The sequence below is a fragment of the Acinetobacter sp. CY79 genome, assembly GCF_059515845.1.
The window spans coordinates 1-57,671 of sequence record NZ_JCAKMY010000023.1 but is presented as its reverse complement, the minus strand read 5'-3'; the positions used below and the strand labels follow the sequence as shown (position 1 = coordinate 57,671).

Below are 57,671 nucleotides of genomic sequence, written 5' to 3'. Positions count from 1 at the left end.
GATTCATTACACCAATTTATGCTCAGGAGCTCTTTACTCAACAGTAGTAACTTGACTAAGTCCATTCTGATCTTAATTTTAGGGGCTAATGATTTTATTAAATGGTTTTTGTGGATTTATTTTTCGAATGCAAATCCTCAAAATCAACAATGGATTAATCAGGATCATTATCTTCCCTTTCTGATCTATAACGTAGCGGGATTCATGCTATTTTGGGGGATGGTTTGGGTCTGCATACGATTCAAACATGCATCATTTACCCAACAATATATGCCCTATATAGCGGTAATCGTTCTGTGTTCTATTTATATGTTTAATGGTTATTTTATTGGTATCGGTAGTCCAGCAACGATTGCCGCCTATGTCAATTTGATCTGTTTAGGCTTGGTTCTATTCACTAGAAATATTGTATATACCGCATTGATTCCAATGACGGTTGTATTACTGGCACTCATTTTCCTCAGTGCATATCAAATCATTCCTTATGCACCTTTATTCAGTGAAGCGCTGAATCAATCGATTTTGATTTATAACACCTTTTGGGTGTATAGCATGTTGATTATTTACATTCCGATTTTTTTTGCCAGTGTTGTTATTTTTGAGATTTTGTTGCTGCAGTGGCGAAATCGTGAAAACTGGGTTAATGAAATTAGCCAAAAAGATCCGCTGACGGGTGTATTTAATCGACGCGTTATTGACCGAGATTTAAAAAAACTACATCAACTCAATTCGTCTTATGCAGTGATATTGATCGATTTAGATCATTTTAAATCCATTAATGATCGTTTTGGACATGACGTGGGGGATCATGTGTTACGACGTGTGGCTCATGTTTTAAGTGTGAATATTCGTGGAAATGATATGGTCGGGCGTTTCGGTGGTGAGGAGTTTCTAATGATTTTACAAACATCTGATCTAGATAAAATGAAGGAGATTGCGGAGCGATGTCGTCAACAGATTGAACAGGAGAATTTCATCATTCAGGATAATCTTACGATTCAAATTACGGCAAGTTTTGGTATTTCGATTTACCAAGATGGTATGACGCATGAACAAGTGATTAAACGTGCAGATCAGGCTTTATATTTAGCAAAGGAGCAAGGACGTAATCAGGTTCAGTGTGCGATTTAAAAGCGCTACTAACATTAAAATTGATCTTAGCTGCTTACTGAGGGATGGATTTCTTAGTGGTTATTGAAATCCTGATGCAAAACTATCTTAGAGTTTTGGCAACGCCCGATGCTATACATTTGTAAACTTTAATCACGATCTGGCTTTGGTAACTTACATGGTGCTCAAGCGTTAAATGTATAACGTTATTTTTATGATGATAAAAAATAAAATGATTTAGAGGTTCATGATGAAAAGCCCTGTACCAGATTACTTGAATCAAGTCTTATCCAATTGTGATTTAAACCATGAGGGGGCATTGGCAGATTATATCCCTGAACTGGCGAATGCAGATCCGAATAAATTAGCACTGGCACTTTCAACGGTAGATGGTGTTATTTATTCGAGTGGAGATGTGGATGTTGAATTTACTATTCAATCTATGTCGAAACCTTTTGCTTATGCACTAGCACTCACAACACATGGTTTCGATAGCATTTTATCTAAAGTAGGTGTCGAACCTTCAGGTGAGGCTTTTAATCAGATTGCTTTAGATCGAGAGAATTTACCTAAAAATCCGATGATCAATTCAGGGGCGATCACGACACATTCCCTACTACCATTTGATGCATACACTGATCGTGCAGAGACACTGAGACAATTCTTGAGTGAGCTTGCAGGGCGTGAGTTGGAGTTTGATCAGCCGGTTTATCAATCTGAATTAGAGACTGCGTTTCGAAATCTGTCGATTGGCTATATGCTCCGTACAGTTGGGGTGCTTGAGTCAGATCCTGTTGAAATCGTACATGGCTATATCAAACAATGTGCAATAAAAGTAACCGTGAATGATTTGGCGAAGATGACCAGCGTCTTAGCAAACGGTGGAATTCAGGCGCAAACAGGTAAAAGACTGATTGAGCGTAATGTTGTGCGTCAGGTGCTGAGCGTGATGATGACTTGCGGTATGTACGATGCTGCGGGGGATTGGTTAACCACAGTCGGTATACCTGCGAAAAGTGGTGTGGCGGGTGGAATTATTGGTGTACTCCCTGGGCAGGTAGGTATAGCCGTATTTTCACCAAAATTGGATGACCATGGTAATAGTGTCAGAGGCGTGGATATCTTTGAGCAATTATCACGAGATATGGGTTTGCATTTGATGGAGGGTATACCTTCGGCGCAAACCATTGTGCAACGTCGTTATTCACCCCAAGGTAATGATTCTATTGTGATCTATGAATTGGTTGGTGCATTACAGTTTGCTGAAGCTGAGATGTTATTGCGAATCCTGGAAAATGAACCAGTGGCATCGAATAAGATTGTTTTTGATTTAAATAATCTCTCTTTTATCCATGATGTAGGGCGTCGTATGTTGATTGAGGGGATCGATCGACTCATGGACGATGGGCACTTTGTCGCTTTAATTGATCCTGATCAGCTTATACGACAGAAACAGACACATCAGGCTAGAACATTGAATTCCTATCCTCTTATAGAAGACTGTATAAATGAACGAGTTGATTGATTTAAAATAAATAAAGCTGAATTAAAAATAAAGCCAGTGAACATTCAAAGTGAATAGAAAATGAAATTGATTAAAAAGAGAATCATCAAAGTGAACATGATTGAAACACAAAACCATAAAATCAAAATGAAGCAAGATGCTCGCGGATCTATATTTTCACAATGCGTCGTGAGTTTAATCTTCGGTTTGTTACCGATGCATATTTTTGCTGAAAGCTATGTTCAGCCGATTATTCATGGGAAAGTACAAACTCATTTGGAGATGAATCTTAAAATGCTACCGAAGCCTAAACAGGTGATTCGAGGTGGTGAAGATGAATGTAATGGTGGTCATTTCCCAGATCAATATCGTTATGGAGACTTTACCGTGCTTGATAATGGACAAATTCAAGAAGTGGTCATGAATGGTTCAAACGGCGTTATTTTTCACCAACAACGTATTGTCGATACGATGAATCAACAGGCGTTTAAAAAGAAGTTTAAAGCGTTCATTTATGAGGATGAAACAAATCCAAATGTTTTCAGCGCAGATATTGCAAAGGATGGCAATGATTCAATTCAATTTATCTTCAAAGCAGGAAAATTACAGCGTTATCGTTTAAATTTTGATAATTGTTAGCCGTAGCGCTTTTGAGATTGAGAAAAACTATGTTTTTAGATCGAATATGAGCCGTTCGCAATTCAGCCATGACTGAGTATTAGAGAAGAAAGAGATTTTTTTATTTGGAATTTGAGATTTTTTTGCTGTTTTTTATACTTTTATTATCTCGTTGTCTTTCAATTAAATAACTTATCTACTTTTTAAACAAGGTTGAGATAAAGTTGTACATCAGCATCCGAAAAATGAAAAAGGAGAGATTGTATAATAACTGCTTTTGATAGAGCAAATAGTCATATAATGAATGAAATGTATACTAATGTACTAATACGAGTTGATGTTTTTTAAACTATACTATTATTGAATTAAGTGCATACACTTTTATTGAATTACACCATTATTTAAAATTAGAGAGTTTCTTATCGTGGCTGAATTGATCCCTACTAGCATACAACAGTTAAAATCTGCGAGCGGTGGGGAGCGTAAAGTCTATCAATTACTCGAACATGTTTTTAAAGATGAAAAGGCGATTATCTGGCATGAGCCTAAAGCTTTAAATCGCTATACTGACTTTATTGTTTGGCTGCCGAACCATGGTCTATTGGTAATCGAAGTTAAAGATTGGTCAAAAGACCGGTTTGAAACGCTCAATCCTGAAAAATTTAGTGGGCGTTTTTATAATAAAAATGAACAACAGATTGTGACAGTGGCAAACCCTGAGCAACAAGTTCGCAAATGCATGTTAAATATTCTGAATCAATTTAAGAAAACTGCGGTCTTTGTACAGGATCAAGGGGCTTATCAAGGAAATGTTAAATTTCCAATTACAAGTTGTGTGATTTATACCGAACTTAAACAAGATGAGGCGGATGAAATCCATCTAAGTTTGCCTTCAATTAGTACTGCACATAAAACCATCTTTAAAGAAGATCTACGCCTCGTTGCAGAAAATAAAACCTTTAAACAAAAACTGATCAACGCATTTCGTGATGTAGCTTTTCCATTTCAGCCTTTAAGCGAAACTGAAGAAAAGCTATTACGTTATATGATTTTTCCAGAAATTCGGGTGAATAAATTTACACAAGATGAGTTATTTGAAATACAGCCACAAGAGGTGAAAGCCTTAGATTTGTCTCAAGAATCTATTGCTAAAAATATTGGTGATGGTCATCGTATATTAAAAGGCGTGGCGGGTAGTGGTAAAACCTTGGTATTGGCATGTCGGGCTAAATATTTAAAGACGATCTATCCTGAACATAAGATTTTGGTGGTGTGTTACAACAATTCGTTATGTAATCACTTAAAGCATATGTTTGGTGATGATTGTGATCAGCAGATTGAGATTTTAAATTTCCATAGTTTGGTTAAACAAATCACTCGTGCAAATTTATCGATGCTACCTAAAGAAAAACAATCGGATTACAACACGCGTGTAGGTCAGATTTTATTGGATTATATTGACAGTAATCTATTAAAAGATACGCAGAAATATGATGCGATTCTGATTGATGAAGGACAGGACTTTGCACAAGAGTGGATCGTTGGATTATCTAAATTAGTCAAATCTGAAAGTAATCATATTTTATTTTGCTACGATCCTGCACAGAATATTTTTAATCGAAAAAGACCAAGTTGGCGTTCGGTAGGTTTAGAGGTACAAGGGAAGAAACCTGTCGAACTATCAAAATGTTACCGCAATACCAAAGAGATCTTGGACATCGCCAAAGCCTTTTTGAATCCGAAAGAATTAGAAAGTCTACAAAATAATGATGACTATGATCGTGTACTCGACCCTGATACGGGAGAGTGTAAAGCTGGAGAATATCCAAGTATTTATCACCAAAATGATGTGCGTCATTTAGCGGACTTGATCGCAAGAAAAATAAGACAATTAATTCACTCCGATGTATCTGCCCGCGAGATTGCTGTATTGCAGGCAAAATCGAGTGGATACGATAGTTTTATGACGGAATTAAAAGCCAAGTTAAATGAATATGTACCCGAAACGGAAGTTGAATTTATCTTTAGCGGTCCAGAGAAGAAAGCTTTAGATTTGCAGAAAAATTCTATTAAAGTCATGAATGTGGAGTCTTCTAAAGGCTTAGAGTTCCCGTATGTGTTTTTTGTCGGCATGGATTACATGCCACGGATTGGTGAAAATCGAGATATTGATTCTGAACGTAAATTGGCATATGTGGGAATGACTCGTGCGCAAAATAAGCTGTTTATTTTAGGCTGTGAAGATAAAGGATTTTTGGCGGATGTCAGAGAAATTCATGAAAAAAATCAGCCTATTACCAATGAAGCGCAGACCTCAGTAGAAGTAAGTGTGGAAAAGTCCGATCAAGCTATTGATGAAGAACAAGAAGAAGATACAACTACGAGCGATAGTATGATTGGACAAAAGTGGACTGAAGATGAAGAGGTCAGATTGATTGATGCTTTTGTGGAAGAAAAACTATCGATTAAAGAAATTGCGAAACGTCATAATCGGAAAGAGGGTGGGATTCGTGCGCGTTTAAAGAAATTACGTTTAATTGAATAAAGTTTGTTTAGAGCATTTTAAAATTATAACGTGTATTTTTACTGTCCTGTTACCAATTTGGTGATTGCATATGATGGTATTCAGCACTTTACAGAAGATGGTTTAGAAGCAGATAGAATTCGAGATGAGGCTTTAGCGTAGCTAGGGTTGAAAGTATTGAGGTTTGCTAATGGACAGGTAATGGGGCAGATTGATGATGTGGTTGAAGTGATTTATCAGTGTTGCTTATAGAATTTTATATGAAATGAATACTAGCTTTAGATTCACTTGTTTTCTTAAATTCTCAGTTATTTTATCATGAGTGATATTCATAAGTGTTTGTTTTAATTTAAACTTAATTATACGAAGAATTGAAAAATATAAGTTTTTGAATGGGGGTAACATGCTACTAAGTATGAGTAATATTAAGAAATTTGGGTTATTCCATGATTTTAAATGGAATGATACAGTTCGCGATCAAGGAAATAATATTCTAAAATTCAGCAAAATGAATATTATTTATGCCCGAAATTATTCAGGTAAAACAACCTTATCTAGACTTATACAGTGTATAGAGACAAAACAAAAAAATCCTTTTTATCAAAATGCAGAATGTGATTTTTACTTTCAAGATACTCAGTTTTCGTTAGACAATCTCAACCAAATTTCTAAAAAAATAAAAGTATACAATGTCGATTTCGTAAAAAAGAATTTAGATTGGCAAAATGATATAAATGGAAATATTAAACCTTTTTCTGTAGTCGGTGAGGTAAATGTAGATATTGAACAGCAGCTTACTTTTTTTGAAAAATATTTAGAAAAAGAGTCGCAAGGTATCCATACGTTTGACTTTTATATCGAGCAAGCTACTGAGGAGTTAAAAGAGGAAAATTTAAAATTTACAGCATTAGAAAGACAAATAAGAACATCATTGGCTGAATATGCTGTTTATATGAAGAATAATACGCAATATTTCAATGTGCCCATTACTTTTAGACAAGATCAACTAGAGCAAAAAGTTAGAGAAATATTAAACTTACAATATGTTCCATTCGCAGATGGAATAAAAAATACAAAAGAAGTCAGAGTTAAAGAAGTTATAAAAGATAAAATAGAGTTCATGTTTCAAAAGCAAATTGACTTTGTTGACGTGAAAAGGAGAGCTATAGAATTATTTAATAAAGAAATTAAGCCATCAATAACATTGGCAAGAATAACTACACCTTTGGTTGAAGATTGGGTGCTAAAAGGTATTCATATACACAAAAAAAATCATATTGAAAACTGTAGTTTTTGTGGGTCTAAATTAGAAGAACATACTTTAGAAGAATTAGATGAGTATTTTAATAAAGAAGTCCTAGCATTCCAAACAGACATACAAGAATTAATATCTCAACTTGAAAAATACATGGCTAAACTAAGAGAATTATTCAAAGGTTTACCTGATAGCTCACTTTTATATTCAGACTTATCCTTGTTATACAAAGGTGAACAAGCAAAGCTGAAAGAGAACATTACAGTTAGTGGTCTTTGGTTAAAAGATTTAAAAGAAAAATTAGAAGATAAGCTAAAGAATTTATTTATCAATATTGAACTTAATATTAGTGAACCGCCAATGAGTTTGATTTTTGAAAAATTAGAAAAAGTAATACAAGAGCATAATCTAAGATCGAGCCAATTTAATGAAAGCATCGAAGCGGAAAAGAATAGTTTAACACTACAAGCATTTTTTGAATATATTATTAATAATGAATACGATTTAAATCGTAAGCAATTGAATTTACACTCTACAGCTATAGATGAGGTCCGAAAAAAAGAACGAGAAATAAATGAAAGAAGCGAGATTTTTCTGTCGCAATTGACGAATTGAGAAAGAAAAAAGTATCAGAAGTATCAGGTATAGGAATAGTTAATGGCTATTTAGAGCATTTTTTTGCAATTAATCATTTAAGATTGATTGATTATAATAATGGCACTTCATTCAAAGTTGAAAGAAACGGAGAGTTAGCTCATCATTTAAGCGAAGGGGAATGTAGTCTCATTTCATTCTGTTACTTTATGGCTAAGTTAAAGGAATTAGAAAACCTTAAAGACACTACTATATGGATAGATGACCCAATTAGTAGTCTAGATTCAAACCATATTTTTTATGTTTTTAGTCTTATTGAAAATGAATTAGCGAAACCAATAATTATTCCGAATGAGCCCAAAGAATATAAATATAAACAGTTATTTATTAGCACTCATAATTTGGATTTTTTAAAATATTTACACAGGATTTCTCAACCAATAATAAAGAAAGATCAACAAGTACAAGCTTGTACTCATGCACCACAATGTATTAAAAAAGTAGATAGTAATGAGTGTTCGTATTTTATCCTTGAGCGTTCAATTGATAAAAGTTTATTAAAACCAATGCCTAAATACATGAAAAACTTTTCTACAGAATATAACTATCTTTTTTCTAAGATATTGATGGTTGCTACTATTCCTGTGTCTGATTTAAATGAAGACCATGTATATAGTTTTGGGAATAATCTAAGAAAATTTTTAGAAGCACATCTATATTTTAAATATCCAACAAATAAAATATCGGATGAAGATAAACTTTTAAAATTTATTTCTGATCCAAAAATTTCAACGATATGTAATAGAATTTCAAATGAAATGTCACATCTACAAGAGTGTTTTGATAGAGGAATTTCAGTTTTAGATATACCTGAATCTCAAAAGCTGGCAAAAGCCGTTCTAGATATTTTGAAGGCAAGTGATTCTGATCAATATGATGCTTTGTTTAAATCAGTTACTTAAATGGTTAAAAAATCCCCTCATTTGAGGGGATTTTCTTTTCTAAATTAGAAGATTCTTAAACCACCGAATCATCTAAATTCGGCGCTAACCAACGTTTTGCCTCATCCAATGTCCAACCTTTACGCTTCGCATAATCTTCCAACTGATCTTGCGCGATTTTACCCACGTTAAAGTATTGGCTTTCAGGGTTTGCATAATAGAAACCACTTACACTTGATGGTGGCCACATTGCAAAGCTAGAAGTTAATTCTGTACCAATCGCATTGGTTGAATCTAACCAACTAAACAAAGTCGCTTTTTCAGAATGCTCAGGACAAGCAGGGTAGCCCGGTGCAGGACGAATCCCCACATACTTCTCCTTAATCAATTCTTCATTGCTTAAAGACTCAGATGCTTGGTTGCCCCAGAACTCTTTACGGATACGCTCATGTAAATGCTCCGCAAATGCTTCGGCAAAACGGTCACCTAAAGATTGTGCCAAAATCGCAGAGTAATCATCGCCTTTGGCTTTGTACTCATGTGCCATTTCTTCCGCACCAAAGATCGATACCGTAAAGCCACCCAAATAATCTTCAGCTTCATCTTTCTTCGCAACAAAGTCCGCCAAAGAGAGGTTTGGTTTACCTGTCACTTTGTCTGATTGTTGACGGATATGATGGAACGTATGCGTCACATTTGAACTTGCTTCATCATAGACTTGAACTGAATCTGCCGCAGAACGATTGGCAGGATAGATTCCAAATACCGCACGCGCATCAAAACGTTTGTTATCAATAATGTCCTTTAACATCGCTTGCGCTTGATTGTATAAATCAGTTGCAGCTTCACCGACAACCTTATCTGTCAGGATTGCAGGGAATTTACCTGCCAAGCTCCAAGAGATAAAGAATGGGGTCCAGTCAAAGTACTCAACCAATGTTTCTAGCGGGTAGTTGGTTAACGTTTGTTTACCAATAAAGTTTGGTTTTACAGGTTTGTTGGCAGCAAAATCAATTTTTAAACCATTTTCAATCGATTCTGCATAAGACAACTTCGCAGCTTTGGGTTGTTTGTTGGCAATACGTTCACGGACTTTAATATATTCGGCACGCGTGTCTTCAACAAACTTAGGCTTCATTTCAGGAGAAAGCAGGGTTGTTGCAACACCCACCGCACGAGAAGCATCGGCAACATAAATCACTGCATCATTCGAATATTGTGGATCAATTTTAACGGCTGTATGTGCTTTAGATGTGGTTGCGCCACCAATCATCAGTGGAATGTTAAAGCCTTTGCGTTGCATTTCTTTTGCAACAAATACCATTTCATCTAAAGATGGGGTGATGAGACCTGATAAACCAATGATATCCACTTTCTCATCAATCGCAGTTTGTAAAATTTTCTCGCACGATACCATCACGCCAAGGTCAACGATGTCATAACCATTACAACCTAAAACCACGCCTACGATATTTTTACCAATATCATGTACGTCGCCTTTAACGGTCGCCATCAACACTTTACCTTTAGACTGCCCCGCAGTTTTTTCAGCTTCGATGTACGGGTTTAACCAAGCCACAGCTTGTTTCATCACACGTGCAGATTTGACCACTTGTGGTAAGAACATTTTGCCCGAACCAAACAAGTCACCCACCACGTTCATACCATCCATCAGTGGCCCTTCGATCACATCAAGCGGGCGAGTGGATTTTAAGCGTGCTTCTTCAGTATCTTCATCAATAAATGCCGTGATCCCTTTGACCAATGCATGTTCAAGACGTTTTTCAACAGGCAGTTTACGCCATTCTAAATCTTCAACTTTCTTTTGTGCTGCGCCCTGACCACGATATTGCTCGGCAACTTCAAGCAGTTTTTCAGTTGCTGCTTGTGCCCCTGCTTCTGATGAGGAGTCGCCTTGGTTTCGGTTCAGAACCACATCTTCAACTGCAGCTTTAAGCTCTTTGTCGATGTCATCGTAAATCGCCATTTGACCTGCGTTTACAATCCCCATCGTCATACCTTGTTTGATGGCATGGTACAAGAACACTGAATGAATCGCTTCGCGTACAGGCTCATTACCACGGAATGAGAACGATACGTTAGACACACCACCAGAAATCATCGCATGTGGTAGGTTTTGTTTAATCCAACCCGTTGCTTCAATAAAATCAACTGCGTAGTTGTTGTGTTCTTCAATCCCTGTTGCAATCGCAAATACGTTCGGGTCAAAGATAATGTCTTCGGCAGGGAAGCCAACATCGTTGACTAAAACATCATAAGAACGTTTACAGATTTCTTTTTTGCGTGTAGCCGTATCCGCTTGACCATCTTCATCAAATGCCATCACGATGACAGCAGCGCCATACTGACGGCATAAACGAGCACGTTCTACAAACTCGTCATAACCTTCTTTTAACGAAATCGAGTTAACAATCGCTTTACCTTGTACGCATTTTAAACCTGCTTCAATGATTTCCCATTTTGATGAGTCAATCATGATCGGCACACGTGAAATTTCAGGTTCAGACGCCACCAAGTTCAGGAAATGCACCATTGCGCCTTCTGAATCGAGCATCCCTTCATCCATGTTAATGTCGATCACCTGTGCACCTGCAACCACCTGTTGCAATGCCACATCCAGTGCTTCGGCAAAGTTTTCTTCACGGATCAAACGAAGGAATTTTTTAGAACCTGTGACGTTAGTACGTTCACCGACGTTTACAAATAATGAGTCCGCTGTAATGTTAAACGGCTCTAAACCACTTAAACGACAAGCAGGTTTAGTTTCAGGCACTTGACGTGGCTTAATATCTTTTACTGCATTGTAGATGGCACGAATATGGTCAGGCGTCGTACCACAGCATCCACCCGTGATGTTGATCAGACCACTTTCAGCAAATTCTTTGATAAATGCAGCCGTTTCCGCAGGCGTTTCATCATAACCACCGAAGGCATTTGGTAAGCCTGCATTTGGATGGGCTGAAACAAAAGTATCTGCAATATCAGACACAGTTTTCACGTGAGGGCGCATCGCATCTGCACCTAAGGCACAGTTAAAACCGATTGAAATCGGCTCTGCGTGACGCACTGAATTCCAAAATGCTTCTGCTGTTTGACCTGTTAATGTACGACCTGATGCATCAGTAATCGTACCCGAGATCATGATGGGTAATTCATAGCCTTGTTCTTTAAACACTTCTTTTACTGCAAAGATTGCAGCTTTGGCATTCAAAGTATCAAATACCGTTTCAATAAGGATGATGTCTGCACCACCTTCAATCAACGCTTTAGTCGCTTCGATATAATCAACTTTTAAAGCATCAAAGGTGATGTTACGAAACGCAGGGTCATTCACTTGAGGTGAAATAGAACAGGTACGTGATGTAGGTCCAAGGACACCAGCCACAAAACGTGGTTTTTCAGGTGTTGAATATTTTTTACATGCTTCTTTGGCAATACGTGCAGCTTCACGGTTGATTTCAGGGACTAAATCTTCCATGTGGTAATCTGACATTGAAACGCGCGTGCCGTTAAAGCTGTTGGTTTCAATGATATCCGCGCCTGCTTCTAAATAAGCTTCGTGGATGCCCTGAATAATATGTGGCTGCGTTAACACCAAAAGGTCATTGTTGCCTTTTAAGTCGGATGCCCAGTCTGCAAAACGCTCACCACGGTAATCAGCTTCTTCTAATTTATGGCGTTGGATCATAGTTCCCATCGCGCCGTCTATAATCAGAATGCGTTGGGATAGAAGCTCTTTTAAGGTGGCGAGGGTAGACATCAATGACGCTCACTATGTTGGACTTAATTAGGTGCGATATTTTAGCAGATCTAAAGTACATTTTTTGATAATTCCAACGTCATTGGCTTGTAAAGCCATGAAAATGTATGAAAATTAAACGCTTTATGTGAAATCAATAAATTTAATTTAAATTTTTGTTTTTGTTCATATCTTTGTCATATTTAGCTTGCAGAATAGTCCTCTGATCAGAAATTGAAAATTTAATGAAAAATATTACATATTTATTTCATTATCTTGTGTCAGCTTTATTCTCTGTTAAATAAAAGGTGTGTTTGGTTAAATAATTGAAATTAATATATTTATTTTAAATAAAATCTAAAAGAATCTTATTTTTATATCCATAAAGTGTCATTTAGATGCTTTATATGACACGTGTTTGTCATATAATTGTAATAATTAAATTGAACAATAAGGGGATATTCTTATCCTCTTTACTTGCTTGCATGAATTCTAATCAATCTCCAGTTTCAGATTCAGCACAACAATCGGCGCAAGTCTCGTCGACCAATGTTCATGTGCCGACACCGAAGTTTTTTATGCCGGTGTTCTTAACACTGATTATTTCCACTCTCATTTATATTGGCTTCCAATTGGTGGCTGATTTATCTCATGTACCTGCATTAAGCCTTTACTCTGTGATTTTGCTCGCCACAGCATTATTCATTGCATTGGGTTTTGAGTTTGTAAATGGTTTTCATGACACAGCCAATGCAGTTGCAACCGTCATCTATACCAATGCCTTATCTGCACCTGTTGCGGTGATGTGGTGTGGTTTCTGTAACTTCTTGGGCGTAATGGTCGCAAGCGGTGCAGTGGCTTACGGTATTATTGCTTTACTCCCTGTAGAACTGATTATGAATGTCGGTTCTGGAGCGGGTTTTGCCATGGTTTTTGCCATGTTGATTGCGGCAATTACTTGGAATTTAGGAACGTGGTACTTTGGTATTCCTGCATCTAGCTCGCATACATTGATTGGTTCGATTTTAGGTGTAGGGATCATGAACTACATTCTAAACGCGAGCAGTGGTGCATCAGGCGTAGACATGGAACAAGTAATGAAAGTGGGTAAAGCACTTTTATTCTCACCATTAATCGGCTTTGCATTTGCAGCTGTGTTGTTCTTGCTGGTTAAAAAAATCTTCAAAAAACAAGTGGAATTATTCCAACCGCCTGAAGGTAATAAGCCACCACCACCGTTGATTCGTGCACTATTGATCTTTACGTGTACGGGTGTAAGTTTTGCACACGGTTCAAACGATGGTCAAAAAGGCATGGGCTTGATCATGCTCATCCTGATCGGTTGTGTACCATTGGCTTATTCTTTAAACAAGAATTTAGATCAGCAACACATCCAGTCATTTGAACAATTGTCTGCTCAAACTGCGCAAATCATCTATGCAGAGCATGCTGATATTCCGGATGAAAAAGCACGTGATGTATTAACAACGTACATCCAAACCAAAGAATTAACACCTGAAGTTGTACCTGCATTGGCGAGTATGACCGATCACTTAGGTGACCGTGTGGGTGCTTATGGTTCATTAAAAGATGTGCCTGAAGCAGAAGTATCCTCTTTACGTAATGACATGTATTTGAGCGCAACCACTTTCAAACGTTTGGATAAAGCTGAAGCTTTACCAGCAATGACTGAAGCTCAAGTTAAAACTGTAGATGATTACCGTGACAACATGGATTCATTCCTACAATACATCCCTAACTGGGTAAAAGTCGCGGTGGCACTGGCACTGGGTCTTGGAACAATGGTGGGTTGGAAACGTATCGTTGTGACTGTAGGTGAGCGTATTGGTAAGCAACATATGACTTATGGTCAAGGTATGTCTGCTGAGCTAGTGGCAATGTCTACAATTGCTGCTGCTGATGGTTTCGGTATGCCAGTATCAACCACTCACGTACTGAATTCTGCTGTCGCAGGTACCATGGTTGCCAATAAATCAGGCTTGAATTTCCAAATGGTTCGTACCATTCTGTCAGCTTGGATCTTTACTTTACCTGCAACGATCTGTTTATCAGGTGGTTTATTCTGGTTATTGTTAAAAGTATTCTAAGTTAGATTGATTAAAAAAAGCTGCCTTAGGGCAGCTTTTTTATTGGGTGATTTTTATCGATTATTTTTTATAAACGAATCATGAAATATCCGTTATTTCTTAAACCTTTTCATTAAACCCTTAGGCAGCTTTTCTTCAGCAAAGCCATATAACGCTGCAAAAGGAAGTGCAGTACGTGCTAAATATGCCACACGCCATAAACCACCGTGATTAGCGCCTTCCATCATGAGTTCCAATGGATGATTCATTTTACGCTCAGGATTGGCAATTGACTTTGGATTACGCAAATCATGTACCCACAGCGCCGCCATAATGGCATTGGTTGTAGATGGATCAAACGCCTCTACATCAAAAATCCCTGCGCCATTAAACGCAGCTTTAAGCAACGGATTTTTGATCACTGAATGTGTGGTGGTTGATGGTGCAATATTGATACTCACACGTTGACCTTGATGGCGAGCCAAAGTTGCACGCCACTGTTGAATACGTTTAGCAAGGGCATAGTTAGGTCCTTGCTCCACCACTAAGCAATCTGCGATCCCATAGGCTTGGCCTTGCTCCGATGAAATCAGATCATGTGAATTTTGCTTAAAGAAATATTTAAGACTCAGTGCTTCAATCCCTTTACTGATGAGTTTTTCAGGTTGAGAGCGTGACTTGAATTTGGCAGCAGATCCATTGATCACTTCAGCAGGGACTGCATACACATCGGTTGGCGTACACATATACATTAGACTGGTATCTGGCTTTTTTTCACTGATATATTGCATGATGCTGTCCATTGCCATCGATACGCGAACATGCTTTTCACCATCAAGGTAGGCAATTGCAGCCAGGTCTAAAGCCTGTTCTTTTTTACTTAGCCATTGTGCAATTTCAGGTGTTTGAGTCAGTAAATTAGCACCCAGCTTTTCTTTTAAAGTCTCAATCGATGCATTTGGATCAAGTTGCTCTATGCACGGAGCAATCAGCGTCGCATTGCCTTTTTTGATCGTGGCTAAGATCTTGTCCCAAACACGTGAATTAGGCAGATCTAGGGCAATAATATTGGCTTTCCATTGCGCTAACCATGTCAAAGGACCCGCTTCAGAGGCAGCACCAAACAGCACCATAGTACGGTCAGATAGATCAAACCATTCAGGATGTGCATGTACCGTTCTGAGTGCTTCAGCATGGCTACTTTCCATAATGCCAGTATCTTCCCATGTTTGAATTTGATCTAACAGGGCTTGTCCTTTTAGATGCTGTCCATGATAGGGCACATACCATTCAGGTTTCGCTTTACTTTCACCATGTAACTTAATGGAATAGAGGGGTTGAGCTGCTAGGTTCAACATCTCGTTTAAGTTACATTTTTGACCATCACGATAAAATTCAAAGCTGTGATGGGCTTTATTTAAACCTGCTTGAGCAATTTGAATCGGATTTTCTTGATTCCGAATTCCATTTTCGACCAAAGCTTTAAAATAAATCGGGTATTTTTTGCGCCAATTTTTTTCCAAGAGCACTTGTTGTGATGTTTTACGGTCAACAGTAGACAATGCTTCAGATAGAATGGCTTGCCCGGTTTTCGAGGTGCTTGGTTTATTATTGGTAGAATTGATCGGGAATTGAATCCCTTCTAATGCTTCAGACATGCAAAAACTCTCGTGATGATTCATCATTTATATACAGATGTAAACATTATCTATGCCAAATTTGATTTGTTGGTGGCATTAACTACCAATATTGTGTGGATTGTATAATTGGTTCATCGATATTTTTAGCAAGCCTGATGATGGTTCAATCTATGAGAGCCAAAATGATGAATCCACAGCATAAAAAAACTCAATTTAAACAGAAAAGTGAAAGAGCAAAATAAAAAAAGGACGATAACCGTCCTTTTATTGTTAAAGCTAAATGAGTGTGACCAACCTTTATTTTCAAGATTTGATCGACAAGTCTAATTTAAAAGCCATTATTTTATAGAATTCTTTAGAAAGGCAATTGAGTGAGTTTATTGAAAAAATGTGCAATCAGTCGTGGTTCAATGATTATGGTCATCATCACGCCGTAAGCCGCACCCCATAAATGCGCACTGTGGTTCACATTTGAATTGCCTTTTTTGCCAGACCAGATGCTATAAGCAATGTAAAGAACAGCAAAAATAATCGCGGGAACAGGAATGAAGAAAACGAAAATCAGTTTCCAAGGTTCAAATAAAATATAAGCAAAAAGTACGGCGGAAACTGCCCCCGATGCACCCAGACTTGCCCAACGATGATCATTTTTGTGTTTTAAATAACTGGGGATAATCGCAACGATTAAACCGCCCAAGTAAAACAGTACAAAGCCTAGATCATAGAAATATTGACGATAAAAACTCTCAATTACGCTACCAAAGAAAAACAAGGTGATCATATTGAACAGTAAATGTGTACCGTCAGCATGGATAAAACCATGGGTAATAAAGCGATCATACTGACCTTTCTGCATGGCAGGTGGCCAAAAAATTAAACGATTCATTACATTTTGGTTTGAAAATGCAATGAGGGAGATGATCACCGTAATGATGACAATGCTAACAGTATGATTAAAAGGTAAATCCAGCATAAATAAACGATTCTTTTTTTAACTATTTAATGATCATAATGCCTTTTCACTTATCAATATATTGTAATTTGATAATAATTCCGACAAATTTAGTTGATTTTCAGATATTACCCCCGATCTTAAGTTAAAATAGATGCTTCAGCATGAGGAAATATTGTTATGTCGACTGAGAACACCAGCACTGCAGTTGCTGAAGAAATTCCAAATTTATTGATTACACCAACTGCACAAGAGTACTTATTTGACTTGCTCAACAAGCAAAATACTCCGGGTATCGCTGTACGTGTTTTTGTGGAAAATGCAGGAACTCCACGCGCAGAGTGTTGCATGGCTTATAGCGCACCTGATGAAGTTGTACCAACAGATTACAAGCAAGATTATCCAGAATTTGCTGCATATATTGATACGCCTTCTATTCCATATTTGTTAGATGCTGTAATTGATTATAATAAAGATCGCTTCGGTGGTCAGTTAACCTTCCGTGCGCCGAATTCCAAAGTTCCACGTGTCGGTCCTGATGCATCGATTGAAGAACGTATTACTTATATCCTTCAATCGGAAATCAATCCGGGTTTGGCAGGGCATGGCGGTAATTGTGCCTTGGTGGAAGTGGTTGAAGATGAAGAACATGGTTTAACTGCTGTATTGAAATTTGGTGGTGGTTGCCAAGGTTGTTCTGCAATTGATGTCACTTTAAAGCAAGGTGTAGAAACCACGTTACAACAGCATATTCCTGAATTAAAGCGTGTTGTGGATCAAACGGATCATACCCAAGCTGAAGGCGCTTATTTTAAATAAGACGATTTGAATATTTGAAAAAAAGCTCCCAATAAGGGAGCTTTTTTTTGCTTTTGCATATCCTGTAAACAATAATGAGAATAATTATCAAAAGCAATTGCAATATATTTTATATTAGTTACAATTTGTCACGTTAAATTCTAGATCTCTCCTAAATATTTTTCTGGGACAAAAGTAATGAACAATAAATGGATTAAGTCTGCACTCGCTGTTGCTGTGGTTGGGGTAATGAGCTCAGGTACATATGCAGATTCAACGACTCAAATAAATAAAGATGCAAAACTAGATACCATTGTAGTCTCTGCGAGTGGTTCGGAGGTGAATGTAAAAGATGCTCCCGCATCTATCAGTGTTGTTACCAATGAAGATTTAAAAAGAAAACCTTATAGTAATCTAGCTGAAGTATTAAGTGACTTACCTGGTGTAACAGGTGGTTTTAAAAATTCAGGCTCTGGGTCAAAAATTACCTTCCGTGGTATGCCTGATAAATACACACTAATTTTGGTAGATGGTAAGAGAATTGGTAATCAATCACTTTTAGGTCATCGCCCTGATCGTGTAGATCAGGATCTAAACTGGATTACTCCTGATGTAATTGAGCGTATCGAAGTTATTCGAGGATCAATGTCTACACTATACGGCTCTGAGGCTGTTGGTGGTGTAATTAACATCATTACTAAAAAGGTCCCATCGCAATTCTCAGGATCTGTGAATTTAGATTATACCAAGCCTGATACTAGTACACGTGGTGATACCATAACTTATGGTGCAACTTTAGCTGGGCCATTATCAGAAACTTTAGGGTTTAGACTCGGTGTAAACCGTACAGATCGTGAAGGGGATTCTTCAAAAACAGGTACTTCAGGCGCAATTAATGATACCGTAAATGGCCGTCTCACTTGGGCACCATCTGATACACATGCATTTAACTTAGATGCATCATGGGGTAAAGAAGAACCTGAGGTTATAACAGGTGGAGCGAGCCAATTCGCTTATGAGATGGAAAGACGAGGACTAGGGATTGGTCATGTCGGCTCATTCCAAAACGACTTAAAAACCTATGTGGATCTTTATTATAATGAAATTGAAAATAAGGATGATTTCGCTACTTCAAAAGCAAATATCGGTGACACTAAAGCAACCGAAGCAGTTTTAGATTTAAAAGCTACTAAACCTTTACAAATCGCTGGTTTAAAAAATGATCTAACTGTCGGTGCACAGTACAAATATGAAGAAGTCTCGAATGCTAGTAACATCGGAAACATTAATGTCGATGTGGATACTGGTGAATCTTTAATAGCTGACTTATCACCGAATGCTTATTCTTGGTCACTTTTCGCCGAAGATCAAATTCACTTACAAGAGAATTTAATTTTAACTTTGGGTGGACGATTAGATCAGTATGAAGATTTTGATCTAAACTTCTCTCCTCGAGGCTACTTGGTATATCACCCTACTGATATTTGGACTGTAAAAGGGGGCGTTTCACGAAGTTTCCGAGCACCAAACCTTAAAGAACGTTCAGCAACTTCTAGTACTGGTTCAATGGGGAATGGTTGCAGAGTATTTTCGGATTGGGGTGGTTCATCAGCAGGTCATGTATGTAACATGCTGGGGAATCCAGATTTAGAGCCTGAAACAAGTACAAACTACGAAGTCGGTTTTGGTTACGCTGATGGTGGATATGCTGTAGATATGACATATTTCCGTAGTGATATTAATGATCTAATGCAGAACCAACGCTATGCAAGATATGGAAATCAATTCTATACAATGCAAAAAAATGTTGAAAAAGCACGAACTAGTGGTATAGAGGTAACGTATAAATTTCCATTGAATGATGCAGTTCGTATGAGTGGTAATGCTACTTACATGATCGAATCTAAAAACTTGGAAACAGGTGCTACATTATTGGCAACACCTGAGCTTACCCTCAATGCTGGAGTTTACTGGGATGTTACCGATAAATTGAATCTACATTCAAATGTTCAATATTTAGGTAAGCAAGCACTTCAAGCAGAAGATTCATCTGCTACATATGCAAAAGCATATACAACAATGGATGTGGGGGCGAACTATGAAGTTAATGATTCGCTCACATTCAGAAGTGGTGTGAAAAACGTCGCTGGTGTGAGTATCGATGCTGGTGGAGATGGCACAAGTAATCCAGCAGAATATTATTTAGGTTTCACAGCACGTTTCTAAGGTTAAATCATGAAACAATAGCCCACGCTGTTGGGCTATTTGTATTTTTATCATTTCTATTGGTGTGCCATGAATCAGTTACAAGACGGTTATGTTATCGATGTCCCATATCCTACTTTTGTCCATCGTCAGGCGATGCCAATTTGGTTGAGTACATTGACGCAATTGAAAGGTTACCAAAGTCCAGATATCGATCGACCATATCGCTATTTAGAATTAGGTTGTGCGATGGGAATACATTTGCATTTAACCGCAGCGGCAAACCCTAAAGGGCACTTCGTAGGCGTAGACTTTAATGTACAGCAACTAATGGTGGCTGAGGAGGGCTTAGCCAAGACCCAGATTGATAACCTTGAGTTTATTCGGGCGAGTTTTAAAGAGCTTTTAACCCAAGATTTGGAACCTTTTGACTTTATAGTCACGCATGGCGTCTGGTCATGGATTTCAAAAGAAAACCAAGCAGTGCTATTACAGGTGATCGCCAAGTTTCTTAAGCCTAGTGGCATGGTCTATTGCAGTTATATGAGTCATCCGGGTGCAACTGAGCTGAGTTCAATCCAAAAACTCATGTTTGAGATGTCGCGTAACTTAAAAGGTGATTCGGGAAGCAAAGCTATTCAAAGTTTAGGCTTGGTAAGAAAACTGGCACAAAGTCAAAGGGGCTTATTTGCCAATATTCCGCAATTACAGGAAAAACTTGAGCAGTTGGCTCAAGATCAGCCTAATTATATTGCTCATGATTTTTTATCTGAGCATTGGGAGCCTCAACATTCAGCTGATATGATCAGAGCATTTGGTCATTATGAAATGGGATTTGTGACTGGTGCAGGTATTGCTGAATATCTTGATATTATCAGCTTAACTGCTGAAATTAGAAAAACAATGGCACAATTACCATTAATTACTTTGCAAGAAACAGTACGAGATATTAGTTTAAATACAATGCAGAGACAGGATGTTTATATTAAAAATAAAACGAAATTAAATGAGAAGGAGCAATTGGCTGTACTTCAATCCATTCGATTGAGTTTACTCCCCAATGCGCCAGTGGGGCAGAGTCTTCAACATGACCCGAAAATATCTGCAATTAAAGATATTCTTGGAATCTGTGAAGACATCTTAAAGTTATTGGCTCAATCTGAACAGTCCATTCAAACTTTGTTTGATCAATTGAACTTGAAGATTTCGATTCACCAATTTAAAGATATCATTTTGTTGCTAATTTGGACAGGGTATATTCATCCTTCACTCAAACAGAACGAATCACAATTCTTAAAAGCCACAAATCAGTGGATGGAGCAACAAGGTTTAGCATGGCGTGCAAGTAGTTTGCATGGCTCAGCGATCGAAATGAACTTTTAAACTAAATCACAGAAAACCGCTCATTGAGCAGTTTTATTTTTAACTTAGAATAGCATTCACTTTTTCAGAATAATAAAACTTTTCCAGATAGAGTCTGGCACGCTGTTTTAAATGCTCGGATGAGATCATCTGTTGAATCACAGGAGCAAGTAGTGCTTGTAATTGATTTTGAATGAGACTTTCATCAATATTGATATCATTCAAAATCGCATCAAAATTATGATCTTGATTGCGAATGTACCAAGCATAGATACCATCATGCACTTGTTGTTTTAAATAATCTGTTTGACGAAGATGATCCCAAATTTCGTGCCCCATTCCTACCGTATTGGGGAGGTCAGAGACTTCAATATAGTTTCTCAATCGTGATAAAGGCACTGGTTTAATCTTGTGCCATAGATTGGCTTGAAAATGATAGAGCTTATTGTCATCAAACTGCTGATTGATCACGTGTTCACTGAGTTGGCTAATTTTAATGATGTTTTTTTGAAGATAATGTTTAACAGTGTCATCTAAGTTTGAATCTGTCACAGACTCTAAAACAGATTTACCCATTTTCATGAAGCGTCCCACACCAGGGACTTTTTTATTCATGACTGAATTATCAATATAATCTTGAATTGAATGATGAATCAGTTGGGTCAATGTTGTTGAAAAAGCAGGATGATTGACTAATCTTTTGATTAAAGCCTGACGATGTGAGCTTTTACTTGCAACGTATTGAGCAATTTTATCAATGGTTGCAACTGGGATGATATCTTCAATCTTGGTGGAGTCATTTACATTATGTGCCAAAGCCAGTCGAATATGATCGGCAATTTGCTCAATCAAAAAAGAGCTGGCTGGCGTTTCCAGAATTTGTTTCTGTAATAAATCATTGATTTGAGGAAAACTCCAAAGATTCTTGAGCGGCTGCTTTCGAAACCAATGATAAAAAGCAATAAACTCATTTTGAATGGTATCTGCACTTGAAAACTCTTGATCCAAGAATTCAAGTTGAGCATCGATCAGTTGTTCAATGATGGGGTTCTTCGTCATGAAAATAATCTCAAAAGTCCTTCAAGGATGGCATCCTTTGCCTATCATTGTACTGTATTTAAGAACGCTAAATAGCTCTGACTCACACGTTCTGGCGCCTCAAGCATCGGAATGTGGCCAACATGGTTTAAAATAATCGGTGGTCTCGCATTTTTGAGGGCATTTTTAAGGTCTTGTGCGACTTCAACGTTTACAATCTGATCTTGCTGACCCCAGAGAATCAACGTAGGGGAATTAATTTGCCCCAACATTTCTTTAAATGATGCTAAAGAATATTGTTTATTCATATCGTTGAGCTGGTGAATTAAGCGTGCTGTATGTTGAGAATTTTTAATTAAATTTTGTTCATATTGTTTTTTAATAATAGAGGGAATAAAAGGGGGATTGTACATTACCTTACGTGTGACAAAGTCTAAGTCTCCCGGTTGTTGAATGAGTAATTGTTTTAAATAAATCGGGTTGTTTAAGTAGTGAGTTTGAGTGTTTTTTAAGATGCCACCAGCACTCATAATAAATAAACTTTTGGTATCGTAATGATATTGCGATGCGTACATCAGTGCGATCGAACCTCCAACCGAGTGACCTGCTAGATGTAATTGATTTTGGACATGTGAAGCTTCAACAAAACGACGAAGTTGATCCGTTAAATTCTGCAAGCTAAGATCAAAATGATCAGGAACGTTTGTATCACCACTACCGGGTAAATCTGGAATAATCAGGTGATAATCCAAACTTAATGTACGAGCGATGGGGTTCCAAGAATCTCGGTTTGTACCTATTCCATGAATGAGCAATATCGTGGGTTTATTTGACGCACCAGCTTCACTATAAGTCCAAGTAACATCGCCAACTTTCAGTGTTTTGGTCTTTACATTTGCCCACTGACGTTCCTCATTTTGGTATTTTTTGAAGTCAATAAATTCTTCTTGTGCATGTGAATGGGCTAATGCAAAAAGAAAAGATGAACATGCGAGACAACAAACTAAAGTGTGTTTTATGGAGAAAGTGGGAGCAAATGATGCCATTCAAAAAAAGTCCAAAAAATTATCGACAAATTATATTCAGTTTTTAGAAAATGATTTCTATAGAACTGTACGACATTTGCAGTAGGAACTCGCCAAGGTGGTCGAAAAAATCCCTCAATGGATGCCGCATTTAAGTTGAAAAAAATCAAAGTTAAGGGCGTTGAGCGACCGAGTAAATCATGCATGCTATGGAGGATGTATTTTTTCGCAATAAGAAAATAATGTAACTGAGTATAAATTTAGTCAGTGACTTTGAAAAAGTACGGTATTAAAATTGTCGAACCTTTAGACCCATGGAAGAAACATGCTGACTGCAGAAGAAGTTTTAGAACGTTTAAAAAATGGTAATCAACGTTTTGTAGAGGGTCAAACAAATCATCAGAGACTTTTGTCACATCAAGAGCGCGCTCAAATGGCAGAAACTCAAGAACCATTTGCCATTATTTTAGGTTGTTCTGATTCTCGTGTACCTGCCGAAATGGTTTTTGATCAGGGGTTAGGAGACTTATTTGTAATTCGTGTTGCAGGAAATATCGTTGCACCATCACAAGTTGGAAGTGTTGAATTTGCTGTGGATAGCTTTGCCTGTCCTGTGGTTGTGGTACTGGGTCATACCCACTGTGGTGCGATTGAATCAACCATTGAAGTGCTCGCAAATCCAGATAAACCACCCTCTGCAAATCTCATGTCTATTGTAAACCGTGTTCGACCATCGGTTGAAATCTTAATGCAAACAGAACTTAAAGATGATCTGAAAAAATTATCATGCCATGCAGTTCGTTCAAATGTCTTTGCATCGGTGAATCAGTTACGCCATGGTTCTGCTGTATTGGAGAGTTTTATATCTAAAGGCAAATTGAAAGTTGTAGGTGCAGAATACTCACTTGAAACAGGTGAAGTGACCTTCTTCGATTTCTAATTGAATCAAATCAAAATTAAAGATTGAAAAAAAGGCGCTTTATAAAGCGCCTTTTATGTAGGGATATGCATTATTTAGAAGAATTTTCTGTGCATTTGCATTGGGGTGAATCAAGTCTTTTTGCATTAGGCTTTTATTACCAGCAACACCTTCTATAAAGAATGGGAGCAGTTTGACTTTATAGGTTTGGCTGAGTGTTTTGTAATTATTCTCAAATGCTTTGCTATAAGCTGTTCCATAATTAGGTGGTATCCTCATTCCAAATAACAAAACAGTTGCATTGGATTTTTGACTTTGTTGAATCAATCTTGCCAAATTTTGTTCAATCATCTTGGGCGGTTGTCCACGTAAGGCATCATTACCTCCCAATTCGATCACCACAATCTGTGGCTTGTGCGTTGCTAATAATTTAGGTAAACGCGCCAAAGCACCGCTGGTGGTTTCACCACTGACACTGGCATTGACCACCTTATGTTTTTTCGGATACTGTTGGTCTAAGCGCTGTTGTAATAAATTGACCCAACCCTGTTGTGGGCTTACACCGTAGCCTGCACTTAAGCTATCACCGACAATCAGGATCGTTTTTGCAAATGCCGAGACAGGCACAGCGATAAATAAACCACAGATAATTAACGGTGTAAATCTCTTTAAGATATTGAAATTCATTATACTTTTAAAATACATAAAGGCTTTCTATGCTTCAATCTGATTCGACTTCATCTATCATGCCACAAGTGATTATTTCTGCACAGAAACTTACACAAAGCATTCAATTGCAGCAAAAGTTACTCACCATTTTTGAAAATGTAGATGTCGAAATTTTGGCAGGAGAGCAGATTGCAATTACTGGGCGCTCAGGTTCAGGTAAATCAACATTATTGGGGATCTTAGCCACTTTGGATCAAGCATCTTCTGGTCAATTGTATGTCAGTGGTGAATCTTTACATGATCTGAATGAAGAACAACGCGCTTTGATTCGCTTAAAACATATTGGTTTTGTTTTCCAATCCTTTCAATTGTTGCCTTCGTTAACGGCACTTGAAAATGTCATGTTGCCATTAAGGTTACAGCCTCATTTTAATTATGCAGAAGCAGAGAAAAAAGCAGAAAGCTTACTAAAAAGAGTGGGGTTGGAAAGACAAATTCATCAAACCCCAAAAGTTTTGTCGGGTGGTGAGCAACAACGTGTTGCGATTGCTCGAGCTTTGGTCAGTGATCCCAAAATCATCTTCGCAGATGAACCGACTGGAAACCTGGATGGGGATACTGCACATGAGATTGAGCAGCTTTTATTTAATTTAAATCGTGAATTCGGTACGACATTGGTGCTCGTCACCCATGATCCCAAATTGGCAGCGCAATGTCAGCGTCATTTTGAATTAAAAGATGGTCGCTTGATTGAGCATGTTAAAACAGTTGAGACAATGTAATGAATGCATTGTTTAAACCCTTACTGCGACAGAGTTTCGGCTCCACAGGCATTTACTTACTCATTATTGCGATTAGTTTGGCAATTAGTGCAACCACGGCGCTGAAGTTTAGTAATGATCAAATCAAACAGGCGGTGTCGCTTCAAGCGGCTAAAATGCAAGCGGCAGACTTGGTGCTAACGGATCATGATCCGATTGACCCATCATGGAAAGAAGCAGCGACTCAGCAAGATTTAAAACAAACAGAAGTCACGGTATTTAGCTCAATGGCACATACCGATGCTGAATTTGTCATGGTCAATGTTAAAGCCATTCAGCCTAATTTCCCATTACGAGGCGAATTGGTGATTGCCCCGAGCGCGAAGTCTATCCAATCAGGTGAAGTGTGGCTCAGTCAAAGGGCTTTGGAGTTATTAAAACTCAAATTGGGGGATGTGCTGAATATCGCAGATGCTCAATTTAAAGTCACAGGTGTGATCCAACAAGACAGCAATCAAGAAATGGGATTTGCAGGCTTTTCACCAACGGTGATCATTTCACAACAAGATGTTGAAAAAACTAATGCGATTCAACCGGGTAGCCGAATTGATTATCGACTGCTGATGTCAGGTGAACCGCAACAACTCAATGCTTTTGAAAATTTTTATAAGCAACAGACAGGGCGTTTAGACGACTCAAAAAATAGGCTCAATGCTGGGTCTCAGACTAATTTTTCTCAGACCAATTCTTCTCAGCGTATTTCTAATCAAACCAATTCAGCGCAAACGAATTCATCAGACAATGTTGATGCAGATACCGTAAATGAAGATGCTGAACAAGGCAGTTTAAGGCTTCGTACTGCGAGTGATGGCAACACACGGTTGGTCAAGCCAATCGAAAACTTAGATACGTTCTTACAACTGGCGAATATTTTAACCATTTTACTTTGTGGAATTGCCATTGCACTGACCAGTCAACGCTATGTCCATCAAAACCAAGATTACATTGCATTGATGCGTTGTATGGGGGCTGAAAAGAAACAAATTCTTGGTGCCTATATCAGCTTACTCGGTGCCATCGTGTTGATATCAATGATTATCGGTAGTGCTTTGGGCTTGGGTTTGGGCTATACATTATTACAACTGATGCTTCAAATTATTCCGAATTTAGAGTTGAGTTTTAAAATTACGGATATGCTGTTTGGACCATTGCCGATTGCGATCTTTACCAGTGCGATAGTACTGTTCGGATTTGTCCTTCCCAGCTTATGGCAATTGTTGAATACACCCCCAATACGCGTGATTCGTCAACAAGAAAAATCTGCTCGATCGATGATGATTATGTTTGCATCAGGTGTGGTGAGTCTGATTATTTTTAGTTTAGTTCTGACTGAAAATATCATGTTGAGCGCCTTGGTGATCGGCGTGATTATTGTATTAAGCGCGATTTTATATGGTGTGATTTGGTTGATTCTAAAGGGCATCAAAGCGCTCAAAAATAGACTGTCGAGCTATGTTCGAACCCCCACACAGACAGCATTACAGATTACGGCATTAGCATTGGGTTTGAGCTTAATCACGGTGCTGGCGGTGCTAAGAACAGATTTGTTGGATCGTTGGCAACAGCAATTACCCGAAGGCACACCGAATCAGTTTGTCTACGGGTTACCGCCGTTTGAAGTAGAACAATTCAGATCTCAAATCCAAGCCAATCAATGGGAAAGTACACCGTTATATCCAAACATTAAAGGACGTTTGATTGCACATAATGGTCAAGCCTTTAGCCCTGAATTGGTTAAAAGTAATAATTCATTAAGACGTGAGTTGAACTTGACGCAGTCGGATCAATATCCTCAAAACAATGATATTGTCGAGGGCAATGCATCTTTTAAAAATATAGGTGAGGTTTCAGTAGAGGCCAACCTTGCAACCGAGTTAGGTATTAAAGTAGGGGATCAGTTGACTTTTAGTTTGCCAGAAGGTGAATTACAAGCCAAAGTGATTAATCTACGCACGGTCGAATGGGAAAGTTTTACGCCTAACTTTTTCTTTATTTTTGCACCGAATTCGATGGATGCCTATGCAGGCAGTTATCTAGGCAGTTTCTACGTTCCACCTACGGATAAAGATGCATTGGTGAAAGTGATTCAACAATTTTCCAATACCGTGTTTATTGATGTGTCATTGATTTTGGATGAGATCAAGAAACTGGTGAATGTATTGGTTCAGATCGTGACGATTTTAGCGATCTTAGTGAGTTTGTCGGGCTTCCTAGTGCTGATTGCTTGTATCAATTTATTGATGGATGAACGCAAACGAGAAGTCGCTTTAATGCGTTCTTTTGGGAGTTCTAAAGCCCAACTCAAAAATATGATGACCGTTGAAATAGGTTTAATTGGGCTGATTTCTGGTGTGGTGGCATGTTTATTTGCAGAAGTGATCAGTGCCATCGCCAGTTATAAAATGGACTTGAGTATTCAGCCCCATTGGGAAATTTGGCTGATTCTACCAATCACCATGTTTATTTTATGTGCTTTGATTGGGCGTTATCGTTTGAGTTATCTCAGTGATATTCCACCCTTACAAAGCTTAAGAGAAATGAGCCAATAAGACTTGTGCTGAACAGACTAGATGGCTAATCAATAAATCTATTCTGTGCCTCTGTTTGAAAGGATGAACCCATGTGGTTCATATTTTTTAGGATCAAAGCTCACTTAAAATCTGCTGACTGAATTGCTGCCAGAGTGGTTCAATATCCGTGACCAAATTTAAGCAATATTGATAAAAGAAATAGCAGCTGGCTATGCCAATGATCAGTCCTGCGATATTAAATATAGTACTTTGATTGAGTTTTTGACCGATATACCAAATCAATGCCAATACAGCACCCATGATCATGCCACCGATATGTGCGGCGTTATTAATACCGCTGATCATAAAGCCCATTGAAAGGTTGATGCCTAGTACCATCAGTAACGTTTTTTTATCCAAGATAAACAGCTGATTTTTAAGTTTGGGTAAGATAGATAGCATGGTGAGGGCAGCACCAAGACCCATCACCGCACCCGATGCGCCTGCGCCTACACCGGGATAAAGGTCTTGTTTGGGTTCCCCGAGTTGAATCAACGTATAAGTGTCTTGAATGCTCATATAGCCACTGAGCAAGCTTCCCAGCAATCCTGCGAATAGGTATAAACCCAAAAAATAAAGACGACCGAAGAGTTGCTCTGCCACATTGCCAAAGATATAGAGCGCCCACATATTTAACATCAAGTGAATGAAACCAAAATGAAAAAACATGCTGGTAAAAAGTCGAATGGGTTCCGAAAGAAATGTAATCGGTGCATAATCAGCACCCCAGCGGATAGCATCCATTGAGCTGGGTTGGGTGATATCCATCCCTTGCATGACTTGCCATGCAAAAAGCCCGACATTGATTGCGATGAGACAAGCAGTGATCCACCAAAGCTGCATTTGTATTTTATTTTTATTTTGCATAGAGATCGGATAATCAGACATGATATTTTTGTGCATTCGCCATTATTTATCCGCAAGCTTAGCATGAAAATACATTTTTTCAGGAGGAAACCAGAAGCATGAAGGCTTTTGTTGTACGTACAGCACTGATCATTATAAGCTTTATACTTTTGGTACAGCTTTGGATATTTTCAAGTTTAGTCTGGTGGCGAACCCATCCTGTTAACTCCACCATGATGATGCGGATTGACTATTGGTCTGATTCATCACAGCCAATTAAGCATGAATGGCGTGACTATGACAATATCAGTACCTATTTCAAACAAGCGATTGTTGCAGGGGAAGATGCAAAATTTATGCAACATCATGGTTTCGATTGGGATGGGATGCGTTTTGCACTTGAACGTAATAAAGACAAAGGTAAGGTGGTTGCAGGTGGCTCTACGATTTCGCAACAGTTAGCGAAGAACCTGTTTTTATTTAACAAGCGATCATTTGTTCGTAAAGGTCAAGAAGCTGTTGCGACGTGGATGATGGAACGCATTTGGTCAAAACAGCGTATTCTTGAGGTTTATATCAACTCGGTTGAATTTGGTGAAAACATTTATGGGGTTGAAGCAGCCAGCCAGCACTATTTTGGGATCAGCTCACGCAGTATGTCACGTGAACAAGCGGCATTCTTAGCAGCATTATTACCGAATCCAAAATATTATCAAAATCATCGTAATGACCGTACATTACAGTACCGAAAGCGACTGATTTTAAAATATATGCGCCATAGCGATTTACCAAAACAATAAAAAAGACCAAAAGCCTAATACATTTAGGCTTTTTTTTATGAAATTGTCATAAATTTGAAGCATACTAAACTTAGATCAAACCATTGAACACAGGTTGAACATGAATACCGCAGTGACGACTTCTTCTCAAGACACTAACGTGTCAAAAGATACTTTAGCGCCAGTCCAATATACCTATAATGATCGATTTATTAATCGTGAACTGTCTATTCTTGATTTCCATTTGCGTGTTCTCGAACAAGCGGTTGATCCTCTGCATCCGCTATTGGAGCGCATGAACTTCTTGTTGATCTTTTCTCGTAATATGGATGAGTTTTTCGAAATTCGTGTTGCAGGTGTCATGGAGCAACTTGCACTGGGTAATGAAAGTCGTAGTCCAGATGGTCTTACACCTAAACAAGTGTTAGAGAAAATTTCTGAGACGACGCATGCTGCGATTGAGCGCCAATATCGTATTTTAAATGAAGAAATTTTTACTCAACTGCGAAAAGAAGATATTTGTTTCTTGCGCCGTGGTGAGTTAACGCCTGCGCAGTCTCAATGGGTGAAAAAGTATTTCCAAGAACAAGTTGCACCGGTTTTAACCCCAATCAGTCTTGATCCTGCGCATCCATTCCCGAGATTAGTCAATAAAAGTCTCAACTTTATTGTGACTTTGGAAGGTAAAGATGCATTTGGTCGTCAGATTGATTTAGCGGTTGTTCCTGCGCCACGCTCCTTGCCACGAGTTGTACGTTTGCCTGACGAGCTCACAGGTGGCAAGGAACATCATGTGATGTTGTCAGCGATTATTCACGAACATGTTTCTGATTTGTTCCCGGGTATGACTGCAACGGGTTGCTACCAGTTCCGCGTGACACGCAATGCAGATTTGGCATTGAATGAAGATGTTGAAGATTTAGCAATCGCACTCAAAGGAGAGTTGAACTCACGTCGTTTTGGTCGTGCGGTGCGTTTGGAAGTGACTCATAATTGTCCAAAACATATTTATGATTATTTATTGGATGAGTTTGATTTAGAAGAAGAACAACTTTATAAAGTCGATGGGCCAGTCAATCTTGCCCGTTTACTGTCTAATTTCAAGCGTCCACATTTACGTTATGACTCACACACGCCCGTAATACCAAAAGCATTGAAGAAAGCGGAGAATGTGTTCTCTGCAATGAAGAAACAAGATATTTTGTTGCATCATCCTTTTGAATCATTTTCACCGGTCATCAATTTGTTGCGTGAAGCCGCACGAGATCCTCAAGTGCTTGCGATTAAACAAACGCTTTATCGTAGTGGCCCTGACTCAGAAATTGTGCAGGTACTGGCTGAAGCCGCGCGCAATGGTAAAGAAGTGACCGCAGTGATTGAGCTTCGAGCACGTTTTGATGAAGAGTCGAACATTGCAGTTGCCAATGTTCTTCAAGAAGCGGGTGCAGTGGTTGTTTATGGCATTGTAGGTTACAAAACTCACGCCAAAATGATTCTTGTGGTACGCCGTGAAAATAATAAATTGGTACGTTACGTACATTTAGGTACAGGGAATTATCATGCTGGCAATGCCCGTATCTATACAGACTATGGCTTGATGACCACGCAAAAAGATTTGTGTGAAGATGTACATCGTATTTTCCAAGAGCTGACAGGCATGGGGAAAATGGCGAAGCTGAAAAAGCTGTTACATGCGCCATTTACTTTGCATACGCAATTGATTGCTTTCATTGATGAAGAAATTGCACATGCAAAAGCAGGTAAGCCTGCAAAAATTATTGTCAAAGTGAATGCACTTACTGAAGTTCAATTGATCAATAAGTTGTATGAGGCTTCTCAGGCAGGGGTGCAAGTTGATTTGATTATTCGTTCAATTTGTTGCTTACGTCCAGGCTTGCCGGGTTTATCTGAGAATATTCGAGTTCGTTCAATCGTAGGGCGCTTCCTAGAACATACACGTGTGTATTACTTTGGAAATGATGGCAATTCACGATTGTATTGTTCAAGTGCGGATTGGATGGATCGTAACCTCTTTAATCGTGTTGAGGTGTGTTTCCCAATTGAAGAGCCAACGTTAAAGAAACATATCTATCAACAAGGGTTGTTGAATTATATGAAAGACAATCAAGGTTCTTGGTTGCTCAATGGTGATGGCACTTGGGAGCGAGTAAAATTAAAAGAAGGGGAAATTCCTCATAATGCTCAACATGTCTTACTTGAAGTTTTTAAATAAAAACATTGACTAAAAAAAGGAGCCAATCGGCTCCTTTCTATCTTTAACTTGGGTGTTCTATTTCCATGTTTAGCTTAAATCAGATGTAATTTTTTGCAAAACTTGAAATAACACATCAAACTCACTTTGAAGCGGTGTGCTCTTACGTGTCACTAAAGATAATACACGTGATGGTGCATTCTCAATTGGTTTAATCACAAGTTGATCATTGTATTTCAACATATGCGTGTTTACTGCAATCTGAGGTAGCAAAGTGAAGCCTAGGTTTGAGCTGACCATTTCAACCAAAGTGGGTAATGAACTCGCCTTCAAGCGATGATCATTTTTACGCTCACCAATTGGGCAGACACTCAACGTATGATCACGTAAGCAATGACCTTCTTCGAGTAGCATCAAATGTGATAAATCTAGATCTTCTAAACTGTTTGCTTGCGCAGTTTTATGATCGGCTTTATTACACACCAAATACAGGCTTTCTTTTGCAATTTCTGCAACTTTCAAACCACGTGTATCAAATGGAAGTGCCAACATGATCATGTCCAAATTACCATGTTCAAGCTTTTCAACCAGATGTTCACTTTGTGCTTCATGCAAATGAAGTTGAATTTTGGGTAATTCTTTGTGCACTTCTTCTAATAATTGCGACAAGATAAATGGGGCAATTGTTGGAATGATACCTAAATGTAGATCACCCGTCAGTGGTTCGCTCATTTCACGACTGAGTCGCATTAAATCTTGAGCATCTGCAAGCAGGACACGGGCACGTGCAACAACTTGCTCGCCGAGTGGAGTTAAACGTACATTTTGACGGTCACGTTCAACCAGTACGCCACCCAATAAACGCTCAAGCTCCATAATCCCACCAGAAAGGGTGGATTGTGTAACGAAAGAGCGACGTGCTGCTTCAGTAAAATGCAACGTCTCAGAGAGTGTCACCAAATATGACAGCTGTCTTAGGGAAGGTAATGCAGCCATAGTGTCCTAGTGTTTATCATTTAAAATGTTTTGCAAATAAGCCACTGAGTTGTGGAATGAAATGCGCAGGAATATCATGCCCCATTCCTTCAATTAATTCAAATTTCGCGCCTGAAATGGCTTTCGAAACTGCTCTACCATGGCTAGATGGTAGTAAACGATCTTTAGAGCCGTGTACCACTAGGGTTGGCTTATCAATTTGTTTATCGATCTGAAGTAAAGAGCCTGTACATAATATTGCTAAAAACTGTTGAAGTACACCCGCTGGATGATAACTGCGTTGATATAATTTTCTGGCTGTCTGCATAACCTCTATTTGATTGAGGTAACCCGGAGATCCGATGGTCTGCATCACCTTTAAACTATGGTAGATAATTCCATCCTCATCGTTCGATGCAGGTCTGCCAATTAAACTAAACAGTTGCTTAGGAAAGGGGGGTGCAAGAAAGGGCTGATTGTTACTGGTAAATAATAATCCGACTTTATCTACTTTTTCTGGATGTTTGGCAGCAAGAATCTGAGCAATCATGCCACCCATGGATGCGCCAATGATATGTGTTTTTGCTAAACCTAAGCGCTCAATTAATAAAGCGGCATCATCTGCCATGTCATAGAGATCATAAGCAGAACCATGATTTGACAACCCAAAAGCAAAGCGTCCCATCAGCTTAAACGTATTTAAACGAGGACCTTTATTACGGATTTTAGAGGAAAGACCAATATCGCGATTATCAAATCGAATGACTTGATAACCTTGGTCAATGAGCGATTTACAAAAGAAATCAGGCCAAAACAACATTTGAGCACCTAAACCCATAATCAACATCACACTGGGATGATCAGAATTGCCACCGATCTCAACATGAAGTTGAATCCCATTGCCTAAGTCGACTTTGGTTTCTTGCATAAAATGTGCATAAGGTGAAACAGTATATTGTAAGGCGCTATTCATTTTTATTTTTCCTCTAAGAGGATATTTTGATTACAAAATATCCTCAACATTAAAGCCTTAAATGGTCGCAGGAATCAAGTCGGGCACTAATTTAGTTAATGCTAGACGCTGTTTACCTGCTGTAGCACCCAATAGCACAAAACCACGCAAAGTATTTTCGGCATCTGTTGCTTTGGCGATCATGCCATCATCAAACTCTTCTGTTTCCCAAGTCACCTCTACGCCAGTAGGTGCAGGAAGCACTGTTAAAGGTGCAGCAGGTGTTTTTACGGCAACAGGCATGGCAGGGTAGTGAACGGTAGTGGTTTGTCCTGACAGTGTTTTTGCCAGCGCGCGCGCTTGTTGCATGAGTGGCATGACATAAGGCAATAGCATGCCATTCACTTCTGCGCAGTCACCAATGGCATAGATATCCGGTTGGTTGGTTTCCATCAGTGTATTGGTAATTACACCACGACTGGTGTTGATTCCTGCTTCTTGAGCCAATCCAATATTCGGTTGTAAACCAATGGCCGAAAGTACCACATCCGCAATTAAGTTTTGACCATTGGCAAGTGTTACGATATACGCATCATCTGCTTGTTTAGATACTTTCTCAACTGTAGTCCCCAATACAAATTGGATTCCTGTTTCTTCCATATTTTGTTGAAAGGCTTCAGCAACGTGGCTTGGCAATAAGCGTCCCAAAGGCTGTGGTGCTAAATCAATCACTGTTGCTTGATGACCTGTATTTTGTAAGTCGTTGGCAAATTCACAACCAATCAAGCCTGCGCCTAGGATCACCACACGTTTTTGAGATTTTTTTTCTAGATTTTCACGAAAGGCTTTGTAATCATTCAGCGAGTTCACAACCAAAATGTCATCACTACCATCGCCTGCAATCGCCAAGCGTATTGGATGTGCACCGACAGCTAAAATGAGTTTTGAATATTGTTGAAGCGTTTTTTGACCATTTACGTCTAAAGTTAATTCGTGTTTTTCAACGTCAATATGGCGTACTGAAGTATGCGCTTGGATGTGCATATTCAGTTGAGCAGACATTTTTGCAGCATCACCTAAACCAATTTGTTCAGGTGCTTTTTTACCCACCAAAGCATTTGAAAGAGTTGGTTTTGCATAGTTTACCGCATCATCTGCACAAACCATCACCAATGCATGTTCGGCGTTTAATTTGCGATATTCTCTTGCAAGTGTATAACCTGCCATGCCAGAACCAATGATTACGATAGGATGCATATTACTCTCCAAAATGTGAGGGAAGGTTTTTATAGTTGATTAAAAAAGACCATATAACATGGTCTTTTAGGGTAATGATTAGATTTCTACCATTTCAAAATCAGCTTTTGAAACGCCGCAATCAGGGCAAGTCCAATCATCGGGGATATCTTCCCATTTTGTTCCAGCTGTAATGCCATCTTGAGGCCAGCCTTCAGCTTCGTCATAAATCCATCCACAAACGATGCATTGATATTTTTTCATCTATTTCTCCAAAAACCGACAGATCCGATAAGTTGTCAGTAAAATATTCCAAACCGTACATTAACTCAATTAAACGACTACTTGTAATAGTGTACGCATTCACGCAAATTTTTACGCAGTTCTATGATGAATGTAAAGTAAATAACGGAGTTTAACCTACTAAACTTTCTGCAGAATGGCAGAGAAGAACAAAACGCGTGCTGTTTGGGCTAATTATGCAATTTTTGTGACTTGACTCATTTGGGTAAAATGAACATTTTCAAATGCTTGCTTGGCTTAATCTGACTGATTCTGAATACAAAAATCTTTTATTTTGTTTTATAAACACGCTATTTAGACTTAGGTCTAGCATAAATATTAGATAAATTACGGTATAATTCCATTCTCTAAAATATATATCTAATATTTATTTTATTGATGTGTCTAATAAAATCAATAACTTAGTATTTTTGTTTGATTTAAAAAAGATCAGCTCTCTGTTTTTTATATCTAAAATCCATTAAAATTCGCACATTCTTTATCTTCTCCTAAATCTCCTATGAACGACACGTCTACAGCTTTGTGGTCTCACATTCGTACTGTCCAAAATTTTCCAAAGCCCGGTATTTGTTTTTTTGATTTAACACCATTATTTATGAGCAATATTGGTCCATTAACAGATGCTTTAATTGAAAGTATCCCAGCTGAGCAATTGGCAGACGTAGACAGTTTTGTGGCTGTAGAAGCGCGTGGTTTTGTTTTAGCGAGTTTGTTGGCGCAGCGTACAGGTAAAGGCTTATTATTGGTTCGTAAAGCAGGCAAATTACCACCACCAGTGGTCGGTGTAGGCTACAGTTTAGAATATGGTATGGATCGTCTTGAAATGTCGGCGGATATTGCCCCACAGAAAGTGATTATTGTGGATGATGTCTTGGCGACAGGTGGCACACTAAAAGCTGTGAAACAATTGATGGATAAATGCCAGCATACGATTCTAGGTGCAAGCATTTTCCTTGATTTACCAGATTTACACGGTGATTTAGGTTTCAATATCTGGACTGTTTTAGACGATAAAACAATGCCAGAAGCTCAAGTTGCGTAATGCTACATAGATCAGCAGAGTTATTTGCTGACTGATCCTATATCTAAGCCTTGCTCAAGCAAGGCTTTTTTATGTCTGGATCAAAGTTGTTCAGCTTTTTTACATATTCAAATCAATGACAACAACTTAAACATAGTCTTTTAAGCGGTGAATCAGGTCGTTAATTCTTTCGGGATATTCTAAACGGTGATGACCCCCTTCAACAGTGTCTACTTCCATAAAGGACTCGAGCTGATCTGCTGTTTGGCGCATATCAAGTACTTCATCACCCAATTCAATATAGGCTAACTGGGGAATATCATGATCTAAATCTTGCTCATCAATCGCGGGATAATCTTCACGAAAACAGGGTGAGAGATTAGGATTGGCAATAATGGCAGGAAGTTGGAAAAGCTTAGACATTTTAAGTGCCCAATACCCACCTAAACTGTGTCCGATCAGAACCTCAGGTTGTATTTTTTGGATAATGTCCTGATAAAAAGTTTCAACAGTTTTGAAATTTAAATTGCGATAATCAACATTGATACAGAGCTTATGTTCTGCATCAATGACTTCGAACTTACTTGATTCTTTTGATGAATCAAGTCCGTGTAAAAATAAGATTTTTGAAACGCACTTATTCATTGTTATACATTCACATTATCGTTCTTTTAAATTAATGAGGAATTTAATCACCTCATCTGCTGTTTAAACCGTTTAGTATTATATGGTTAGGTTGAATCATTCGGCTATTAGCATTTGGTATTGGTTTCTGGTTATTTACATTTAACTTCAAAAGGTTGCATGATTTTCATCTCTGAAGGTATGCCATCGTAGTTAAAAGGATATAAGCGCCCCTCAAGTATCTCTTGATCAATGTAATGATTTAATTTTGTTAATCGACTTTGATTTAAGTTTTTTATTTTAATGATATTTCCATTATGGTCGGCCAATAAGGCTATATTTAATTGAAAAGAATTCGTCTTCTCATTATAGAGCGTAGGATGAACCCATGTAATAAGTTTGGGATAAAATTCGCACATGAGGGACATGTAACTTGAAGACTTTGTTAAAACTGGTGGTTTTAACCATTTTGGTCCCAAAGGAAAAATGACTGCAATAATGATAGGTTTCATTTTGATGATATTTTTTTGCTCAGACTTCATCACATATTCTGCTGCTATTTCAGATGCTCTTTTATTGAGTTGATCGAACTTCTCATTGGGGTTTAAAAGCAGCGTATTAATTTTCTGTAATTTAAGGTCGATATCAACTTTAACTTTCCATATATAATCAGATGTATCGAGATTGGATGTTTCAATCAGTTGCGGAACGCCTGTGTCAGGTTGGTTTTGTTCTTGAATATTTTGAGCTTCATGCATAACTCCGTAAGCACTCTGCATAAAGATGGACAAAATAACAATGAGGTTGATTTTTTTCATTTTAAAGACACGCTTATTAGTATTTTTGATCGTATAGAAACTTACTCATTATTCTCGAACTCTGCTATGCTATGCAACTTCCGATTTTTCAATTTATACACGAGGCAGAGATGACGCAACAAAACGCTCAATCGACTTCTGAACAAGCCATTTCCGAAAACGATTTAATTGCACAGCGTCATGCCAAGCTTAAACAAATACAAGAGAAGGCGAAGGAAACCAATACCAGCCCTTGGCCTAACACGTTTAAACGTGAACACTATGCACAAGACTTACAAGATCAGTTTGCTGAAATCTCAAAAGAAGATATTGAAGCTGGCGAAAAAGTGTATGTCAAAGTTGCAGGTCGTGTGATGTTGAACCGTGGTTCATTCATGGTGATTCAAGACATGACAGGTCGTATTCAGCTTTATGTTGCACGTAAAGAGCTTGCACCTGAAGTGTTAGAAACGATTAAAAGCTTAGACCTTGGTGATATTATCGCTGTTGGTGGTTATATCGGTCGTTCAGGTAAAGGCGATCTTTATGTGCATATCGAACAATTTGAACTTTTAACCAAGTCACTTCGTCCACTTCCAGATAAGTTCCATGGTTTAAATGACACCGAAGTTAAATATCGTAAGCGTTATCTAGATTTGATCGTCAATGAAGAAACGCGTAAGACCTTTGAAATCCGTGCCAAAGTCGTTGCTGGTATTCGTGCTTTCTTAAATGAAAAACGCTTCATGGAAGTTGAAACGCCAATGATGCATGTGATTCCGGGTGGTGCATCTGCACGTCCGTTCGAAACGCATCACAACGCTTTGGACATGCCATTATTCCTACGTATTGCGCCTGAGCTTTATTTAAAACGTTTGGTGGTGGGCGGTTTCGAACGTGTATTTGAGATTAACCGTAACTTCCGTAACGAAGGTGTATCTACGCGACATAACCCAGAATTCACCATGATCGAATTCTACCAAGCGTATGCTGACTACAAAGATTTAATGGAACTGACTGAGCAAATGCTAGAAAAGTTAGCCATTGATATCTTAGGTTCGACTGATGTGCCTTATGGTGATGAAGTATATAGCTTCAAAGGTCCATTTAAGAAAATCTCAATGTTTGACGCAATTTTAGAGCACAACCCACAATTTACACCAGAAAATGTAAATGACCGTGAGTTCCTTGCGAAATTTGTTCAAGAAGAGCTTAAAGAGCAAGTAAAACCAGGTTTTGGTTTAGGTAAGCTTCAAACCATTGTATTTGAAGAAACGGTTGAAACTAAACTTCGTCAGCCAACCTTCATTACTGAATACCCTGCGGAGACTTCTCCACTTGCACGTCGTAATGATGATAATCCACATATCACAGATCGTTTTGAATTCTTTATTGGCGGTCGTGAATTGGCAAATGGCTTCTCAGAATTAAATGACCCGATTGATCAAGCAGAACGTTTCCAAGCGCAAGTTGATGAAAAAGAAGCGGGCGATGATGAAGCGATGCACTATGATGCAGACTTTGTTGAAGCATTAGAATACGGTTTACCGCCAACAGCAGGTCAAGGTATTGGTATTGACCGTCTGGTGATGTTATTTGCCAATGCGCCTAGTATTCGTGATGTGATCTTGTTCCCGCATATGCGTCATAAGAACGCTTAATTATTTAAAACTCTTAGATTAGCATTTGAAAAGCCACCTTTATGGTGGCTTTTTCATGTGTGCACTTTTAAAGTTTAAGAAGATATTTTGATGGAATGAGGTGTTTAAACGATAAATATTTGAAATATGGGGGATTTTAATGGGATAAATTCAAACTAAAGTAGGTTACTTAATTCAAAATTTATTGAAAAACAGGAAATTAAGAAATGATAAACAAAATTAAAGATATGTCGTCTTGTCACACTTTAATGATTGAAAAATGTGACATATGAATTTAAGGTGCAATATATAGATAACCATTAGGTAATGAATAACATGCTTATTAAAAAATCACTGTATACGGCAATTTTTGCCAGTGTTTCGATGACAGGATTTGCACAAGGAATTGTGCTTAATCAAGCGGATCTAAAAACGGATCTCAATTGGTTAAATCAGCAAGGTGTTATTCAAATCAGTACGTCTACTTGGCCATTGAGTGGTGATGAAATTCAACGTGCCTTGAGTAATGCTCATGTGACGACATCGACACAACAAAAAGTCATTCAATCTGTGCGCCAGAGCTTAGAGGCTGAGAATGAATTCTTAAAAGTTGAAGTCTTTGCTGAGACTGATCCTAAGAGTATTCCGCAAGCCTTCGGCGATGATCAGAAAGCTCAATATGCCATTGGCGCAGAATTCAATGCTGGCGGACAAAACTGGGGTGCACGTTTAAAAGTTAAAGGAGAGAAAGACCCACAGATTGACAATGATCAAGATGTCAATGTGGAAAGTTCTTACTTAGCTGGAAAATTATGGAATCAGTGGGTTATCGCTGGACAAATTCCTACCTATTGGGGCCCTGGTCATGATGGCAGCTTGATCCGTGGTGATGCCAGCCGTCCTGTTTATGGTGTTACGGTACAGCGTGCAGAGCAAAATGCATTTGAAAGTAAATGGTTATCTTGGATTGGGCCATGGCAATATCAAGCCTTTGCAGGTCAGTTAGATGATTATCAAGCGATACCTGATGCGAAATTATTGGGTTTACGTTTAACAGCTCAACCTTTACCGTATTTGGAATTAGGGGCTTCCCGTGTATTGCAATGGGGGGGAGAAGGGCGTTCGGAAAACTGGGATACACTTTGGAATGCCATTAAAGGTAATGATAATTTTGATGATGGAGATTTAGATAAATCTAATCAAATTGCTGGATTAGATGCAAGATTAAACTTACAACAATTATTCAATGTACCTGTTGGTTTATATGGTCAATTTGTCGGTGAAGATGAAGCGGGATTATTACCTGCCAAAAAAATGTATTTAGCAGGTATCGATTATTCAGCAAGTTATAAAAATATGCCTTATCAAATATATGCAGAGTGGGCAGATACCACAACCAATGGCAATGTAGAAGGCGTTTCTTATAACCATTATATTTATACCGATGGGTATTACCAACATGGCTATCCACTGGCACATGCAATTGGTGGAGATGGGGAAATGATTTCATTCGGTGGAGATATTCGTTTTGATGCTATGAATCGATTATCTGGTCGTGCATTGTTTGCCAAAGTGAATCAATCTGATCGCATAACCAATTTTGCCTTTCCAGAAAATGATGAAATTAAAGCGCTAGACCTGACGTGGACACATTACATCAAGCCAAGTATTCCTTTGAAGATCAACGGTTGGATTGCTGATTCAGATCTTTATGGTAATGATGCGGGTCTATCCCTAGGTGTCGAATTACCCCTAGAGAAAGCGATGTTTGGTTTTTAAAATCACTTGAGTGAAAAAAAGTCCCATTCATGGGACTTTTTTTATGGCAGAAATATCCAAAATTTTACAGAATAATTTGAAAATGACTGAACATTACAATAGACAGGTCTGAATTCGAACTTTCATATCCAAGCTAGATTGCAAAATATAGTGCTTCATCCAATGATAAGACTGCCCCATTGGATTAATTTTAGTGGCGCTTTCCAAAAAATCTAATTCAGGCTGATTAAACAATTGTTGTTCAATGCATTGGGTAAATTGCTCTGAATTGACGTATAAATCTGTTTCGATCAAATAGAATTTTTTGGGATAGTTATAAAAGGCATAACATAGATTAAAGGCTTTTTGGTCACCTTTTAAATTGTTGATCGCGATTTCGTAGCGCTTGTCTTGATTGCTATGCGTGACACCAATCAAGTATTTCAGTTTTTGATTTTCCAGTTTAATTGCAAATTGAAGTCCAAGTTGGTCTGAAGTGTGTTCATGCTGCACAAAAATATTAAAAGCCGCGCCATCTTCAGTATAGGGTTCTTGCAAGACAAGAATATTGTCATTGTGCTGATAAATATTTCCAGCGAACTGGGCTTTTTCAAGAGACTGTTTGATCTGTTCTAGGCTAAGCATGGGAGAGAGCTTCTGTAGAGGTCGAATGATTGAATTTTATATGAGCTTAGATTGAGAATCTGTTGAACTATTGGACAGTTGAATTTTATATAGGTGCTTCTAAATCATAACAATTGCATTTTCATGTCATTTTTATTCGCGTTGTAGACCTTGGAAATGATTAAAATCCAGTGTGAGCGCGGAAAAGAAATAAATTATTGTTTTATATTTCAGTTAAGGTTTAACAGTTATATGAATAAGGTAGACTGGTTATAGCTAAGCCATGGTTTTATAATGTTAATTTTGTATTTATCCTGTTTTTATATGATGTTTACATATATCAATATAAAAAAACATGCTAAAGGAAAGTTGGCTAAATCACTATAATGAATATAAATTTTCAAAAGTGTCATAAGTACACGTTTTTCTAAGCTGGTGTTGTCCATGTCGTTAAATGAGGAAAGACTTACTCATCTAAAGCAGCTTGAAGCTGAGAGTATTCATATTATCCGCGAAGTCGCAGCCGAGTTTGAAAATCCGGTCATGCTGTATTCTATCGGTAAAGATTCAGCAGTGATGTTACATCTAGCGCTGAAAGCATTTTACCCTGCAAAACTTCCATTCCCACTGTTGCATGTCGACACAGGTTGGAAATTTAAAGACATGATTGCCTTCCGTGACAACATGGCGAAAAAGCATGGTTTTGATTTGATCGTGCATCAAAACAAAGAAGGGGTAGATGCGGGCATCAATCCATTCGATCATGGTAGTTCAAAATATACCGACATCATGAAGACTCAAGGCTTAAAACAAGCCCTTGATAAATACGGTTTTGATGCGGCTTTTGGTGGCGCTCGTCGTGATGAAGAAAAATCACGTGCAAAAGAACGTGTCTATTCATTCCGTGATGATAAGCACCGTTGGGATCCTAAAAACCAACGTCCTGAACTTTGGAATCTTTACAACGGTAAAGTGAACAAGGGTGAAAGTATTCGTGTATTCCCATTATCAAACTGGACTGAGCTTGATATTTGGCAATACATCTATTTGGAAAGCATTCCATTGGTACCTTTATACCTTGCTGCAGAACGTCCTGTAGTGGAGCGTAGTGGTACGTTAATTATGGTTGATGATGAACGTATGCCTTTATTCGAGGGCGAAGTTCCAGAAATGAAATCGGTACGTTTCCGTACTTTAGGTTGTTATCCATTAACAGGTGCAGTGGAATCAACTGCTGATACCTTGCCTGAAATCATCCAAGAGATGCTTTTGGCAACCAGCTCTGAACGTCAAGGTCGTATGATTGACCATGATGAAGCAGGCTCGATGGAGAAGAAAAAACAAGAAGGTTACTTCTAGAATCTCTCCCAACCTCTCTTTGGGAAAGAGAGGAGTCATCCCCCTTTTTCAAAGGGGGAGTGAGGGGGATTCCAATACACCGATTTCAACGTATTTGTGGAGCTATGAGCCATGTCTCATCAATCAGATTTGATTAGCCAAGATATCTTGGGCTATTTAAAACAACATGAAAATAAAGATTTATTGCGTTTCTTGACTTGCGGTAACGTAGATGATGGTAAATCGACGCTTATTGGTCGCCTGCTTTACGATTCAAAATTGATTTATGAAGATCAATTGCAAGCAGTTACTCGTGACTCTAAAAAAGTCGGTACAACGGGCGATGCGCCTGACTTGGCACTTCTTGTCGATGGTTTACAAGCTGAGCGTGAGCAAGGGATTACCATTGATGTTGCTTATCGTTATTTCTCAACTGAAAAACGTAAGTTCATCATTGCCGATACTCCGGGACATGAGCAATATACGCGTAACATGGCAACAGGTGCGTCAACTTGTGACCTTGCGATCATCCTCATTGATGCACGCTATGGTGTTCAAACCCAGACGCGCCGTCATACCTTTATTGCGAGCCTTTTGGGTATTAAGAACATTATTGTTGCGATCAACAAAATGGACTTGGTGGAATTCTCTGAAACACGTTTCAATGAAATCCAAGCTGAATATGCAGGCTTTGTTGCGCAATTGGGTGACCGTAAACCATCGAATATCATCTTTACGCCGATTTCTGCGTTAAACGGTGACAACGTGGTGAACAAATCTGAAAATACGCCATGGTACACGGGTCAAACCCTAATGGGTTCTTTAGAATCTGTTGAAATTAACCGTGATACAGCGCAACGTGATTTCCGTTTCCCTGTGCAATACGTCAACCGTCCGAACCTCGATTTCCGTGGCTTCTGCGGTACGATTGCGCTAGGTGACGTTAACGTTGGCGATACCATTACTGCTTTACCATCTGGTAAGTCGTCTACGGTTAAAGAGATCGTGACGTTCGATGGTCATTTGGAACGTGCAGTTGCAGGTCAAGCTGTAACGATTACTTTAAACGATGAAATTGATATTTCTCGTGGTAATGTGTTGATCCGTGCTGATCAAGGTCTACCTTCAATTTCACGTTCGGTTCAAGCGACTGTGGTGTGGATGGCAGATCAACCGCTGGTGATGGGTAAGCTATACAATGTCAAGATTGGTACGCAAACTGTTCCTGCTAAAGTAACTGCGATTAACTACCGTACCAACGTCAACACATTGGAAAAGGCAAAAGTTGACAGCCTTGAGCTGAATGCGATTGCCAATGTCACTGTTGAGTTCGATGCGCCAGTAGTCTTTGACCGTTATCAAGACAGTCGTTACACAGGTTCATTTATCTTCATTGATCGTTTAAATAACGTGACGATTGGTGCAGGTATGGTGGAAGAGTCTGTTGAATGGACGGCACATAGTAATCCTGTGACTGCTGAAGCGCGTGCTGCACGTTTAGGTCAAAAACCTGCTGCGGTGACTGTGTCTGAAGCTGCACTTGCAAATGCTCAAGCGATTGAAAACTTGTTACTTCAACAAGGCATCGTAGCGATTGCAAAAGCAGGTTTAGATGCTACTCAAGTGGCATTGCTTCGTGAGACAGGTGTGGTTGTGATTACGACTGTTGCTGAAGGGACTGATGTCAGCTATGCAGATGAGTTTGCTGAAGCATTGGCTGAAAAAATTGTGGAATTGGTTCGTCTTTAATTGATTGAAAGAACCCGCTTAATGCGGGTTCTTTGTTTAACAATAGTAAGGTAATACTTTCCTTCATTTAAGAAATATATAAAGTAGTATTTAAGATATGGAAATTAAGGTGGGATATGAAAAAAATACTTTATGCAAGTTTAATTATGCCTTTGACGACATTGGCTAATGCTGTACCTAATATATGGGATACTGGGTTTGAAAAAGGGTATGAGATATATCAGATTAATGATGTGAAAGGAAATAAGCTTCACATTGATTGTGCTAGCGGTACGGGTGAAACAGGTGATCATGGTGTCTATATTACTACTGCTAAACGCCTGTCTTATGAAACAGCTTATAAGAATTCTGTATCGAAAAGACCATTAACATTTTTGATAAATCAAGAGACAGTAGCAACTCCTCCAGCTACAACTAAAACATCAAATTCATCTACTGAATGGAATGATTTTACAAAGAAAATTTCTGGTGCTAAACAGATAGAGGCTTATTGGAATGAGACCAAAATTGCTACGTTTAGTCCACGTAACCCAAATGAAAGTGTAATACTAAAAGATTGCATGTCAAAGTTTGAAGAACTGTAGATATTGCTTATTTCAAAACGAATGCAGTGTGATGTACTGCACGTTTAGGTCAAAAACCTGCTGCGGTGACTGTGTCTGAAGCTGCACTTGCAAATGCTCAAGCGATTGAAAACTTGTTGCTTCAACAAGGTATCGTGGCAATTGCGAAAGTAAGTCTTGATGCTACTCAAGTGGCGTTGCTTCGTGAGACAGGTGTTGTTGTGATTACGACTGTTGCTGAAGGGACTGATGTCAGCTATGCAGATGAGTCTGCTGAAGCATTGGCTGAAAAGATTGTGGAATTGGTTCGTCTGTAATAGATTGAATCAATAAAAAAACCCGCTTATCGCGGGTTTTTTTATTGGGTGTGAATGTTCGGATTAAGACGCATCTTTATTCAGTCGTTTTTTAAATTTATTGACATAGCGTTTGAAAGGCCAAGTAAATTGCTTCACAAAACTATTAGGAATTTTATAGCCGACTGTTCCATACACACTGGCTAAATGCTTAGGCATGTATACTGTTTTAAAAATGACATCATACAACGGAATAAATGCCGCATAATTTTTATCAATAGCCGGTTTTTCAGAAGAATGGTGCCAATGATGAAACTCAGGTGTTGCAACCAGCCAACGTAGGTAAGGGAAGCGAAATCTGACATTCGAATGGATAAAAATGGCATGAAAGGAAATAAAGATTAAATAGGCGAAAACAGCAGATGTATGAAAACCGAGTAAGAAAATAGGTAAAGTGGCGATAAAGCGTGTCAGTACCACTTCAACGATATGTAATCGCGAAGATGCTAACCAATCCATATGTTCTGTGGAGTGATGGATGGCATGAAACCGCCATAAAAAATTTACTTCGTGCATGGCACGATGAAGCCAATAAGTTGTGAAGTCTACAACAATAATCAATTCTATAAACTGTAACCAAATCGGTTGAGATTGAACCACAGCGACAATCGGATTATTGGGAATATGTGTAATCCAATATTGGATAGGCATCACGGTTAAAAAAGAAAACAGTTGAATACCGATATGACTGAACATGAAATATTTCATATCAGTCAACCAACCCACACGCAGAATTTTCTGATCTTTATTCTTGGCGAAAAATCCTTCGAGCGGTATAAACACTAAGGCTAGAATAAGCAGTGTCAGTACAAAATAATCAATGCCTGCATAAAAAGGAAGATTCGGCAGTGTAGGCGCTTTAATCAGACCACAGCCTAAGATCGCGGCAATGATGGTAAAACATAAACCATAAAAGCCATATCTATTTTGTTTAATAATGGAGCTATAAGCTCCAAAGCCTGCACTGATTGCAATGGCAATCAATAAACTATAATAAAGTATATCGTGATGCTGATGATAAAATGGACGTAATTCAGGCGTGGTGAAGATGCTAGGAAACAAAAAACAGAGTGCAGCAAAAATTCCAAGTAGTCCTAAGGCGATTGAAATAAAAGCACTGATTTTACCTTGACCCTGATTTAATTCTAGATTTTCAAATTTTTCTCGAAGTTGATCTGTCATTATAATTTTTCTATAAATTTGTCATTGAGAATATTATTACATTTTATTTTATTGTGCGATTTAAATTATTTCAGCCCTTGTTTAAAAACTGACCACTATCTTAGTGATTTTTAAGCAGTCGAGATTGATTGTTATATCCCAAATGCAGTGATTGAAAAGAGTAGAGAATATCATCATCGCAAGATAGGCTGGTAAGCGTACGTATAACTCAAACTTTTTAAATTCGCTTAGACATTGAATCTCAAGATAGATTCGGGTTTACTGCTGAAGAATATAAAAAAGGTACAATAACGATATGGGATATCATTCAATTTTCAACGCTCATGCCTTTCAAAACCAAGTCATCATCATCACTGGAGGTGGTTCAGGTATTGGTCGTTGTACCGCCCATGAATTGGCATCATTAGGCGCACAAGTCATTATCACAGGTCGTACATTAGAAAAACTCGATCAAGTCGTGGTTGAAATCCTTGAGGATGGTGGAAAAGCGCACGGCATCGCTTGCGATAACCGTGATGAAAACCAAGTTAAAGCCATGATCAGCGAAGTCATTGAAAAGTTCGGAAGACTGGATGGTTTAGTGAATAATGCAGGTGGACAGTTCCCATCACACTTAGAAAACATCTCTGCCAATGGCTTCGATGCTGTCATTAAAAACAATCTACACGCCACCTTCTACCTTATGCGTGAAGCCTATAACCAATGGATGGCGAATCATGGTGGAAGCATCGTAAACATGACTGCCGATATGTGGGGCGGTATGCCCAACATGGGACATTCAGGTGCTGCGCGAGCAGGAGTCGACAACCTCACTAAAACTGCAGCCGTGGAATGGGGGAAATCAGGCGTTCGAGTCAATGCGGTTGCACCTGGGTGGATACTTTCCTCAGGGATGGACAGCTATACAGGCGAAATGGCTGAAAAAGTCATTCCCAGCATGGCGCAACACGTGCCACTGCAACGCATGGGCACAGAATCAGAAGTGTCTTCAGCCATCGTATATTTGCTTTCAGAAGCATCGAAATTCATTTCAGGTGTGACCATTCGCATCGATGGTGCTGCTTCATTGGGAACACGCATATTTCCATTATCCACGGCTCAAAACAATGAAGCCTATGACGGATTTCATCGATCATTTTTACCTGATGTGATTAAAAATTTAGACCATAGCAAGAACTAAAGCAGCTATTTTCCAAGCATTGGCTTTGAATAAAAGTTATTTTGAACTTTTGCTGAATGACGTTCAAAATGATGAATATTCACATTGAGACATTTCCAAAAATGATGGGGAACTTCAGACATAAGTCAGACAAGACTTCAAACCTGAGATGAACTATGTTCAAATAAACTCAATACATGAATAGTGAACCAATAAGGAAATCGAATGTCACAGACGATGCAACAGATCATTATTACAGAACCGGGCGGTGTCGATAAACTTGTTTATGAAACAGTGGAGATTCCAAGCCCTGCAAATAATGAAGTCCTTGTAAAAGTTCATGCCTTTGGTTTAAACCGTCCAGATATTTTGCAACGGCAAGGTTTATATCCAATGCCAAAAGGCGTAACGCCAGTGCCGGGCTTGGAAGTTTCAGGTGTAGTTGAAGCTGTAGGTGCAGATGTTAAAGCGTTTAAGGTCGGTGACAAAGTCTGTGGTCTGACCAATGGTGGTGGCTATGCAGAATATTGCGTGGTGCCTGAAAGCCAAACTTTATCCATTCCCGAAGGCGTGAGCTTTGTACAAGCGGCGGCGATTCCTGAAACCTTCTATACCGTTTGGGCGAATGTGTTTCAAATGGGACGAGCACAAGCAGGCGAGACGGTATTGATTCATGGCGGAACCAGTGGCATTGGTACAACAGCACTCATGTTATGTAATGCATTAGGCATGAAAACATTTGCAACTGTGGGTTCAGATGAAAAAGTTCAAGCCATTTCTGATTTGACCACAGCGATTAACTATAAGACTCAAGACTTTGAGCAAGTGATCAATGAGGCAACGGATAATGCGGGTGTCGATATCATTCTAGATATCGTTGGGGCACCCTATTTGGCTCAAAACCTGAATTTATTACGTCGTGATGGACGTTTGGTGTATATCGCATTCTTAGGCGGTGCAAAAGCCAAAGAAGTAAAGCTGGGTCAAATCATGATGAAGCGTTTGACCATTACAGGTTCCACCATGCGTGCGCGTAACACTGCTGAAAAAGCTGAAATTACTAAAGGGTTGCAAGAAGTGGTTGCACCACTTTGGGCGAAAGGTGAATGTTTACCGATGATCTATAAAACCTTTAAATTTGATCAAATCCAAGCAGCACATACGATCATGGATACAGGTGAGCATGTGGGCAAAGTGGTGGTCGAAGTGATCTAACATTATCAAATTAATTTAGATTTAAAAATTATCTAATTGGATGAAATAAAGGTGGGCTAAGGCTTACCTTTTTTTATTGAATTTTAAAGACCTAAAGGCTAAATAAACGCTGAAATTGCTCGGCGTTTAATAGAATACCTAGGATGAATTTTGCAACATGGAGGGGGTCGAGATCACAAAGCGGTCACGACCACTGGACTTCGCTTTGATCAAAGCGGTATTCGCCGCAGCAAAAATTGTTTCCCATTGATTGTTTTTAGCAGGAATACAACAATGCACCCCGATGCTAATGGTGATATTTAAAGTATGTCCATTTTCAAGAATGATATCGTGATGTCTAACCACTTCACATAAACGATTCGCCAAAACTTCTGCACCTTGAATCGTGGTGTTCGTCAAAAGTAAAGCAAAGCCTTTTCCACTATAACGTGCCGCGATATCAGTGACCCGACATTGTAGCTGTAAGGTTTGAGCGACCATTTGAATCACTTGATCACCGACTAAATGTCCATGCTCATTGTTAATTTTTTGAAAATAATCAATATCGATTAACATAATGGTCAAGGGTGCAGTAGTATCACTATCTTGATGGATCAATTGCTTTAAACCATTCAGTAGCGCAGCACGATTAGGTAATTGAGTTAGATAATCGAGTTTTTCTTTGCCTTGCTCAAGCGCATATTGACGGTCTCGTGCCATCATGAAGAAACCAAAACCACTTAAAAAGATTTTCATAAATAGCAATACACACAGTGACCACATCGTGACCATTGTTTTCGCAGTTAAGCGAATGTTCAGATCAGGCATTGAAAAGGTTTGGGTGGCAATCAATAACAGTAAAATAGCAAATTGGATGCAAACTGAAGTAAGTACCAAGATCCAACCTGAACCCGGGGTGCGTGAACGCATTTGAATCAAGACACGTAAACAGTAAATGATTTGTATGGCACAAACGATGGTATGAAATTCATTGAACTGGGCAATGCTATTGGGAATAAAAAGAAAAGCTAAACCAGTCGTTACTAAAATCGGAAGAGAAACCGTAACAAGGTCACGTATTGCTCGATGACTTTGACGAAAGCGCTGAATGGATAAAATAGAGACGGATATCGCTAAACAAATCAGTAGTTTTGAAACCACCAAAAAAACCAGATGTTGAGCAATACTTTGCAGTAAAAATGTAGCATAAGCACAGCCATATAAGGCAGTACTGAGCACAGCAAAGGACAATCCCTGTTGCCAATACTGTCGCCCCATGAGCCATAAAATCCAACATACCAAGAAGGAAGATAGGCTGATCATACTAAAGACTGTTGAAAAGTCTGGGCTGAACATCGGCATTCGTGCACCCTTTCGTAGTTTGTTTTCAGATAGCAGTGCTCTGAATGAAACAAAATATTGATATTTTTCTACTACGTTTATTTGTGAATACTTGGATCGAATATGCAATAGCTGTGATATGTATCACCAAAATGAAAGACTATGCGTTATTATAAGTGTATCTAAGTATCTGTATTTTATACTTTACTATGAGATTAAACTTTCTGAAAGAGAAATATTAAGCTTCGTTCTTTGTGTGATATTTAGCCACAATCACTGAAAGTGTATGCGCGTCCAATTCAGTATTCTAATTGCGTATTTGAAATGAAGCGTTTCAAACTTAAGTCACTCAAATAGGAGCTATCAAGTTTAGTATTGCCAATCAAGTTATACGTTTGCAATTGATGGCTTCAGTCCATTCAGTGCATTGGCAACGCTCACATTCGGTTTTGATCGAATCGAGCTGAGTCACATAGCCACAATAAACACAGGCATAGTACTTATGATTATCAACTTGCTTAGCCAGTTCACAGGCTTTGGGGAATAGGGGGAGGCCGTATTTCACCTGATCATCTGCATAGTACAAAATACTGAATTTACCATCCGACTCTAATAGCCCGACACGGACTTGTCCCAAATGTTCAACCGACTGCTGACGCATTTCCGCAAAGAATTCATCATGTGACATTTTGCCTTTTTGAATTTCCTCAATGACCAATTGACCATTTTCCACAATATAGGCAGATTTCCCTTCGAGTAGATCTTCGAAAGGTTGGTACTTCATCATTAACCATGTGGTGACTCGATATAAAATCACGATGGTCGACATAACCACCAGTGCTTGGATTAAAGGCAGATCATCTGTAAACATCGGATCGCCTGCAATCGATCCCAAACACAAAATAATTGCCACTTCAAAGATCGAAAGCTGACGAACGCCACGTTTACCCGTTAGTCTGAGCACCACAATGATCATGATGTACATTAAAAAACAGCGAATCAGCAATTCGCCGACAAAGCCCCATGTTGTATCGAGTATGAGAATGTCTTGAAGATCCATATCTGACACCTTTTTTATTAGAATGAGATTTAGTTTATCGGGATCTTGACGCTGAAGTATTGCGAGAAATGTATGTTTTTGTTGGCTTATTTTTTTTTGATAGCTTATGCGCTATAGAACAATCTGCTTAAAAAAGGCGAAATTTAAAGCTAAAAGTGAGAATAGGTTGAAATGTTGTTGAATCACTTCAATCTCCAATTGAATAAGCTCACTCAATAGAGAGGCAACCCATTGGCTTCGTATTAATCACTCACCATGCTCTTAAAAGTGTTCTGCGATGTGAGGGAATACGAAGTCCGCTATAATGTATTTCTGCCTTTGTTCTGATTGTATTAATGATGACTTTTGATCTAAAAACCACGGTTCAACCCAATGTTGAAGTGTCTCCGCAGCACAAAAAGTTAAATCGTTTAATTGAAAGCATAGAACAGCAAAAACTATTGTTGGCCACATGGCAAAATGCCAAATCTGAGATTCAACAGTATGCAGGGCAGAAGTTAATGCCTGCGTATCATCAGTTGAATCAAGTACTCTATCAACAATTAGAGCAGTTATGGAATAGCCTAAGCAAATATAATTTCTCTCCAGCAGATCTGGCACAGTTGGATCAGAACATACAAGACTTGGCTTTATCCCTACAATCGAATCAGACCCTGTCAGAACATCAATCCGATCTGATTGAGCAGATTATTCAGTTTTATAAGCAAACAGCTGAACATGCAGACTTAAAACGATCAAAACAGACTAAACAGAATCAGCATATTAATAAGACAAGAGTTTCTGATGATGATCAAGTGCAAAGGGCTGAAAATATGGAGATGACTGATTCAGAGCAGGCAATCGATCAAAGTGAATCATGGGACTGGGAATATGATTTTGATCAGCAACGTGATCAGTATAGCCAAGCCCGTGAACAAGCGAAGCTTAAACGAAAACAAGATAAACAGGCTCAAGCTGAGAAAATGTCTGAGCAATCGTTGAAATCCGTGTATTTAAAAATAGCCTCGATTATTCACCCGGATCGTGAACAGGATGAAACGAAGAAAGTAGAAAAGACAAAGCTATTACAGCGTGCCAATGAAGCCTATGAACAGCAGGATTTATTTTATCTATTGAAATTACAGTTAGAGGTTGAGCAACAGCGACTGAATAAAAAAGCCTTGAGTGATGAGCAGTTAAAGTTTTATCAAATGGCTTTAACGTTGCAAAGTTCTGAGCTTCAAACTCAAATCAATGCCTTGATTGATGATTTAGTATGGTCACCCAAGGCGAAAATTGCAGTGCAAAAGTCGAAAGGGCAACTGAATATTGCAGATTTGTATAAGCAGATTGATGCGGATGTGTCCGCCATTAAACAGCAGCTCAAAGTGGAAAAACAAAGACTGATGTATATGGGCAAAGAGAGTGGGTTGGAGATGTTATTGGAGCATGGGGCTTTGTGAGCTACAAAATGGTTGTACTTTTTAAGCCAATAGTTCATATGCATTCATCATGTTAAAATATTGGATGAAATCATATCGGTATTGAAGTAGGCTCATGAGTACTTTAGATTTAAGCGTGTACCAAGAAAAAGAAAATTTATCTCCACAACAGAAGAAGTTTAATCGCTTGATTCAAAAAATTGAGAAATTACAAACAGTGTTGATAGAGTGGCAACAAGCACAACAAAAAGTACAGCAGGATGCAAATGCGGAACTCTTGCCCTTATATGGTAAATGGCATCAAGTTTTGTTTAGTCAATTAGAGATCCTTTGGCAATATAAAAATGCCCATAAATTTGCTAAAACCCATTTACAGCGTTTGGATGAAAAAATTTCAATTTTAGCGAGTCTGCTCCTCAATACTCCCAATCTATCTGAACAACAACATGATTTAACGGTCATTGTTGCTCAACATTATAAGCTTATAGAAGACGGCTCTCCTTTTGAGACAGTTACATCTAATGTAAATGATGATTCGAATCAAGCGCATGATACTGATGAGATGATGCAGACACAAGTCATGAAGGAAATTCTAGCAGATCAATTAGGGGTGACGGTCGATTGGCTTGACTTTGATTTAGATCTCGACAATCTTGAAGAGTTTATGCAAAAAGTGAAACAAAAACTTGATCGAGAAGAAGGGGATTTTATTCAAAATCAACTCAATGAAGATGAGCGTGAAGAGTATCAAAAGTTTGCTGAAAAAGAAAAAAAGAAAGCCTTAAAGAAGCAAGTACAGCTTGAAGAAGCAAAAAAAATGGCAGGGCAGTCATTAAAAACCATCTATTTAAAAATTGCCTCAGTGATTCATCCTGATCGTGAGCAAGATGAGCAAAAGCGGATTGAAAAAACAGAATTATTACAACAAGCCAATAGAGCGTTAGAGGAAAAAGATCTACTTCGTTTATTAAAGCTACGTGCTTATACAGAGCAAGACGATCAAAAACAGGCAGTTAAAGTTGCAAATGAGCATTTAAAATCTTATAACTTATTGCTAGAAGAGCAAATTGAACAATTGCAATTTGAGATAGATGATATTGTTTATTCATTTGATTGGGAAAGTTCTGGTTTTTATAAGCAAACCTTTAAACCGATTGATTTGACTAAAAAATATCAACGTGATCTGGCTGATATTCAGAATAAATTAGAAATTGATGAAAGGCTTTTAACTCAGTACCAAGATATTACGCTGTTAAAAATGCTCTTAAAAAGTAGAATGTTTAGTTGGTCAATTGTTTAATTTTAAAGTTTAATTTTTAGTATGAGCATCATAGATTTTATGGTGCTTTTTTAAAATCACAATAAAAATAAAGTCATCATGATTAGAATTCGCAAATCCATGCGCCACACCGCCACCGATGTTGAAAGTCTCATGTGGCAAATTCTTCGTGCCAAGCGATTTATGGATTTAAAATTTAGACGTCAGCATCTGATTGCACCTTACATTATAGATTTTTATTGTCATGAAATTGGTTTGGTGATTGAGTTAGATGGCAGTCAGCATGGAACGGATGGTGGAAAAAGAGATCATGCTGAACGGACTAAGTTTTTAGAGGCGTTGGGTTTAACGGTTGTGCGATATTGGAATCATGATGTACTGAGTCGAACGGATGTGGTGTTGGAAGATTTGTGGAATATGTGTTTTGAATTGAAGAATAACATTCCCTTGCGTACTCAGAATATATTCTGAGGATGCTCATCTGCTAAAAGGAGAGGGAATTTGCATTGAGTATCAAGTTATAGTGGAATTCATAAAGGTTGCTCCCTCTCTTATAGGATGAGAAACATTGCTTCGCACTTGTGAGGGTTTTAAATAGTAAAAGTTAAAAGCAAAGGTTAATCTATACGGGGGAAGAGAGTGGACTTGATATGTTTCTGTTTAATAAGTGTATAAAAAATAATAGATAAATTTTAAAACTGAGTATAAAATAAACGACTATTTTTTGAGTTTTTATTTTTATAGGGGGGGCAATGTCTGAGCCAAATAGACAGGCGATAGATACAATTAGAGGGTATTTATATCAATTTGATAATACAATTCTTCAGCTTCTAAGTCATAAAGATGGCAATTGTAGTTTTACTGTGGAAGGTATTGAGGATATTGATATACGCAATGAAAATGATGAGATTACAGCAATTCAATGCAAATATTATCAAGAGAGTGAATTTCAACCTTCAATTATTAAAGATGCAATTGCTTGGATGGCTAAAGACTTTTATAAAAGGTTAAAAGAGAAAAATAATTTTATTAAATATAAGCTATATGGACATTATAAAAGCGGTCAACAGAGATTACCTGCTTCTATTGATGTTAATTATCTTAAAAGCAATTTTTTAACTACAGTGACAAGAGCTACCAAAGAAAAACCTAGTGAGAGAATTGAAGTACATACAAATTTGGGACTATCAGATAAAAATTTAGAAGATTTTGTATCACTTCTAGACATTAATATTAATGCTCCAAATCTTGATGACCAATACCAAGAGATTCTTAGCGCAATAGTAAATTTAGGATTGTGCTCTTCTAGTGATGTCGAGTTTTTTTATAGTAAAAGCTTATATATTGTTCGAAATTTAGCAAAATCAAAAATAGAGTCTGAACGAATAATTACAAAAGCAGATTTTATATCGAGGTTAAAGGATTCAAAAGAAGTACTTTTTGATTATTGGTTTGCATATCAGAAAGACATGAAACAATATTGTAAGATGGTTAAAAACAAATATTTCTCTGATTCAATTTCACCTAAGAATAGATTTTTTTTAATCGACAAAGCTAATTTAGATGACTCAGAACTACTTGATTTAATTAAATCTCTAAGTTGTAAGTGGTCAAGTGGTGAGCGAACTACTAGAGAACCTGAAAAATTTTGTCCATTTATTTATATACATAATATTGATGAGTCATCTCTGATTGGAATTAAAGGGCAGCTAATCAGTGATGGATATCTATTCGAAGATGGATATTATTATCAAGGAGCTACATTTGAAATTGATTTATTTTTGAGAAATATTTTAGAAAGACAAAATCAATATAGAACGAGATTAAAAATAATCAGTCATTTTAGTGAATTGAAACGGCTTTGTTGCACAAAGGTTTGAAAGGCAGAGCTACCCTAATTGAGTTAAATTTAAGAGACAACTTGGGTATGAGGGCGACCTAATTCTGTGAATTTATTCAAGACCGCTATGCGTGCATGAATCTCATTCACCTGACTAGGGAAACTTCTTGATGTTAATTTATCGCCTAATAATTTGATGCAATGCATCTTGGTTTCCACCAAACTTCGACAATGATAACCAGACCACTTTTTCCAAAGCGATCTTCCTAGCCGTTTGACTGTTTTCAATAACTCATTGCGTTCTATAGACCTCGCTTGTTGATCTTTCCAAGGTTTTGCATTCTTTCTCGGTGGAATGACCGCATATGCATCTCGATCTAAAATGAGTTGTCGGCAGTGCTTTGTGTCATAAGCACCATCTGTATAAACAGAATCAATTTGTTCATCCAAGGGAATTTGAGCAAGTAAATCTTCAAATACTTGAGAATCACTGACATCATTTGTGGTGAGTTGTACTGCACGTATTTGCAGGGTTTTAGCATCTATAGCAATGTGAAGCTTACGCCATTGGCGACGATATTCAGACCCATGTTTCTTGCATTTCCATTCACCTTCACCAAGAAACTTCAAGCCAGTAGAATCTACAAGTAGATGCAGCCCATTACTACTTTTTTGATAGCTAATCGCAATATCAATATGCTTCTGTCTACGACAAAGGGTGGAATAATCCGGAGCTGTCCAATCTAATCCACAAAGCTTAATCAGGCTTTGAACAAAACCTGTAACCATGCGTAAAGAGAGTCGAAATAGAGATTTGATCATTAAGCAGCATTGAATCGCTGTATCGGAATAGGTTTGATTTCGACCTTGCTTGCCTTGTGATTGTGCATACCACTGAGTCTTTGGATCAAACCAAATGGAAATATTGCCTCGATTAATTAAGGCTCGATTATAGGATGACCAATTGGTTGTATGGTAGATTTTAGCTGCAGGTTTATTCATTTTGAAATTATATTGCTGAATAAGCCTT

At 38.3% G+C, this 57,671-nt stretch carries 45 protein-coding genes and 2 pseudogenes (1 of these 47 running past the window's edge); 29 read left to right on the top strand and 18 right to left on the bottom strand.

The window, feature by feature from the left end; genetic code table 11:
- The 7 genes and pseudogenes from AC5YCE_RS10915 to AC5YCE_RS10885 form a co-directional block, all read left to right on the top strand.
- Positions 1-1,131, top strand: partial view of a GGDEF domain-containing protein gene (locus AC5YCE_RS10915; protein ID WP_496172053.1) — the 3' portion only. It extends 30 nt beyond the left edge of the window; only the last 1,131 of its 1,161 coding nucleotides appear in the window; the start codon falls outside the window, past its left edge; it ends in the stop codon at positions 1,129-1,131.
- Positions 1,132-1,360: 229 nt separating this feature from the next.
- The gene (locus AC5YCE_RS10910) at positions 1,361-2,635 is read left to right on the top strand and encodes a glutaminase (protein WP_496126332.1); all 1,275 of its coding nucleotides are present in this window, start codon (positions 1,361-1,363) and stop codon (positions 2,633-2,635) included.
- A gap of 60 nt (positions 2,636-2,695) precedes the next feature.
- Positions 2,696-3,253: a hypothetical protein gene (locus AC5YCE_RS10905; RefSeq protein ID WP_496172052.1), complete on the top strand. Its 558-nt coding sequence runs from the start codon at positions 2,696-2,698 to the stop codon at positions 3,251-3,253.
- A 403-nt stretch (positions 3,254-3,656) separates the two neighbouring features.
- Entirely contained in the window at positions 3,657-5,777 is a 2,121-nt protein-coding gene (locus tag AC5YCE_RS10900) for a 3'-5' exonuclease (RefSeq protein ID WP_496172051.1), read from the top strand.
- A gap of 21 nt (positions 5,778-5,798) precedes the next feature.
- Positions 5,799-6,008, top strand: a pseudogene (locus AC5YCE_RS10895) (endonuclease domain-containing protein); the annotation flags it as partial.
- A 151-nt stretch (positions 6,009-6,159) separates the two neighbouring features.
- Positions 6,160-7,626 carry an AAA family ATPase gene (locus AC5YCE_RS10890; protein WP_496172050.1) on the top strand — a complete coding sequence of 489 codons (1,467 nt, stop codon included), beginning with the start codon at positions 6,160-6,162 and terminating at the stop codon, positions 7,624-7,626.
- On the top strand, positions 7,623-8,567 hold the full coding sequence (locus AC5YCE_RS10885) for an AAA family ATPase (protein WP_496172049.1): 945 nt from the start codon (positions 7,623-7,625) through the stop codon (positions 8,565-8,567). The genes AC5YCE_RS10890 and AC5YCE_RS10885 overlap by 4 nt, the downstream gene beginning before the upstream one ends.
- 55 nt (positions 8,568-8,622) lie before the next feature.
- On the opposite strand, the gene metH is transcribed toward AC5YCE_RS10885, so the two are convergent.
- A complete protein-coding gene (metH, locus tag AC5YCE_RS10880; protein WP_496172048.1) occupies positions 8,623-12,327 on the bottom strand; it encodes a methionine synthase in 3,705 nt (1,234 codons plus the stop codon).
- 464 nt (positions 12,328-12,791) lie between these two features.
- Here metH and AC5YCE_RS10875 point away from each other — a divergent pair, with 464 nt between their 5' ends.
- The gene (locus AC5YCE_RS10875; protein ID WP_496172047.1) at positions 12,792-14,414 is read left to right on the top strand and encodes an inorganic phosphate transporter; all 1,623 of its coding nucleotides are present in this window, start codon (positions 12,792-12,794) and stop codon (positions 14,412-14,414) included.
- 92 nt (positions 14,415-14,506) lie between these two features.
- Here AC5YCE_RS10875 and AC5YCE_RS10870 read toward each other — a convergent pair whose 3' ends face one another.
- Positions 14,507-16,051, bottom strand: coding sequence for a hypothetical protein (locus tag AC5YCE_RS10870; protein WP_496172046.1), 1,545 nt, complete (start codon positions 16,049-16,051; stop codon positions 14,507-14,509).
- A 337-nt stretch (positions 16,052-16,388) separates the two neighbouring features.
- Positions 16,389-17,006, bottom strand: coding sequence for a rhomboid family intramembrane serine protease (locus tag AC5YCE_RS10865; protein WP_496126341.1), 618 nt, complete (start codon positions 17,004-17,006; stop codon positions 16,389-16,391).
- A 159-nt stretch (positions 17,007-17,165) separates the two neighbouring features.
- Here AC5YCE_RS10865 and nfuA point away from each other — a divergent pair, with 159 nt between their 5' ends.
- From nfuA to AC5YCE_RS10850, 3 genes are all read left to right on the top strand, one after another.
- Positions 17,166-17,804: a Fe-S biogenesis protein NfuA gene (gene nfuA / locus AC5YCE_RS10860; protein WP_496172045.1), complete on the top strand. Its 639-nt coding sequence runs from the start codon at positions 17,166-17,168 to the stop codon at positions 17,802-17,804.
- A gap of 177 nt (positions 17,805-17,981) precedes the next feature.
- Positions 17,982-20,009: a TonB-dependent receptor domain-containing protein gene (locus AC5YCE_RS10855; RefSeq protein WP_496172044.1), complete on the top strand. Its 2,028-nt coding sequence runs from the start codon at positions 17,982-17,984 to the stop codon at positions 20,007-20,009.
- A gap of 69 nt (positions 20,010-20,078) precedes the next feature.
- A complete protein-coding gene (locus tag AC5YCE_RS10850) occupies positions 20,079-21,371 on the top strand; it encodes a methyltransferase domain-containing protein (protein WP_496172043.1) in 1,293 nt (430 codons plus the stop codon).
- Between the two features lie 39 nt (positions 21,372-21,410).
- On the opposite strand, the gene AC5YCE_RS10845 is transcribed toward AC5YCE_RS10850, so the two are convergent.
- Entirely contained in the window at positions 21,411-22,409 is a 999-nt protein-coding gene (locus tag AC5YCE_RS10845) for a hypothetical protein (protein WP_496172042.1), read from the bottom strand.
- Positions 22,410-22,453: 44 nt separating this feature from the next.
- A complete protein-coding gene (locus AC5YCE_RS10840; protein ID WP_496172041.1) occupies positions 22,454-23,434 on the bottom strand; it encodes an alpha/beta fold hydrolase in 981 nt (326 codons plus the stop codon).
- A gap of 304 nt (positions 23,435-23,738) precedes the next feature.
- On the opposite strand from AC5YCE_RS10840, the gene AC5YCE_RS10835 reads away from it, so the two are divergent.
- Positions 23,739-24,353 (top strand): carbonic anhydrase, encoded by a 615-nt coding sequence (locus tag AC5YCE_RS10835; protein WP_496126347.1) that lies wholly within the window; start codon positions 23,739-23,741, stop codon positions 24,351-24,353.
- 39 nt (positions 24,354-24,392) lie between these two features.
- Here the strand turns inward: AC5YCE_RS10835 and AC5YCE_RS10830 are convergent, their stop codons facing one another.
- On the bottom strand, positions 24,393-25,019 hold the full coding sequence (locus AC5YCE_RS10830) for an arylesterase (protein WP_496172040.1): 627 nt from the start codon (positions 25,017-25,019) through the stop codon (positions 24,393-24,395).
- Between the two features lie 29 nt (positions 25,020-25,048).
- On the opposite strand from AC5YCE_RS10830, the gene AC5YCE_RS10825 reads away from it, so the two are divergent.
- The gene (locus AC5YCE_RS10825) at positions 25,049-25,783 is read left to right on the top strand and encodes an ABC transporter ATP-binding protein (protein ID WP_496172039.1); all 735 of its coding nucleotides are present in this window, start codon (positions 25,049-25,051) and stop codon (positions 25,781-25,783) included.
- A complete protein-coding gene (locus AC5YCE_RS10820) occupies positions 25,783-28,371 on the top strand; it encodes an ABC transporter permease (protein WP_496172038.1) in 2,589 nt (862 codons plus the stop codon). The genes AC5YCE_RS10825 and AC5YCE_RS10820 overlap by 1 nt, the downstream gene beginning before the upstream one ends.
- A 93-nt stretch (positions 28,372-28,464) precedes the next feature.
- Here AC5YCE_RS10820 and AC5YCE_RS10815 read toward each other — a convergent pair whose 3' ends face one another.
- Positions 28,465-29,280, bottom strand: a complete 816-nt coding sequence (locus tag AC5YCE_RS10815) for a rhomboid family intramembrane serine protease (protein WP_496172037.1) — start codon at positions 29,278-29,280, stop codon at positions 28,465-28,467.
- A gap of 77 nt (positions 29,281-29,357) precedes the next feature.
- On the opposite strand from AC5YCE_RS10815, the gene mtgA reads away from it, so the two are divergent.
- Positions 29,358-30,038: a monofunctional biosynthetic peptidoglycan transglycosylase gene (gene mtgA / locus AC5YCE_RS10810; RefSeq protein WP_496126351.1), complete on the top strand. Its 681-nt coding sequence runs from the start codon at positions 29,358-29,360 to the stop codon at positions 30,036-30,038.
- A 100-nt stretch (positions 30,039-30,138) separates the two neighbouring features.
- Positions 30,139-32,250, top strand: a complete 2,112-nt coding sequence (ppk1, locus tag AC5YCE_RS10805; RefSeq protein WP_496172036.1) for a polyphosphate kinase 1 — start codon at positions 30,139-30,141, stop codon at positions 32,248-32,250.
- Between the two features lie 69 nt (positions 32,251-32,319).
- Here ppk1 and oxyR read toward each other — a convergent pair whose 3' ends face one another.
- From oxyR to rubA, 4 genes are all read right to left on the bottom strand, one after another.
- Entirely contained in the window at positions 32,320-33,225 is a 906-nt protein-coding gene (gene oxyR, locus AC5YCE_RS10800) for a LysR family transcriptional regulator OxyR (protein ID WP_496126353.1), read from the bottom strand.
- Positions 33,226-33,241: 16 nt separating this feature from the next.
- Complete coding sequence (locus AC5YCE_RS10795) at positions 33,242-34,177, bottom strand: alpha/beta fold hydrolase (RefSeq protein ID WP_496172035.1); 936 nt, start codon at positions 34,175-34,177, stop codon at positions 33,242-33,244.
- A gap of 57 nt (positions 34,178-34,234) precedes the next feature.
- Positions 34,235-35,413, bottom strand: a complete 1,179-nt coding sequence (locus AC5YCE_RS10790; RefSeq protein ID WP_496126355.1) for an NAD(P)/FAD-dependent oxidoreductase — start codon at positions 35,411-35,413, stop codon at positions 34,235-34,237.
- Between the two features lie 78 nt (positions 35,414-35,491).
- Complete coding sequence (gene rubA, locus AC5YCE_RS10785; protein ID WP_087511919.1) at positions 35,492-35,656, bottom strand: rubredoxin RubA; 165 nt, start codon at positions 35,654-35,656, stop codon at positions 35,492-35,494.
- 538 nt (positions 35,657-36,194) lie between these two features.
- On the opposite strand from rubA, the gene AC5YCE_RS10780 reads away from it, so the two are divergent.
- Positions 36,195-36,737: an adenine phosphoribosyltransferase gene (locus AC5YCE_RS10780; protein ID WP_496172034.1), complete on the top strand. Its 543-nt coding sequence runs from the start codon at positions 36,195-36,197 to the stop codon at positions 36,735-36,737.
- Positions 36,738-36,863: 126 nt separating this feature from the next.
- Here the strand turns inward: AC5YCE_RS10780 and AC5YCE_RS10775 are convergent, their stop codons facing one another.
- Both AC5YCE_RS10775 and AC5YCE_RS10770 read right to left on the bottom strand, forming a co-directional pair.
- Positions 36,864-37,361 carry a YqiA/YcfP family alpha/beta fold hydrolase gene (locus AC5YCE_RS10775; protein WP_496172033.1) on the bottom strand — a complete coding sequence of 166 codons (498 nt, stop codon included), beginning with the start codon at positions 37,359-37,361 and terminating at the stop codon, positions 36,864-36,866.
- A 131-nt stretch (positions 37,362-37,492) separates the two neighbouring features.
- Positions 37,493-38,158 carry a hypothetical protein gene (locus AC5YCE_RS10770; RefSeq protein WP_496172032.1) on the bottom strand — a complete coding sequence of 222 codons (666 nt, stop codon included), beginning with the start codon at positions 38,156-38,158 and terminating at the stop codon, positions 37,493-37,495.
- A 110-nt stretch (positions 38,159-38,268) separates the two neighbouring features.
- On the opposite strand from AC5YCE_RS10770, the gene lysS reads away from it, so the two are divergent.
- Together lysS and AC5YCE_RS10760 are read left to right on the top strand one after the other, a co-directional pair.
- Positions 38,269-39,798, top strand: a complete 1,530-nt coding sequence (gene lysS / locus AC5YCE_RS10765; RefSeq protein WP_496126359.1) for a lysine--tRNA ligase — start codon at positions 38,269-38,271, stop codon at positions 39,796-39,798.
- A gap of 315 nt (positions 39,799-40,113) precedes the next feature.
- Entirely contained in the window at positions 40,114-41,556 is a 1,443-nt protein-coding gene (locus AC5YCE_RS10760; protein WP_496172031.1) for a capsule assembly Wzi family protein, read from the top strand.
- Between the two features lie 93 nt (positions 41,557-41,649).
- Here AC5YCE_RS10760 and AC5YCE_RS10755 read toward each other — a convergent pair whose 3' ends face one another.
- A complete protein-coding gene (locus AC5YCE_RS10755) occupies positions 41,650-42,180 on the bottom strand; it encodes a hypothetical protein (protein WP_496126361.1) in 531 nt (176 codons plus the stop codon).
- Positions 42,181-42,603: 423 nt separating this feature from the next.
- On the opposite strand from AC5YCE_RS10755, the gene cysD reads away from it, so the two are divergent.
- The 4 genes and pseudogenes from cysD to cysN (AC5YCE_RS10735) all read left to right on the top strand — a co-directional run.
- Positions 42,604-43,518, top strand: coding sequence for a sulfate adenylyltransferase subunit CysD (cysD, locus tag AC5YCE_RS10750; RefSeq protein ID WP_496126362.1), 915 nt, complete (start codon positions 42,604-42,606; stop codon positions 43,516-43,518).
- Positions 43,519-43,629: 111 nt separating this feature from the next.
- Positions 43,630-45,246 (top strand): sulfate adenylyltransferase subunit CysN, encoded by a 1,617-nt coding sequence (gene cysN, locus AC5YCE_RS10745; RefSeq protein ID WP_496172030.1) that lies wholly within the window; start codon positions 43,630-43,632, stop codon positions 45,244-45,246.
- A gap of 116 nt (positions 45,247-45,362) precedes the next feature.
- Positions 45,363-45,830, top strand: a complete 468-nt coding sequence (locus tag AC5YCE_RS10740) for a YfjT/YkfB family phage-associated protein (RefSeq protein ID WP_496126364.1) — start codon at positions 45,363-45,365, stop codon at positions 45,828-45,830.
- Positions 45,831-45,868: 38 nt separating this feature from the next.
- Positions 45,869-46,126, top strand: a pseudogene (cysN, locus tag AC5YCE_RS10735) (sulfate adenylyltransferase subunit CysN); the annotation flags it as partial.
- A 63-nt stretch (positions 46,127-46,189) separates the two neighbouring features.
- Here the strand turns inward: cysN (AC5YCE_RS10735) and AC5YCE_RS10730 are convergent.
- On the bottom strand, positions 46,190-47,347 hold the full coding sequence (locus AC5YCE_RS10730) for a sterol desaturase family protein (RefSeq protein WP_496126365.1): 1,158 nt from the start codon (positions 47,345-47,347) through the stop codon (positions 46,190-46,192).
- A gap of 295 nt (positions 47,348-47,642) precedes the next feature.
- Here AC5YCE_RS10730 and AC5YCE_RS10725 point away from each other — a divergent pair, with 295 nt between their 5' ends.
- Together AC5YCE_RS10725 and AC5YCE_RS10720 are read left to right on the top strand one after the other, a co-directional pair.
- Positions 47,643-48,527, top strand: coding sequence for an SDR family oxidoreductase (locus tag AC5YCE_RS10725; protein ID WP_496172029.1), 885 nt, complete (start codon positions 47,643-47,645; stop codon positions 48,525-48,527).
- A 204-nt stretch (positions 48,528-48,731) separates the two neighbouring features.
- Positions 48,732-49,721: an NAD(P)H-quinone oxidoreductase gene (locus AC5YCE_RS10720; RefSeq protein ID WP_496172028.1), complete on the top strand. Its 990-nt coding sequence runs from the start codon at positions 48,732-48,734 to the stop codon at positions 49,719-49,721.
- A gap of 138 nt (positions 49,722-49,859) precedes the next feature.
- Here the strand turns inward: AC5YCE_RS10720 and AC5YCE_RS10715 are convergent, their stop codons facing one another.
- Together AC5YCE_RS10715 and AC5YCE_RS10710 are read right to left on the bottom strand one after the other, a co-directional pair.
- Positions 49,860-51,062: a GGDEF domain-containing protein gene (locus tag AC5YCE_RS10715; RefSeq protein WP_496172027.1), complete on the bottom strand. Its 1,203-nt coding sequence runs from the start codon at positions 51,060-51,062 to the stop codon at positions 49,860-49,862.
- Between the two features lie 361 nt (positions 51,063-51,423).
- Positions 51,424-52,101 (bottom strand): DUF421 domain-containing protein, encoded by a 678-nt coding sequence (locus AC5YCE_RS10710; protein WP_496126369.1) that lies wholly within the window; start codon positions 52,099-52,101, stop codon positions 51,424-51,426.
- Positions 52,102-52,439: 338 nt separating this feature from the next.
- Between AC5YCE_RS10710 and AC5YCE_RS10705 the strand changes: the two genes are divergently transcribed.
- The 4 genes from AC5YCE_RS10705 (at position 52,440) to AC5YCE_RS10690 (ending at position 56,681) form a co-directional block, all read left to right on the top strand.
- Positions 52,440-53,543 carry a molecular chaperone DnaJ gene (locus AC5YCE_RS10705; protein ID WP_496172055.1) on the top strand — a complete coding sequence of 368 codons (1,104 nt, stop codon included), beginning with the start codon at positions 52,440-52,442 and terminating at the stop codon, positions 53,541-53,543.
- 94 nt (positions 53,544-53,637) lie between these two features.
- A complete protein-coding gene (locus tag AC5YCE_RS10700) occupies positions 53,638-54,822 on the top strand; it encodes a molecular chaperone DnaJ (RefSeq protein WP_496172026.1) in 1,185 nt (394 codons plus the stop codon).
- Between the two features lie 99 nt (positions 54,823-54,921).
- A complete protein-coding gene (locus tag AC5YCE_RS10695) occupies positions 54,922-55,272 on the top strand; it encodes an endonuclease domain-containing protein (protein ID WP_496172025.1) in 351 nt (116 codons plus the stop codon).
- Positions 55,273-55,553: 281 nt separating this feature from the next.
- A complete protein-coding gene (locus AC5YCE_RS10690) occupies positions 55,554-56,681 on the top strand; it encodes a DUF4297 family anti-phage-associated protein (RefSeq protein ID WP_496172024.1) in 1,128 nt (375 codons plus the stop codon).
- A gap of 29 nt (positions 56,682-56,710) precedes the next feature.
- Here the strand turns inward: AC5YCE_RS10690 and AC5YCE_RS10685 are convergent, their stop codons facing one another.
- Positions 56,711-57,643, bottom strand: a complete 933-nt coding sequence (locus tag AC5YCE_RS10685; protein WP_496171020.1) for an IS5 family transposase — start codon at positions 57,641-57,643, stop codon at positions 56,711-56,713.
- Between the last annotated feature and the right edge of the window lie 28 nt (positions 57,644-57,671).

Bases quoted from the DNA above. Each gene is read 5' to 3' on its own strand.
- AC5YCE_RS10910 (WP_496126332.1), top strand. From the start codon at position 1,361: ATGAAAAGCCCTGTACCAGATTACTTGAATCAAGTCTTATCCAATTGT.
- AC5YCE_RS10905 (WP_496172052.1), top strand. From the start codon at position 2,696: ATGAAATTGATTAAAAAGAGAATCATCAAAGTGAACATGATTGAAACA.
- AC5YCE_RS10890 (WP_496172050.1), top strand. From the start codon at position 6,160: ATGCTACTAAGTATGAGTAATATTAAGAAATTTGGGTTATTCCATGAT.
- metH (WP_496172048.1), bottom strand. From the start codon at position 12,327: ATGTCTACCCTCGCCACCTTAAAAGAGCTTCTATCCCAACGCATTCTG.
- AC5YCE_RS10875 (WP_496172047.1), top strand. From the start codon at position 12,792: ATGAATTCTAATCAATCTCCAGTTTCAGATTCAGCACAACAATCGGCG.
- AC5YCE_RS10870 (WP_496172046.1), bottom strand. From the start codon at position 16,051: ATGTCTGAAGCATTAGAAGGGATTCAATTCCCGATCAATTCTACCAAT.
- AC5YCE_RS10865 (WP_496126341.1), bottom strand. From the start codon at position 17,006: ATGCTGGATTTACCTTTTAATCATACTGTTAGCATTGTCATCATTACG.
- nfuA (WP_496172045.1), top strand. From the start codon at position 17,166: ATGTCGACTGAGAACACCAGCACTGCAGTTGCTGAAGAAATTCCAAAT.
- AC5YCE_RS10855 (WP_496172044.1), top strand. From the start codon at position 17,982: ATGAACAATAAATGGATTAAGTCTGCACTCGCTGTTGCTGTGGTTGGG.
- AC5YCE_RS10850 (WP_496172043.1), top strand. From the start codon at position 20,079: ATGAATCAGTTACAAGACGGTTATGTTATCGATGTCCCATATCCTACT.
- AC5YCE_RS10845 (WP_496172042.1), bottom strand. From the start codon at position 22,409: ATGACGAAGAACCCCATCATTGAACAACTGATCGATGCTCAACTTGAA.
- AC5YCE_RS10840 (WP_496172041.1), bottom strand. From the start codon at position 23,434: ATGGCATCATTTGCTCCCACTTTCTCCATAAAACACACTTTAGTTTGT.
- AC5YCE_RS10835 (WP_496126347.1), top strand. From the start codon at position 23,739: ATGCTGACTGCAGAAGAAGTTTTAGAACGTTTAAAAAATGGTAATCAA.
- AC5YCE_RS10830 (WP_496172040.1), bottom strand. From the start codon at position 25,019: ATGAATTTCAATATCTTAAAGAGATTTACACCGTTAATTATCTGTGGT.
- AC5YCE_RS10825 (WP_496172039.1), top strand. From the start codon at position 25,049: ATGCTTCAATCTGATTCGACTTCATCTATCATGCCACAAGTGATTATT.
- AC5YCE_RS10820 (WP_496172038.1), top strand. From the start codon at position 25,783: ATGAATGCATTGTTTAAACCCTTACTGCGACAGAGTTTCGGCTCCACA.
- AC5YCE_RS10815 (WP_496172037.1), bottom strand. From the start codon at position 29,280: ATGTCTGATTATCCGATCTCTATGCAAAATAAAAATAAAATACAAATG.
- mtgA (WP_496126351.1), top strand. From the start codon at position 29,358: ATGAAGGCTTTTGTTGTACGTACAGCACTGATCATTATAAGCTTTATA.
- ppk1 (WP_496172036.1), top strand. From the start codon at position 30,139: ATGAATACCGCAGTGACGACTTCTTCTCAAGACACTAACGTGTCAAAA.
- oxyR (WP_496126353.1), bottom strand. From the start codon at position 33,225: ATGGCTGCATTACCTTCCCTAAGACAGCTGTCATATTTGGTGACACTC.
- AC5YCE_RS10795 (WP_496172035.1), bottom strand. From the start codon at position 34,177: ATGAATAGCGCCTTACAATATACTGTTTCACCTTATGCACATTTTATG.
- AC5YCE_RS10790 (WP_496126355.1), bottom strand. From the start codon at position 35,413: ATGCATCCTATCGTAATCATTGGTTCTGGCATGGCAGGTTATACACTT.
- rubA (WP_087511919.1), bottom strand. From the start codon at position 35,656: ATGAAAAAATATCAATGCATCGTTTGTGGATGGATTTATGACGAAGCT.
- AC5YCE_RS10780 (WP_496172034.1), top strand. From the start codon at position 36,195: ATGAACGACACGTCTACAGCTTTGTGGTCTCACATTCGTACTGTCCAA.
- AC5YCE_RS10775 (WP_496172033.1), bottom strand. From the start codon at position 37,361: ATGAATAAGTGCGTTTCAAAAATCTTATTTTTACACGGACTTGATTCA.
- AC5YCE_RS10770 (WP_496172032.1), bottom strand. From the start codon at position 38,158: ATGAAAAAAATCAACCTCATTGTTATTTTGTCCATCTTTATGCAGAGT.
- lysS (WP_496126359.1), top strand. From the start codon at position 38,269: ATGACGCAACAAAACGCTCAATCGACTTCTGAACAAGCCATTTCCGAA.
- AC5YCE_RS10760 (WP_496172031.1), top strand. From the start codon at position 40,114: ATGCTTATTAAAAAATCACTGTATACGGCAATTTTTGCCAGTGTTTCG.
- AC5YCE_RS10755 (WP_496126361.1), bottom strand. From the start codon at position 42,180: ATGCTTAGCCTAGAACAGATCAAACAGTCTCTTGAAAAAGCCCAGTTC.
- cysD (WP_496126362.1), top strand. From the start codon at position 42,604: ATGTCGTTAAATGAGGAAAGACTTACTCATCTAAAGCAGCTTGAAGCT.
- cysN (WP_496172030.1), top strand. From the start codon at position 43,630: ATGTCTCATCAATCAGATTTGATTAGCCAAGATATCTTGGGCTATTTA.
- AC5YCE_RS10740 (WP_496126364.1), top strand. From the start codon at position 45,363: ATGAAAAAAATACTTTATGCAAGTTTAATTATGCCTTTGACGACATTG.
- AC5YCE_RS10730 (WP_496126365.1), bottom strand. From the start codon at position 47,347: ATGACAGATCAACTTCGAGAAAAATTTGAAAATCTAGAATTAAATCAG.
- AC5YCE_RS10725 (WP_496172029.1), top strand. From the start codon at position 47,643: ATGGGATATCATTCAATTTTCAACGCTCATGCCTTTCAAAACCAAGTC.
- AC5YCE_RS10720 (WP_496172028.1), top strand. From the start codon at position 48,732: ATGTCACAGACGATGCAACAGATCATTATTACAGAACCGGGCGGTGTC.
- AC5YCE_RS10715 (WP_496172027.1), bottom strand. From the start codon at position 51,062: ATGCCGATGTTCAGCCCAGACTTTTCAACAGTCTTTAGTATGATCAGC.
- AC5YCE_RS10710 (WP_496126369.1), bottom strand. From the start codon at position 52,101: ATGGATCTTCAAGACATTCTCATACTCGATACAACATGGGGCTTTGTC.
- AC5YCE_RS10705 (WP_496172055.1), top strand. From the start codon at position 52,440: ATGACTTTTGATCTAAAAACCACGGTTCAACCCAATGTTGAAGTGTCT.
- AC5YCE_RS10700 (WP_496172026.1), top strand. From the start codon at position 53,638: ATGAGTACTTTAGATTTAAGCGTGTACCAAGAAAAAGAAAATTTATCT.
- AC5YCE_RS10695 (WP_496172025.1), top strand. From the start codon at position 54,922: ATGCGCCACACCGCCACCGATGTTGAAAGTCTCATGTGGCAAATTCTT.
- AC5YCE_RS10690 (WP_496172024.1), top strand. From the start codon at position 55,554: ATGTCTGAGCCAAATAGACAGGCGATAGATACAATTAGAGGGTATTTA.
- AC5YCE_RS10685 (WP_496171020.1), bottom strand. From the start codon at position 57,643: ATGAATAAACCTGCAGCTAAAATCTACCATACAACCAATTGGTCATCC.